Raw genomic sequence first — 44360 nt, 5'->3', positions numbered from 1 at the left:
CGCTGCCTTGGTGTTGGGGATCGCTTCCAGTCGATCTGTTTCTGCGTGATAAATCACCAACTCATCTTTGGCGACATCAACACCCACGATCGGCTTTGCGACAGAAACCGGCATTGCCATTGAAAATCCTCCGGGCTAAGGTTTGAACACTTGAAGGGTTCACCCAGAGGCGCAGGCTTGTTCCTATCGTCGGTCTAGGCCAGATGCATTCTTTATCGGCGCTTGGGTGAAAGGAGGAGGGGTGAAATCTCCCACGGTCTGTACTGCGGCTAACAGTCAGAATCGAGCTTTGTCCCTCCTCCTCCCTTCAAGTCCTACCATACAAGCGAGCTTGCTCGCGAAGGCGGCGTCATAGTCAATGAAGATGTTGGATGTGCCGGCCTCATACGAGCATGCCCCACTCCCAAGGAGCTCAGCCTATAGAGTCAATGCCCCACCGCCATTTCAACCTGGCCGGAATGCGGTGTCACGATGTTGTCCAGGTCGATATGTTTCCACGCCGGTTTCGCCCCCAGCCGCGCGTTGAAGCGGTAGTTGAAGGTGAAGTCGTCATCGGTCGGCTGGTTCAGGGATTTTCCATAGGCCGATTCGACCCCGACCGGGTCGTAGCCCATCAACTGCAACAGCGTCGGGAAGATGTTGTAGTGGCTGGAGCGGTCCTTGTTCCGGGCCCAGGCGCTGCGCCAATCGAGGGTCTGCAATTGGCTGCCCTGGATCACCACCAACGGCACCAAGCCTTCTTCGGCCACCGGGTCGCCGCCGCAATGGGTGTTAAGCCCGGGATTGCCGCGCTCGTGCAGATCCTGGCCGTGGTCGGAGGTATAGATCAACACGGCATGGCTCAAATCGGCCTGCTGGAAGATTCGCTTGAAGAACTCGCCGACATTCCACAGCAAGGTGTTCTGGTAGGCGTTGCGGTACAGCAGCCAGTCATCTTGCTGGCCATTGAAACCGTCGCGCCTGCCGGTGTCGGCCACTTCCTGGAACTGCCCGCGCGGCAAGGCCGGGCGGTAGTTCATGAAGTTGTCGGGGTATTTGTCGTGCACTGGAAAATGCGCCCCCACCTTGTTGATCACCACCAGTTCGGCCTGGTGGTCGCCCAACAGCTCGATCAACTTCGCCGCCGCCGCCATGTCGCGGTCACGCACGCTGGCCTGGTCGAATTGGACGAATTCGTCGATGTCCTGTTTTTCCAGGTCGGTCATCAGGTTCTGCAGATTGCCGCCAGTGCGCTGGGCATCGATGTAGACGGTGCGCAAGCCGGCCTGCTTGGCGTACTGCCAGATCGACGGCCGGGTGCTGTTGATGCGCATGTAGTCGGCGCGAGTACCGCCGTAGCGCAAGGTGACATTGGTGTCGGCGCTGCAATTGGCGATGGAAGCCGCGTAGCCGAAATTGAAAATATCCACGCCCACGGGCGGTGTCTTCAGGCCGCTGTGCACGCCAGACGGCGTGTTGATATCGAGGTAATTGCCGCCAATGCTTTCATCGATGATCAGCACGATGTCCTGCTCGATCAAAGACGATCGCCGCGCCAGGGTGACCGGTTCCCGGGGGCCGATGGTGTTGTGCAAGGACTCGTAGGCGAAGAGATTCAAATAGGCCAACGGCGTGTACATCACCGGCAGGCCGCGCGCGCCCTCGCCCGCCCGCACGAACAGCACGCCACTGAGCAACACCACGCCCAGTACGGGCGCGAGCACCGGCAGATAACCGGGCACTCGCAGCGCTCGCCGAGGCTTGAGGGCGATGCCGAACAACAGCAACAAGCCGCCGATCGCCGCGTTGATGATCACCTGGCGATACTGATAGGCCGCTTCCTGGATGAACCCTCCCGAATACACCAGCGAGACGAACTGGCTGTAGGTCAGGTAACTGTCCGTGACCTGGGTGTACACCTCGAAAAAAACCGCTGAAACGAACAGCGCCAAGGCAAACACATGCCTGACCATCGTCTGGCGTATGTAGGCGCACATCCACAGCGCCACCATCAACAGCACGAACATGGCGCCGAACAGCAAGGTTGCCAAGCCCAGGCCCAACGCATCGAGACGGTCGAGGTAATAGGCGTACCCCTTGAGCAGGTACAAAAACAGCAGCAATTCCTTGAGGTAGCGGGCCATGTTTTCCTCGACCGGATCGCAGTGTCAAAAGCACTTCGTTCCTGCACGTTAGCAGCCGATTTTCAAAGCGCAAGAAACCTCTCCCTCGACCACGCGTCAAAAAAAAGTTGCCCCAAAAACGACACGAAAGCAGGTAACAAAATATAAAAATCTATGGATAACGACCGTTTATCGCTTTGTCAAATGCCTGCTACGCCCAGTAAAACAGCCACTTTGCTAGATCAGTCAATGACTTGATATCAAAAGGCCCGATTTCACTTGAATTGCCAACACTGACAACTGTCATTTTGCTGACACGCTTTTCTGAAGCTGCGCTATACCCCTCTAAACAGTTTCATCCGAGTTACATCATTCGGTCTGCGAGGCGCGCCAAAAATGGACGTGAGCGTATTTGGTACGGGGTATGTCGGGTTGATCCAGGCGGCCGCAATGGCCGACGTCGGACACCGCGTTTTGTGCATCGACATCGACCCGAACAAGATCCGGCAACTGCAACAGGCCGTACCCACCATCAGCGAGCCGGGGCTGTCCAATCTGCTCGAAGACAACATCAAGGCCGGACGCCTGTCGTTCAGTTCCCAGGCCAGCGACGCGGTCAATCACGGCGAGCTGATTTTCATCGCCGTCGGCACCCCCGCCGATGAAGACGGCTCGGCTGACCTGAGCCATGTGCTGGCCGTCACCCGGCAGATCGCCGACTTCATGGACAGCGACCGCACCCTGGTCATCAAGTCCACGGTGCCGGTGGGCACCGCCGACAAGGTGGCCGAGTGCGCCCGCCAGACGTTGGCCCGGCGTGGCTTGAAACAGCTGAACGTGCGCGTGGTGTCCAACCCCGAATTTCTCAAGGAAGGCAGCGCCCTGGCCGATTGCATGCGCCCGGACCGGATCATCGTAGGCACCGCCGACCCGCTGGCCCGCGACCAGATGACGGAGCTCTACGCGCCCTTTTGCCGCAACCACGAAAAACTGATGTTCATGGACAACCGCAGCGCCGAACTGACCAAGTACGCCGCCAATGCCATGCTCGCCACCCGCATCAGCTTCATGAACGAACTGGCCAACCTCACCGAACGGCTGGGTGCCGACATAGAAGCGGTGCGCAAGGGCATCGGCTCGGACCCGCGCATCGGTTATCACTTCATCTACCCCGGCTGCGGGTTCGGCGGCTCGTGCTTCCCCAAGGACCTGCGGGCCCTGCTGCACACCGCCGAACAAAGCGGCATGCCGCTGCGCCTGCTGCGCAGCGTCACCGATGTCAACGACAGCCAGCGGCACATCCTCTTCGAGAAACTGGCGAAGCAATTCCCGGATGGCCTGGCCGGCAAGTCGATTGCCATCTGGGGCCTGGCGTTCAAGCCCAACACCGATGACATGCGCGAAGCCCCCAGCCGCTACCTGATGGAAGCGCTGTGGCGCGAAGGTGCCCGGGTCCAGGCCTATGACCCGGAAGCCATGTCCGAATGCCGCCGCCTCTACGGCTATCGCAAGGACCTGAACCTCTGTGCAACCCGCGATGACACCCTGGAAGACGCCGACGCCCTGGTGATCTGCACCGAGTGGAAGAACTTTCGCGTAGTGGATTTCGACCTGCTGGCCAGCAAGTTGCGCGCCCGGGTGATCATCGATGGGCGCAACCTGTACAACCCCGAACACCTGGCCGCCGCCGGGCTGCTGTATCGCGGTATCGGGCTGCGCCACACCGTGCCCGGCACCCCGGCACCAGGGCCACAAGCGTGAACATCCTGGTCACCGGCGCAGCCGGTTTCATCGGCGCCCATGTCACGTCGCGGCTGCTGCGCGACGGCCATCGGGTGTGCGGGCTGGACAATTTCAACGACTACTACGACCCGCAGCTCAAGCACGACCGCGTGGCCTGGGTGAACGACCAGGTCGGCACCTTCCCCTTGGCGCGGCTCGACCTGGCCGACGCATCGGCCATCGACGAATTGTTCCAGGCCCGGCGCCCGGACGTGGTGATCCACCTCGCGGCCCAAGCCGGCGTGCGCTACTCCCTGGAAAACCCGCAGGCCTATGTCGACAGCAACATCACCGGCTTCCTGAACATCCTGGAAAGCTGCCGCCGGTATCCGGTCAAGCACCTGATCTACGCCTCCTCGAGCTCGGTATACGGCGCCAACCCGCGCACGCCTTATTCGGTGCAAGACAACGTCGATCATCCGCTGTCGCTGTACGCGGCCAGCAAAAAATCCAATGAACTGATGGCCCACAGCTACAGCCACCTGTTCGGTATCCCCTGCACCGGCTTGCGGTTCTTTACGGTGTACGGTCCTTGGGGCCGGCCGGACATGTCGCCGATCCAGTTTGCCCGCGCCATCACCGAAGACCGTGTGCTGCAGCTGTTCAACCACGGCGAGCACCAGCGCGATTTCACCTACATCGACGACATCGTCGAAAGCATTGCCCGCCTGATCGAACATGCGCCCCAGGTCACGCCATTGCTGGATCACGAACAACCGGGCCCGGCCACCAGCCGCGCGCCCTGGCGGATCTACAACATCGGCGGGCAGCACCCGGTGGCGCTGCGCACCTATGTCGCGCTGCTGGAAAAACACCTGGGACGCACCGCCCGCGTCGAACTGCTGCCCCTGCAAGCGGGCGATGTGCTCAACACCTGCGCCGACGCCAGCGACCTGGCGCGGGCCACCGGCTTCAAGCCGGGCATCGAACTGGACGACGGCCTGGGCCGCTTCATCCAGTGGTTCCTCGAGTATTACCTAGTGCCTGCCCACGCGCCGCTTGCGGCCCAATCTCAGCGGAGGAGTCTATGACCCGACATGAACAAATCATTACGATCAATGCCCCCGGACGCGATAAGCGTGTCGATCCCGACCACCGCAGGCGCCTGGACGCGGCCATCCACCGCCAGGGTCGTGGTTGGTTGACCGGTCGCGACGGCGGCCGGCCCTGGACAGTCTCGCGCACCAATCGGGTGGTGGCCGGCCTCGGCGCACTGGCGATCCTGGTGGTGTTCTGCCCGCTGTTGCTGGGCCTGGCACTGCTGGTCAAGTTTTCCAGCCCTGGCCCGGTGCTGTTCATACAGAAACGCACCGGCTATCGCGGTCGGGTGTTCGGCATGTACAAGTTCCGCACCATGGTCGCCGACGCCGAAGCCCTCAAGGAGTCGCTGCGCCACCTCAACAAACACGGTGCCGATGCCATCGATTTCAAGATCGACAACGACCCGCGCATCACGCCCATCGGCCGGTTCCTGCGTCGCAGCAGCCTCGACGAACTGCCGAACCTGATCAACGTAGTGACCGGCGACATGCGCCTGGTGGGCCCGCGGCCGACCTCGTTCAACGCCTATCGCTACAAGGACAACCATCTTGTGCGCCTGAGCATCTACCCCGGCATGACCGGCCTGTGGCAGATCTCCGGGCGCAGCAATATCGACTTCGACCAGCGCGTGGAATTGGACCTCAGCTATATCGCTGAACAAAGCCTGTGGCTGGACTTGAAGATCCTGATACTTACCCCCTTCAAAGTTTTCAGCGGCCACGGAGCGAGTTAAATGGACGGCTCAACGAATATCCTGACTATCGCAAGCCCGAGCGAGACCAACCTGACCTCGACCGTGCTTGACCCTTCCCTGCGGACCCTGCTCTTGACGTCCGCCAACACCGGCACCGGTACCAGCACCAGCGCCATGGCACTGGCCGCTCAGCTGGCGCAGATGAGCAACGGTCGCGTCTTGCTGGTGGATGCCAGCCAGTCACCGCGCAACCTCAGCCAGCAACTGGCGTTGCACAAGGAGCGCGGCTTCACCGACCTGTTGTTCAACAGCCTCGCCCCGCCCCTGTTGCAGGACTGCGTGGTGCAGGCGTCCAGCCTGCCCTTCGACGTGCTGCCCCACGGTCGCCTGGGTCGCAATGCCGAACGCCTGAGCCCCGAGCGCCTGCGCCCGCTGTTCAAGCAACTGGCGGCGCAGTACCGCTTTGTGGTGATCGACGCCGACGCGGTGTATTCGGCCAGCGACACGCTGGTGCTCAGCACCCAGGTCGATGGCGTGGTGCTGGTGGTGCGCGGTGAAGACACCCGCTGGGAAGTGGCCCAGGCCGCCCGCCAGCGCCTGTCCCAAGCGGGCGCGAAAGTGGTCGGCAGCGTGTTCAACCGACGCAAGTACTACATGCCCAAGTGGCTCTACAACAACCTGTAAGCCTGCAAAAGGATGACGAGATGAACGCCAGAATGCTTGTCCTGCTGTTGCTGCCGCTTGCCGGTTGCTCCAGCACCACCGATACCCGCTCGATGCCGGTGCAGATCCTCACGGCCGCACCGGCCAATGCCCAGGCCACCGACATGCCCAAGGTCGAACAGACCCTGCGGCCCCAGGACGTACTGGATGTGATCTTTCACATCAGCACCACCGGGCCCCAGGCCTATCGGGTGCAGGCGGGCGACCAGGTGGCCCTGAACTTCACCGCCGCCAGCCAGCTCAACGGCACGCAACAGGTGATGCCCGACGGCAGCATCGAACTGCCAGGGGCCAACACCTCGGTGAAAGTCGCCGGCCTGACCACCGACGAAGCCCGCCTGGCGGTCCAGCGTGCCTATGACCAGAAAAGTTTGTTCCAGCCCAACCGCAATCAGTTGACGGTGCTGGTGACCAGCCCGCTGTCCAGCGAGACGAACCTCAGGAACACCTTGACCCACCCGGCCACCGGCATGAGCCGGGAGATCATCGTGGGCCGGGATGGTTACGCAAGCTTCCCGGAAATCGGTTCCGTGCCACTTCAAGGCATGACCGTGACCCAACTGGAAACCTTCCTCAACGAGCGCTATGCCCAGTTGCCAGGCCACATGACCGTCGACGTACTGCTCAAGTCCACCGCCGGCAACGAGATCTATGTCCTCGGCGAAGTGGCGCAGCCTGGTTCCTACCCGATCCGCCGGCCGATCTCGGTCCTCGAGGCCCTGACCCTGGCCCGTGGCACCAACGTCAAGGCCCGGCTCGACTCGGTGGTGATCATGCGCCGCAACGGCAACCAGGTCGAAGCCCGCCACTATGACGTGGAAAAAGCCCTGAGCGGTGACGCCTCGCAGATCGCCTACCTGCAGCCGGAAGACATGCTGTACGTACCCAAGACCGGCCTGGCCAAAGCCGGTGAAATGGCTCGGCAATTGGCCGACGTGGTGCTGTTCCAGGGTGTTGGCGTCAGCTTGGGCTACCGCCTCGATAGCAAAGGCGACAACAGCAGCAGATCCAGTACCGACACTTCTGCAGCAGGTAATTGATCATGAATCCCAAGGAAAATTATTTGCATGAGTTCTTCAGGATCTTCTTCGCCAACAAGCAGTGGGTGAAGCGCGTATTCCTGATCTTCGCCGTGATCGCCCTGGTGCTGCCGTTGATGCTCAAGCAGAGCTTCGACATCACCGCCCAGGTGATCGTCCAGTCGAAAAAACTCTCCCAGGGCGACGCCACCACGTCGCTGAACCAGGAAAACGCCACCTTCATCCCGCCGTCCCTGGCGGACATGGAAACCGAGAGCAATATCCTGCGCTCACCGGCGTTGATCCGGCAGACCATCAGTGCTCTGCGCGACCAGGGCGACTACACCCCAAGCCCGGGCATTCTCAACAAGTGGGTGAGCGAGCCGCTCAAGAAGTACGTCACCCAACCCCTGCGCGAGTACGTCATCAACCCGCTGCGCGATGGCCTGGGGCTGGAGGTCGATCCGGTGCGCGACACGGTGCTCGATACGCTGACCGACGAGGCCATCGAAAACCTGAAAATCGAGACCCTGCCGGGCTCCAACGTCATCTCCATCGTCTACAGTTTCGGCGACCCGGCCCAGGGCACCCGCTTCGTGGCACAGCTGCTGCAAAACTACCTCAGCAACCGCCAGGACCTGCAATCGATCGAACTGCCGCAAACCTTCTATGAGCAGAAGAAAGCCCAATACCAGACCCGTCTCGACGGCCTGGAGGGCACTCGGCTGGGGTTGCTGGAAAACATCGGCTCGTCCGATCCCAAGGAAGAAATCACCTTCCGCCTGAACGCCATCAACACCGAAGAACAGGCCCTGAACCTGTACCAGGATCGCCTGCTGCAAAGCCAGCGCTGGCTCGATTACCTCAAGACCAGCCTGGCGGCAGCGAACAGCTCCCGGTTCAACGACTACACCTTCCCGTTCACCTTCACCACCACCGTGGACAACATTGCCTTCGAGGACCGGGAGATCAAACAACTGGGCGAGCAACTGACCAGCCAGGTCAGCCGCTACATGAATGACCTGGCGATCTTCCAGCCCAGCAGCGAACCGATGTTGCTGGCCCGGGAACAGATCGTCCGCACGCGCCAGCAGTTCCTGAAAGTGGTCAACAACCGGATCCAGGAACGCACCACCGATCTGGCGGTGGTCAGTTCGGTGATCAATCAGAAAGTCGAACGCATCGCCGCCTTCAAGGAGCGCATCCATCAGTTGCAGGAAACCCAAAGCAAGCTGCGGCAAATGGACACCGAGATCAATGCCTTGCATGCGGCCTTCTCCACCTACGCCCAGCGCTTCGCCGAAGCCAGCACCGCGCGCTCGCTGGACAACGACCTGTCCAACGCCCGGGTCCTGAGCCCGCCGTTCGAACCGACCGCTGCGGCCTTTCCCAAGCCGATGCTGATCATTGTCTTCGGCATGTTCAGCGGCCTGTTGCTGGCGATCGCCCTGGTCTATGTGCGTGAGTTCTTCGATCACCGCTTCAAGCACCCAGCGCAAATCACCCGGCAGTTGGAAGTGCCGGTGCTGCTGGTGATCAACGAACAGTCTCCCGAGCAGGTCAATCCGCACCGCAACTGGAGCCTGCCCAGCCTTGTCCATTGGGTGCGAAATTGAACGCGCCGTTCGACCCGCCCCGCCACAGCGGCCCCCTGTCGATCATTCATCTGCTCGACAGCGGTGGCTTCTATGGGGCCGAGCGGATGCTGCTCGATCATTGCCTGGCAACGCCCGGACAGCACGAGGTGCTGTTCCTGGCGGCGCCACCGACGTTGATCACGCGTTTTCGCCAGGCTGGGGTCGATTGCCGTCACTGCGCCAGTTGGGCCGAGCTGTTGCAGCACCTGCGCCAGCGCCGGGACGAGCGACCGCTGATCAACACCCACAACTTCAAAGGGCTGTTGTTCGGCTGGTCGGCGGCGACGCTGCTGCGCCTGCCGCTGGTGATCACCCAGCATGGCTTCACGCCGCGCAGCCCCAAGCAGCGTTTCTACACCTGGCTGAGCCTGCAACTGTGCCGCACCGCCTCGGTCAAGCGAGTGGTCTGCGTGGCCGAGAGCATCGCCACGCTGCACCGCCGGGCCAGCGTGCGGGCGGAGAAACTCGACGTGATCCCCAACGGCCTGCCAGCGGCCAGCACGCCACTGGCCCACCGCACCGACCAGCAACGCTGGCGGGTCGGCTATGTTGGCCGGCTGAGCAGCGAGAAAGGCCCGGACCTGTTCCTCGATGCCATGATCCCCCTGTGCCAGCGGCATTCGTCGCTGCACGCGGTGATGCTCGGCGACGGCCCGGAACGCCAGGCGCTGCTCAAGCGCATCACCGACGCCGGGCTGCCCACGCGCATCGAATTACCCGGCTACCAGACCGACATGAATGCCTGGTGGAGTCGCCTCGACGCGCTGGTGATCAGCTCGCGCACCGAAGGCACCCCGATGATTCTGCTCGAAGCCATGCAGGCCGGCGTGCCAGTGGTGGCATTCGGCGTCGGCGGCATTCCCGACGTGTTGCAGGACCGCCACAACGGCCTGCTCGCGGCACCGGCCGACAGTGCGGACCTGGCGGCGCAGATCGAAACGCTGTTCAGCGAACCGCCCCTGGCGCGGATCCTCGCCGACAACGCACGCCGCACCCAACAGGATCGCTACGACCTGCGCACGCTGGCCGAACGCTGGTCGCAGCTTTACATCCGCACGGCACGGGAGGCTCGCTCATGATTGTCCCACTCTCGATCATCAGCCTGCTGGGCCTGGTGTGCCTGGCGTTGCTGGCCAGCCCTTATCCGTTCCTGGCCCCGGGCGCGGTGCTCGGCCTGGTCGGCGTCGCCGTGCTGTACCGCAAGCCCGGCTGGGGTTTGCTGGGCATTGCCGCGCTGGTGCCATTCGAAGGCCTGTTCAAGGACAGCGCGTTTTCCGGCAGCAAGTTCTTTGGCCTGGCGCTGATCCTGATCTTGATGCTGCAACTGGCCCTGCACCAGATTCCCGCGACACGCTTGCGCAGCAATATCTGGAAGCCTCTGATCGGCTTCATGGTGCTGTATGGCCTGAGCCTGTTGCTCTCGGAAAACATGGACCTGTCCCTGACCCACCTGCGAGAGCTGACGGTGGGGCTGATTCTCTTCGTGATCACCCTGCTGATCGGTCGCGAACTGAACCTGGACCTGTTCGCCCGCCTGATGACGGTGAGCGTCTCCACCACGTGCGTGCTCGCGATGTTCTCGGCCCAATATCAGGATCAGGGCCGCGCATCCGGCCTGCTGGAAGACCCCAACGTCTTTGCGCTGTTGATTGCGTTCACCGTACCGCTGGCCTTGTGGCTGGTGCTGCGCAGTCCGAACCTGTTGCACCGATTGTTCTGGAGCGCAGGGTTCATCCTGTTGCTCGGCGGCATGACCAAGACCGAGTCGCGCTCCGGACTGGTGGTGCTGTTGCTCAGCCTGGTGATTGGCTTGTACCACTATCGTGCGCAGCTGCCGCGCATCCGTCCGCGGCACCTGGGCTTCGCCATGCTTGGGCTGGCACTGTTGATTCCCCTGGCGGTCGCGGTGATGCCCGCCGGCTACGTGGCACGCATCCAGTCGTTGAGCATCCTCAGCGCCGGCGTCAATGCCCACAAGGACGAATCCCTGGGTCGCCGTGCCTCGTACATCCTGGTCGGCAGCCAGATGATCCGCGAGAACCCGATACTCGGGTCAGGGCCCGGAACCTTTCCCCTGCACTACGCCCCCACCGGCTATGCCAAGGCGTTCTCGGCCAACCGCAAGCTGGGTGACCTGTATCGCCGGGCCCATAACACCTACCTGGAAATCTTCAGCGAAATCGGCGTGCCGGGCGGGCTGATGTTTGTCGGCATGCTTGGCCTTGGCCTGTACAACCTGCTGCACGCCCGTCGGCTCTGGTTGCAGCGCCGCGACTGGGCGCAGGCGGACCTGCTGACGCACCTGGGCATGAGTTTCCTGTCGCTGGGGTTGTTCCTGATGTTTCTCAGCGCGCCGAACCACAAGTTGCTGTGGATCATGCTCGCCCTCACCAGCGTGTTGCGCTACGACGCCGAACAGGCCGCGCCACAGGAGGCTCGCCCATGAGTGGCGTCAGCATTGTGATCCCGATGTACAACGAGGCCCGGCACATCGGCCGCACCCTGCAGGCGGCCCGGGAAGCAGCCCGCCAGGCAGGCTTGGCGTGCGAGTTGATCGTGGTGGACAACGGCTCCGACGACCACGGCCCGCGCATCGCCAACGAGCTGGGCGCCCGGGTGCTGATCGTCCCGGGCGTGCATATCGGCGCCCTGCGCAATCGCGGCGCCGCCCTCGCCAGCGGCGACTGGCTGGCGTTCATCGACGCCGACATCGAGATGCCGGCCGACTGGCTCAAGCTGTTGCTGGAGCTTGAAGGCCACCAGGGCGATGTACTGGGCCTGGACCTGGACACGCCCCGGGAGGCACCGTGGTTCGCCGAAGCCTGGCAGCGCCGCAGTCAACGTCCGGGGTCACGCCTCTTGCATCGGGTGCAGTGGCTGCCCAGCGCCAACCTGTTGATGCGTCGTAGTTGGTTCGAACGGGTCGGCGGCTTCGACGAAACCCTGCGTACCGGCGAAGACAAGGATTTTTCCCTGCGCCTGCGCCAGGCCGACGCGCAATTGCTGTTGGTCAACGAAAGCGTAGCCCTGCACTGGGGCTACGAAGGCAGTTGGCGCGAGTGGATGAGCAAAGAGCTGTGGCGCCAGGGCAGTCATCTGCAATTGCTGCGCAGCCATGGCCCAAGCCTGCGCCTGCTGCGCTTCCCGGCCCTGTCCGTCGGCGCCTGGTGCTTGGACCTGCTGGCCTTGCTCGCGGTACTCCAGGGGCAGTTGCACCTGGCACTGATGCTGTTGCTGGTCACTGCGCTGCCGCCTCTGCTGCTGAGCCTGCGCCAGAGCCGGCGCGCCCCATGCCTGACACTGCAATTGTGGGCTTTGCATGGGGTGCGCCTGCACCTGACCGGCGCCGCCTTGCTGCTCAACCTGTGTCATTGGAACGTCAGGAGACCTGCCCGTGGCTGAGTTCATTTATTGGTCGTGCCTGCTGCTGCCGGTGTACGCCTACCTCGGTTATCCCTTGATGCTGAGCCTGCTGGTGCCGCTGTTTCCGCTGCGGCGCTACGGCAAGGCGTATCCGATGGACGTGAGCATCGTCATTGCCGCCCACAACGAGGCGCGGCACATCGAAGCGAAGTTGCGCACCCTGCTGGCCCAGGACTATCGGGCCCATTCACTGCAAATCATCCTCGCCAGCGACGGCTCCACCGACGATACGGTGGTGTGCGCACGCAGAGTGATCGACCCGCGCATTACCGTGCTCGACCTGCCGCGCCAGGGCAAGGCCGCCGCCCTCAATACCGGTGTCGCCCACAGCCGCGGCGAGATCCTGGTGTTCACCGACGCCGACAACCAATGGGCCACCGATACCCTCGGCCACCTGCTGGCGCCCCTGGGCGATCCGGAAGTCGGCGCCTGTGCCGGGCACATGGAGATCCCGGTGCCGGGCAAGGGGCTGAGCCTGGGCGACAGCCTGTATCGCCACTACGAAGGCTGGTTGCGACGGGTGGAGAGCCGCGCCGGCTGCATGGTCTCGGCCGACGGTGCCCTGCTGGCTTTGCGTCGGGTGCTGTTCCAGCCGATCCCGGCCCAGGTCAACGATGATTTTTTCCTCAGCACCTGCGCACCGGCCGCCGGCAAGTCCATCGTCTACGTGCCACGGGCCCGAGTAACCGACCAGGGCGTGGACGAGGCCGACAAGCAGTTTCGCCGGCGCCAGCGAGTCACCGTTGGCGGGTTGCAGAGCCTGGCCCAACGCCGGGAGCTGCTCAACCCGTTGCGGCATGGGCTCTACGCCATCGGGCTGATCAGTCACAAGTTGATCCGCCGCCTGGCGCCGGTGTTGCTGCTGCCCCTGTTGCTGAGCAATGCCTGGCTGTGGAACGACCATCCGTTCTATCGCCTGAGCCTGCTGGCGCAGTTGCTCGGCTACACCATGGCGCTGATCGGCTTGATGGATGCCGACCACCGTTTGCCCCGGCCCTTTCGTCTGGCGGCGTTCGTGCTGGTGACACTGGCGGGCATGAGTATCGGGCTCTGGCAGTTCCTGCGGGGGCATCGCTACAGCCAATGGAACCCCGAGCAGAATCGCTAAGGAGAAGAGCCGATGTCGATCAAACAAGTCTTCAAGCGCACCGGCGGCTGGCTGTACCTGAACACGTCCCTGGGTCGCCACCCCCTGCGTGGCGCCGGCGTGATCCTGATGTTGCATCGTGTACTGAACAACGACCGCGCCGCCGAATTGCCCCACCGCAACGAGCTGTGCGTGGGGCCCGACGCGTTTGAACATTTGCTGATCTGGCTGCTGCGGCATTTCGAGTGTGTACCGCTGATGAGCTTGTTGCTGGCTGACCCCGAAAGCGTCCCGAATCGCCCGCGGGTGGCCCTGACCTTCGACGATGGCTGGCGCGATAACGCCATGAATGCCTTTCCGCTGCTGCGCCAATACCAGGTACCGGCGAGCATTTTCCTGTCCACCGATTTCATCGGCAGCCGCCAGCACTTCTGGTGGGAAAGCATTGGCGAGACCCTGTGGGGCAGCCATGGCCAGGTGGCCCGGCATTCGTTGATCGAGCACTTGCAGCACGCCGGCCGTCCGTTGCCGGTGCTGCTCGATGACATCGACGACGAGCGTCGCAGCCTGGCGTTGCTGCATTACCTGCAAAGCCTCAAGAGCCTCGATCCACGTATCTTGAGCGAACTCACCGACGCCTGCCCGCAGGGTTCCCAGCCCCAGGCCCTGGACTGGTCCCAGGTGCGCATGCTCGAGGATTCCGGCCTGATCCGCTTCGGCCCCCATGGTGCCAGCCACGCGATTCTGACCGGGCTGGACGACCAGCGCCTGCACGAAGAGCTGACGCGCAGTTGGACGGCCCTGGAAAACGGCTGCGCGCAACCCTTGCCGGTGTATTGCTACCCCAACGGCGATCACGATGCCCGCGTGCGCCAACAGGTGGCGGCCCACGGCTTCAGCTTCGCCCTTGGCACCGAGGCGGGGCTGTATCGCAACGACGGCGACCCCTTGAACCTGCCGCGCTTCGGCGTCAGCCAGCGCAATGCCCATCATCCCGAATTACTGGCCTGGCGAATTCGCCGAGGGACACGTCCATGAGCCGTGCTCATTACCTCAAGCACCTGGCTCTGAGCCTGGGCACGCGCCTGGCGATGATCGGCCTGCGCCTGCTGCGCAATGTGCTGCTGGCGCGGATTCTCGGCCCCAGCGAACGGGGGCTGTTTGCCTTGCTCAGCACCCTGCCGGACCTGATCAGCGCCGCCACCAGCGGCGGCCTGAATTCCGCCGTGGGTTATCAGGCGGCGCAGCAGCGTTCAATGGGTTTGTTACTCAGCCAGGTGCTGGTATTCGGTTGCCTGCTGGCCGGGCTGCTGACCTTGCTGGTGGTGGCGCTGGTGCGCGAGTTCGGCGGTGAACTGGACATCACCACGCAACTGGGATTGCTCGCCTGGCTGCTGTTGCTGGCCGTGCCGCTGACCGTGCTCAAGAGTGGCCTGCTGACGTTGCACAACGCTTCCGGTGGCGTGGGCGCCTTCAATGCCTTGCGCCTGCTGGAATCCCTGGCGCCCCTGCTGTTGTTTATCGCGCTTTTCTGGATGTGGAAAGACACGGCGCTGGAAGCGGCGCTGATCAGTTGGCTGGCGGGCCTGAGCTTGGTGGTGCTGGCCGGTTGGGTGTGGTTGCGCCGCGATCATGTGGTCACCCTGCGCTGGGATCGCAGCCGTCAGAACGAACTGTTGCGCTACGGCGCCCGCAGCCATCCGGACCTGCTGTTCCAGCAAGTGCTGCTGCGCTCGGACTTCCTGTTCATCGGTGCCCTGCTGGGCAGCACGGCCCTGGGTCACTACGCCATGGCCAGCGCCGCCGCCGAGCTGCTGCTGATCGTGCCGGAAGCCGTCACCACACCACTGATGAAACGCCTGCTGCAACAGGACAGCGACATGCAGCGCCTGACCCCGCTGGCCTTGCGCCTGACCGCGACGGTGATGCTTGGCGCCTGCCTGACCATGGCGCTGATCGGCGAGTGGCTGATCGTCACCTTGTTCGGTATCGCCTATCAACCGGCCTATCCGGCCTTGCTGGCGTTGCTGCCGGGACTGTTCGGACTGTGCTATGCGAGCATCCTGCGCCTGGATCTGCTGGGCAAGGACCGACCCGGCACGGTGTCGCTGCTGATGGGCGTGGGCGCGCTGTTGAACCTGGCGCTGAACCTGATCCTGATTCCCCGCTACGGCATCGTCGGCGCTGCCGCCGCGTCGTCAATCGCCTACCTGGGCGTGACCCTGGCGCTGCTGGCGATGTACTGCCGCCTCAGCGGCGTGGCGCCGTGGCAGACACTGATCATCCTGCCCAGCGACCTGCTGCCGATGCGCCAGATGCTGCTGGGGAAGTCGGCATGAGCAGGGTTGCCCGCCAAGCCGCCATCGCGAGCAAGCTCGCTCCCACAGGGGATGGTGATGCCCTTGTGAAAGCGCCGAGTCAGCTTGCGTCAATGGTGGATGTGCCGCCCTCTTCGCGAGCAAGCCCGCTCCCACAAAAACCTGGTGCCGAACACACTATCCGCGACCACCACAAATCAACTGTGGGAGCGAGCTTGCTCGCGATGGGGCCAGTACGGCATGGATGGAAAATGGCCGCAGGCCTGTGCCTCTGGAGCCTGGCCTTGTTGGCCCATGGCGCGGCCATGCAATGGACCGGCATCCGCGACGGTAGCCTGTACTTGCAGACCGACCGCCCGGATTACGTGACCGTGCGCTGGGTACCCGCCTGGCAGGCCGACGCCAACACAGAACACCTGTACCTGCTCAACGGCCAAGGGCGCCTGGTGGGTGAACGCCTGATCAAGGCCGCCGAGGAACGTGGCGAGCAGCAGTGGCCTTTGCTGCCGGGGGCCGCCAGCTATCGCCTGGAAATTCCCGGCTACAGTTTCCGCCGCTACACCGTCGAACACGACGCCCATACCCGGGCACTGTTCGCCCCGGCCAAGGTGCATTTCAATGCCGAAACCCACGACGGCGATGAGTTGTATTTCAAGGTCGCCCCCGGCGAACAGGCCGTGCTGGCGGGCAAGTTCCACGGCGGCGTGCGCAGCCTGCGAGCCCGGCGCGTCGCCGATGGCAAACAGGTGCAGTTGAACCTCAAGCCGTATCCGGCCTATGGGCAGTTCGATCAAGTGGCATTGCCCGTCGCCAATGTCGAGCAAACCTGGCGCCTGCAATTGCAGGGCAACGGCAAGGCGGCATTCTGGCTGGATGGCACGGCGAACCTGTTCGCCCAAGACACAGGGCATTTGCAACCGCTGCGCCAGGACCCGGGGCAGGCGCGCCTGAAACTCTATGGCGATGTCCTGGGAACAACCCCGAAACTGGGGGTCTACCTGCCCTACGTCATGCCCCCGCCATCGGCCTACCCGGTGATCGAAGCCATCAAGCCCCAGGCCGCCAGCTACTACAGCCTGGTCGACATCACCGCAGACAGACCGGACCATGAAAATCAGTTTCGGCGCCTGTACCAGGACCGCTTCGGCATCACCCGGGACATCACCCTGCTGGCCGGTAGCGCGCGCAAGGCCGACCTGCGGGCCGACCGCGTCAGCAACAACGGTTTGCAAGCCTGGCTCACGGCGACCCGCGCCTTGGGCGGCAAAGGCATCCACTACCTCAGTTTCGCCGATGAGCCGAACCTCAACTACCCGGATTTCGCCAGCTACCAGCAGGTGTTCGAGAGCATGGCCAATCAGGTTCGCGCCATCCCCGCCAATGCCCGTGCCGGGGTGCGCATTGCCATACCGGCCAGCTCCCGGTTCACCAATGGTCCTTTGGCGGAAAACGCCGCTGAGCGGCGCGGGATCGATTGGGCGCGGCGCTTGCTGGCCAACTACGGCGACCAGATCGACGCCCTGGCCTGGCATGAATGGATGATCCGCGATCTGTTGGCGACCCGGGTCTATCGCAACAGCGTGCGCCGTGCAGCCGGCCTGGTGGGCCTGGACAGTAAGGGCCGGCCGAACAAGGCCTTGCTGCTGGACCAGACCAACATGTCCAGCGGCTCGAGCCTGAGCCCTTACGACCAGGAAACCCACTACGCCGCCCTGTGGTGGACGTCCGTGGTCATCAATGCCTCGGCCGACGGCTGGTTGGACATGCTCAACTGGTTCATGCTCGCCGACGAACCTGAGTACCCCAAAGGCATGGTGCGGGTGCTGGACAGCCAGCGCTTCGAACTCAAGCCGGTGGGTCTGGCCCAGCAGTTCATCCAACAGCATTGGCTCGACCAGGTGCTACGCCTGGATAACGACGCCTTCGAAGTCGACGTGCTGGCCATGGCCACCGACACGAGACGCAGCTTGCTGGGCGTGAACAAAAGCACGCGCCCGCAACAGGTCAGCCTGGACGGCGCGTCCTGCCCCCAGGCGCAAGCAGAGCTGATGTATTTCGGCCCTGACAATCAAAGCCGCAGCGCCCCGTTCAACTGCGAGGCCGGGCAGATCGGTTTTCTCCTGCCAGGAGAAACCGTGTTTGCCCTTAGCTGGACCGCCCCCTCTTTCCCCCAACCCGCCACCCGTCAGGAGGCACCATGAGCGTTCTGCAAGCATTACGTGATGGCATTCAGAAAAAAGGCCTGCGCGCCGTTCTCATACAGCTGTTCAGGCGCTACGTGTTTTTCCACACCCGACTGGTGTGGCTGGAGCACGATGTGCGAACCCCACTCCCCCCGCATAACCTCAAGCCCTACCCACCGATGCGCCTGGAGTTCATCACGGTCAGCAATGCCGATGCTTTTGCCCGGCACTTCGGCGACCGCGTCGAAACCATGCGCGAGCTGGCAGCCGAAGGCTACACAGGTTTGATGTACCTGGATGCGCAGGGCGACACCGTGGGTTTCGCCTGGGCCAGCACACGAGACTATTTCGACCGGCATTTCTATCGCTGCAACTTCCCGATCAAGCCGGGTGAGTACTTTCAGTTCGGTGGCGAGATGATCCGCGCCTACTGGGGTTCCAGTATGTCGGCGGACATGCAGTTGGAAATGTGGAAAATCATGGTGGACAGCGGCTGCGACACAATGGTCGATGTCTGCGATTTGCAAAACACCCCGGCGATCAAGATGCACCTGCGCATGGGCTTCCAGGAGCGCGGCAAGATCACCCACGTGTATCGCCTGTTCGGTCGCTGGCGGTTTTTCCGCGACACGTTCTACCGCGGCTCAGCACTGGACGCCTTTCGTAAACCGGCCCCGCCGCTTGCATCGACTGCGCCGGCCTGATGTCCATGGCGCTCTAACCCCCCATCGCGAGCAAGCTCGCGATGGGGTCTTTCCCCAAACCGCCCCTCGCCAGGAGGCACCATGAACGTTCTGCAAAAATTGCGTGATCGCATTCGGAGAAAAGGGCTGCGCACTGTTCTAAATCAGCTGTGCAGACACTACGTGTACTTCCACGAACAACTGGTGTGGATGGAGCGCGATCTGGTCAGCCCGATACCGCCCAATAACCTCAGGCCCTATACGCCGTTGCGCCGGGAACGCATCACCACCAGCAATGCCGATGCCTTCGCCACGTACTTTGGCGACCGCGTCGAGACCATGCGCGAACTGGCTGCCGAAGGCCACACCGGGCTCATGTACCTGGACGACAAGGGCGACACCGTCGCTTTCATCTGGGGCAGTACACGGGACTATTTCGACCGCCATTTCTTTCGCTGCTGGTTCCCGGTCAAACCGGGTGAGTTCTTCGAGTTCGGCGGTGAGCTGTACCGCGCTTACTGGGGGACCCAGCTATCGGTGGATATGCAGCTGGATCTGTGGAAAGCCATGGCCGAGCAGGGTTGCAACAAAGTGGTCGACGTCTTCGAGCTGAGCAACATTCCAGCCGTCAAGTTGCACCTGCGCATGGACTATCAGGAGCGCGGCCAGATCACCCACATGCATTGCTTGTTCGGCCGCTGGCGGTTCTTCCGTGACACGTTCTACACCGGCTCGGTCCTGGACTCTTTTCGTAAACCGGCCAAGCCGGTTCCATCCACTGCGGCGGCCTGACGTCCATGACCATCCGGTTCCAATGGTGTCGCTCCCTGGGCGCGGAGGACTTTCCTGTATCAGCTTATGAACAGCTGCGAACCCAGGTGGCCGACGCAACCCCGTTCAATACCCTGGCCTGGCTGCAAGCGGCGGAATTTGCCCTGTTGCCTGATCAGCAATTGCATGTGTTACTGGGCTGGCAGGACCAGGACTTGTCGCTATGCCTGCCCCTGGTTTCGGGACGTGAGCGTATCGGCGGACTGCGGTTCCGGGTGTTGCATCACTTGGGTTACCCCTTGGCCGACCGCATCGCCCTGCTGGCGCGCCTGGACGCCGAGGGCATGGGCCAGGCGCTGATACAGATCCGTCAGCAGGTGCCCCACGCGATGTTGCAACTCAATGAAGTGGTGGAGCCGGTCGGCGAGCAAAGTGTCTTGAGTGCCTGGATGGCAATGAGCTCGACCGGAGAGCGACGACTCAGTTGCCGGGTTCCGGTGCACCTGATCAGCGAAAGCGACCATCAGGAAATCTCTGGCGATCCACGCTACAAGCTGCGACGGGCGCGCAAGCGGATCGCTGCTTGCGGTGCCGAAATCCGTCGAGTGACGCCGGACGCCATCAGCATCGGACAGCTGTTGCGAGCCCTGGCCGACGTCGAGGCCGCCAGTTGGAAAGGCGAGGAAGGTGTCGGCATCTTCGCCGACCCCAGGCGCCGGCAATGGATGAACCATGCCTTCACCGCCCTCGCCGCCCAAGGCCTGGTACGGGTTGTGATGCTGGAGCTGAACGGTGAATGCATCAGCTATCGCCTCGGCCTGCTGGACCAAGGCCGATTGTATGACTACAACCTCGCATTCCTGCCGCAGCACGCCGACCTGGGCAGCGGCCGGGTATTACTCGAAGAGTGGATTCGCTGGGGGCTGGACGAAAACTGGCGATGGATCGATGCGTCACGGGTCAGTCTCGACAATTCCAGCCATCAATTGCACGAACGCATGACCGGACAACTGGAACATTGGCGTTGGAGTTTTTATTCCTGGCAACCCGATGGCCTGATCCTCGGGCTCGCCTTGCGACTCTGGAAAAGCCTTAAGCCCTGGCTTCGCAAACACCCGCCCCAAAAAAACACGGCGACAGATTCACCCTCTATCCCCAAGGAACAGGAGATCTCACATGCCCCGCCAAGTGATCATCAACGCTGACGACTTCGGGCTGTGCTTCAGCGAAAACGCGACAATCGTTCGAGCCTTCGAAGCAGGGCTGATCAGTTCCGCCACCATCATGGCCAATACGCCGGGCTTCGAACAGGCGTGTGTACTGGCCCGACTGCCCCGGCTCAAAGGGCGCATCGGGCTGCATTTCAATCTCAGCCATGGGCAGCCGCTGAGCCAGGCCATAAAGTCGCGCCCGGCGTTTTGCGATGCGGACGGCCAGTTCAGCTTCAGCCTGTCACGCCATTGCCTGCATCTGGGCTCGAAGGACCTCGCCGCCATACAGGACGAACTGCAGGCGCAATGGCAACGTTGCCTGGACCACGGAGTGCGCCCAAGCCACCTCGACTCCCATCAGCACGTACATAACATCTGGCCCATCGGAGCATTGGTAGCGCGCTTCGCCGCGCGGCAAGATGTGTCCATTCGCCTGGCGCGCAACCTGGGAGCCAACCTGAATATACCCAAGCGCATCTTCAAGACCTTACTCAACCGCCGCCTGCGTCGTTTATGCGGCGCCACGGCCGACTATGTCTGCACGCCAACCGACTTGCAGCACGCCGCAGCACCGGACCATGGTTTGCTGGAAGTGATTGTTCATCCAGTGCAACTGGATGGGGATTTCGGCGACACCTACCTGGCTCCTGGCTGCTCGTTGACCCAGGTGCTGCATCGGCGCCTGGCGGGGGTGCCGAAGGTGGGGTATGGCAAGACTGAGCGGACGGTTGAACTGGTTGAGCTTGAGAAGGCGTAATCCCCCCTGTCATGGAGGCTTGATCGTGGGGAATTTTCCAGCGCTGACAAGCGCGCTTCAGACGAATGACAGTCACAAATACCTGCGCCGTTTTCGGAGAATCTGCTACAAGGCATCTTTGGCTTCAGTAGCGAATGGCGTCGATGTCTTCACTCTTATTTTCTGGCCTGAAACGCCGCTGGTTGGCATGGCTGTGCATGATCGCATTGGTGGTCGGCCTGCCGGTGGGCTGTGCTGTGTTGCAGCATAAGGAACGTGAACTGGTCTTTCGCATCGAACCGGGGACGGCGAGCTGGTTCAGTGGGCTGCCCAGCGGCGTGCAGGAGTTCGACCTCAAGCCAAAAAGCTTCAAGGCCGGGGAAAATATCCACGGCTGGTGGTGGCCGGCCGAACGCAAGAACGCGCCGGCCATCCTGTATTTGCACGGTGTGCGCTGGAATTTGACCGGCCAGTTGTTTCGTATCCAGCAACTGCGGGCGCTGGGCTATTCGGTGCTGGCCATCGATTACCGGGGCTTTGGCAAAAGCCAGGGAGAGCTGCCATCGGAAGCGAGTGTCTATGAAGATGCGCGCATCGCCTGGGAACGTCTCGAAGTGCTGCAACCGGACCCAAGCCTGCGGCTGATCTATGGTCATTCCCTGGGCGGCGCCGTCGCGGTGGATCTCGCTGCGCAGCTCGGTCAGCAGGCAGCGAAGGATGGCAAAGCCCAGGTCCGGGGCCTGGTGATCGAATCCACGTTCACCTCCCTGGGCGATGTCGCCACCTCGATGGCGAATACATCCCTGCCGGTGCGCTGGTTGCTGTCGCAGAAGTTCGACTCCATCGACAAGATCGGCGAGATCAACATGCCGCTGCTGATTGTCCATGGCGCCGCCGACCGCTACGTGCCGCCACGCTTCAGTGAGCAACTGTTCAACGCCGCCCGGGAACCCAAGCGCCTGCTGCTGGTGCCCGGGGCGACGCATAACAACAGCATGAGCCTGGCGGGCAAAAACTACCGGCAGGCGTTGGACACCCTGATGAAAAGCGCCCCCACCCCCGTGGCCGGAAACGCCCCCACCGGCCCGGCCAAAGCGGGCTGAGCCATGGAAATACCCACGCCTTCTTGCGGGAAGCGGTGGGTCAGTCATGGAAATGTTGGGTGTGCCGCCGCCATCGCGAGCAAGCTCGCTCCCACAGTTTTTCGAGGTGTTCTCCACTGTGGGAGCGAGCTTGCTCGCGATGGCGGTGAGTCAGGCAACGATGAACCGTCAGGATCCCGCGCCAAACCGGTCACGGCTGTTGGTCAGGTGCAACCACATGGCGGCGCGGGCGGCGTCCGGGTCCTGGCGCTTGATCGCGTTGAAGATCGCCTCGTGCTCAAGGTTGGCCAACTGCGCCAGCTTGCCTAGATCGGCCTGGCCGCGCTCGGCCACGTTCACGCGGGTCCTGGGAATCATCGCACTGCCCAGGTGCTGCATGATTTCGACAAAACAGGCGTTGTCCGTGGCTTCGGCGATGAGCAGATGGAAACGTCGGTCGGCTTCGACACAGCTGTCGTTGTTGTTGGACAACCGCTGATAGTCATCCAGCGCCTGGCGCATCTGCTGCAACTGGTGTTCGCTGCGGCGCTGGGCCGCCAAGGCGACGGCCTGGGTCTCCAGGCCCAGGCGCAGCTCCAGGATCGCCCGCACTCCCGCGGCAGTGTCGACATTCAAGCGCAACCCTGGCTCGCCGGTTTGCGCCAGCACGAAGGTGCCGATGCCGTGGCGGGTCTCTACCAGCCCCGAAGCCTGCAACTTGGAAATCGCCTCGCGCACCACCGTCCGGCTGACACCATGGGCCTGCACGATGGCACCTTCCGATGGCAGCTTCTCACCCGGTTTCAACTGCCCCAGCAAGATGCTCTGGCTCAGCTTCGTCACCAGGTCATGGGCCAGGTTGTGGGTACGCTTGCGCAGGGGCGCGTCGGTGTCTTGCGGCATCGCCGGGGTTCCTTGAAAACAGGCTGACTGATCGTATCACCGGCGGGCGCCGGAAATCTCATCGTCAAGCCATCAACTTGTATGACAACACTCAAGATCAGCCCATATCAGAAAAAATAACTCTTTCAAAAAACGGCTTCGCGCAAGCCGGACAGACGCTTGATAAAATCATAATAGCCGGACAACCCCAACAATTACGGCATAAAAACGCCATTCGCCTAATCCAACGATGCTGAAAAACTGCTTGTCATCCAAAAAAATCAGGTTGTATGATGTCTATCAACATCGGCACATGCACGATGCCCCGCATAAAAATAACGAGTGGGAGAAAAACCAGTGAACACATCCAGCCTCAAGGCGAATGCCGGCGCGGATCCGGTGCTGCTGTCGGCTATCGCCAAGGTCAAGCGCCACATCCTGCCGCTGTTCGTCATCATGTTTATCGTCAACTACATCGACCGCGTGAACATCGGCTTCGTGCGTGCCCACATGGAGCACGACCTGGGTATCGGTGCTGCGGCCTATGGCTTTGGTGCCGGGCTGTTCTTCATCGGCTATGCGCTGTTCGAAGTCCCGTCCAACATCCTCCTGCAACGCATCGGCGCCCGCATCTGGCTGACCCGCATCATGCTCACCTGGGGCCTGGTGGCGGCGGCCATGGCCTTCATCCAGAACGAAACCCACTTCTATATCCTGCGCTTTTTGCTGGGCGTGGCCGAAGCCGGGTTCTTCCCTGGAGTGATCTACTACTTCACCCGCTGGCTACCCGGCGTCGAGCGTGGCAAAGCCATCGCCATCTTCCTCAGCGGCTCGGCCATCGCGTCGCTGATCTCCGGCCCGCTGTCGGGGCTGCTACTGCAAATCAACGGCCTGGGCATGCACGGTTGGCAGTGGATGTATTTCATCGAAGGGATGTTTTCCGTCTGCCTGTGTGTCTTCGTCTGGTTCTGGCTGGACTCCAAGCCCCATGACGCCAAATGGCTGAGCCGTGAAGAACAGGATGCGCTGGTCAAGACCATCGACGATGAACAGCGGGCACGGGAAGCCGCCTCGCCGATCAAGCTGTCCATCGGCCAGCTGCTCAAGGACCGCCAGATCATCCTGTTTTGCCTGATCTACTTCTTCATTCAATTGACGATCTATGCCGCCACGTTCTGGCTGCCGAGCATCATCAAGAAAATGGGCGAACTGAGCGACATTCAGGTCGGGCTGTTCAATTCGATCCCGTGGTTGCTGTCGATCGTCGGCATGTACGCCTTCGCCTCGCTGTCGGCCAAGTGGAAATTCCAGCAGGCCTGGGTCGCCACCGCCCTGTTGATCGCCGCGGCGGGGATGTTCATGTCCACCACCGGCGGACCGATTTTCGCCTTCGTCGCCATCTGCTTCGCGGCCCTGGGTTTCAAATCGGCGTCGTCGTTGTTCTGGCCGATTCCCCAGGCTTATCTGGACGCCCGGATCGCCGCCGGGGTGATTGCCCTGATCAACTCGGTGGGCAACCTCGGCGGGTTCGTCGCCCCAACCACCTTCGGCTTGCTGGAAGAGCACACCGGTTCGATCCAGGGTGGCCTCTACGGCTTGGCGGCCACCTCGATAATTGCCGCGATCATCGTGTTTGCCGCACGCAACACGCCCAAGCCCAAAGCCGTGACAACAACACCGGTCGATCCGGCCGCCAGCCACGTCTGATCATGCGATTGTCCAAGGATAAGTACAGATGAGCATTCCAGAAACCAGCAAAGCCCCGATCATCACCAGCATGCAGGTCGTGCCCGTGGCCGGCCATGACGGCATGCTGCTGAACCTCAGCGGCGCCCATGGTCCGTTCTTCACCCGCAACATCGTCATTCTCAAGGACAACGCCGGCCACACCGGCGTGGGCGAAGTGCCCGGCGGCGAGCGCATTCGCCAGACGCTCGAAGACGCTCGCTCGCTGGTGGTCGGCAGCCCCATCGGCACGTACCAGAAGATCCTCAACACGGTGCGCCACGCCTTCGCCGACCGCGATGCCGGCGGTCGTGGCCTGCAGACCTTCGACCTGCGCATCACCATCCACGCGGTCACTGGCCTGGAAGCGGCGTTGCTGGATCTACTCGGCCAACACCTGGACGTACCGGTCGCCGCCCTGCTCGGCGAAGGCCAGCAGCGCGACGAAGTGAAGATGCTCGGCTACCTGTTTTACGTCGGTGATCGCCAGCAGACCGACCTGGCCTATCGCAGCGAACCGGACGCCGACAACGACTGGTTCCGCGTGCGCCACGAAAAGGCCCTGGACGCCGACGCCGTGGTCCGCCTGGCCGAAGCGGCCCAGGCCCGCTATGGCTTCCAGGACTTCAAGCTCAAGGGCGGCGTGCTCCAAGGCGACGCAGAAATCGAAGCGGTCACGGCATTGGCCGAACGTTTTCCCCAGGCCCGCATCACCCTGGACCCGAACGGCGCCTGGTCACTCAAGGAAGCGATCCGTTTGTGCCGCGACCAACACAAAGTGCTGGCCTATGCCGAAGACCCTTGCGGTGCCGAGAACGGCTATTCGGGGCGCGAGGTCATGGCCGAGTTCCGCCGCGCCACGGGCCTCAAGACTGCGACCAACATGATCGCCACCGACTGGCGCGAGATGGGGCACGCCATCACCTTGCAGTCCGTGGACATTCCCCTGGCCGACCCGCACTTCTGGACCATGCAGGGTTCCGTGCGGGTGGCACAGATGTGCAATGAGTGGGGCCTGACCTGGGGCTCGCACTCCAACAACCACTTCGACATTTCCCTGGCGATGTTCACCCACGTGGCCGCCGCGGCACCCGGCGACATCACCGCCATCGACACCCACTGGATCTGGCAGGACGGCCAGCGACTGACCAAGACGCCCTTGCAGATTCAGGGCGGTTGCGTACAGGTGCCGAAAAAACCGGGGTTGGGGATCGAGCTGGACACCGACCAACTGGCCAAGGCCCATGAGTTGTACAAAGGCATGGGCCTGGGGGCGCGGAACGATGCGGTAGCGATGCAGTTCCTGATTCCGGGCTGGACGTTCAACAACAAGCAGCCGTGCCTGGTTCGCTGAAGGAATCACAAAATTCCTTCAGGTGAGCACATCCATGTGGGAGCGGGCTTGCTCGCGAAAGCGGTCTGACGGTCAACATCGATGCTGACTGTCAGGCCCTCTTCGCGAACAAGCCCGCTCCCACATTGGAACTGTGGTGATCTTTGATTCGATGACCGCCACTGTTGTCCTCTATGTAAACCCTACCCCTCCGGCCGCATGATCAACACCGCCAACGGCGGCAGGTTCAGTTCCAGCGACAGGGCCTGGCCATGGCTGGGCACTGCTTCGGTGAAGGCGCCGCCGCCGTTGCCGTAGTTGGAACCGGCGTAGGTGTCGGCGTCGCTGTTGAGCAATTCCACCCAACGTCCGGCAAACGGCACGCCGACCCGGTAGGCCTCGCGCGGCACCGGGGTGAAGTTGGCGACCACCAGCACCGGCTTACCCTCCTTGCTCCAGCGCAACCAGGCGTAGACGCTGTTGAGCGCATCGTCGCCAATCAGCCACTGGAAGCCCTGCGGCGCGTCATCCTGGTCATGCAGCGCCGGCTCTTCGCGGTACAGCCGGTTCAGATCACTCACCAACTTCTGCACACCCCGGTGCTCAGGGTATTGCAGCAGGTACCAATCCAACTGCTGGTCGTGGTTCCACTCGCGCCACTGGCCGAACTCACACCCCATGAACAACAGCTTCTTGCCGGGATGGCCCCACATGAAGCTGAGGTAGGCCCTCAGGTTGGCGAATTTCTGCCAGCGGTCACCGGGCATCTTGTCGATCAGCGAGCGTTTGCCATGAACCACTTCGTCGTGGGAAATCGGCAGCACGAAGCGCTCGGACCAGGCATACACCAGGCCGAAGCTCAGTTCGTTATGGTGATGGGCGCGGTACACCGGGTCTTGCTGGATGTAGTGCAGCGAATCGTGCATCCAGCCCATGTTCCACTTGTAGGCAAAACCCAGGCCGCCCTGCTGGGTACTCTGGCTGACCCCCGGCCACGCGGTGGACTCTTCGGCGATAACCAGCGCACCGGGGGTTTCCAGTGCCACCACATCGTTGAGGTGCCGCAGGAAATCGATGGCTTCGAGGTTTTCCCGACCGCCGTGACGGTTGGGCACCCACTCGCCGGCCTTGCGCGAATAGTCGCGGTACAACATCGAGGCCACGGCATCCACCCGCAGGCCATCGACGTGGAAATGCTTGAGCCAGTGCAACGCCGAAGCCAGCATGAAGCCGTGCACTTCGGTGCGGCCGAGGTTGTAGATCAGCGTGTCCCAATCCTGATGGAAACCCTCCAGCGGGTTGCCGTATTCGTACAGCGCGGTGCCATCGAACTGGGCCAGGCCGTGGGTGTCGGTGGGGAAATGCGCCGGCACCCAGTCGAGGATGACGCCGATATTGGCCTGGTGGCAGGCGTTGACGAACGCGGCGAAATCGTCGGGCGATCCGAAGCGTGCCGTTGGCGCGAATTGCGACAGCGGCTGATAGCCCCAGGAGCCGCCGAACGGGTGTTCCATGATCGGCATCAGCTCGATGTGAGTGAAGCCCAAATCCCTGACATACGGAATCAGCCGCTCGGCCATTTCGTGCCAGTTGTATTGCCGGGCCACCTCGCCCGCTTCGTCGATTTCGCACTGCCAGGAGCCGGCATGCAACTCATAGATCGACAATGGCGCGCCCGGTAGCTGGCGTTCGCGACGACTCTGCATCCACTCGTCGTCCTGCCACTCGATTTTCAAGGGCGAGGCGACTTTCGACGCCGTGTCAGGCGGCATTTGCGTGGCCAGCGCCACCGGGTCGGCCTTGAGGGGCAGGATGCCGTGGGCGCCGAGGATTTCATATTTGTAGGCCTCCCCCGCCCCCAGCCGCGGGATGAACAACTCCCACACGCCGGATGGATAACGAATGCGCATCGGATGCCGGCGCCCGTCCCAGACGTTGAAGTCCCCCACCACAGATACCCGTCGTGCATTCGGCGCCCAGACCGCGAAGCGAACACCGTCGACGCCATCAACTGTCTTCAGTTGCGCACCCAGGCAGGCACTGAGGTCGCGGTGATTGCCCTCGGCGAACAGGTAGAGGTCCATCTCCCCCAGCAGTGGGCCGAAGCTGTACGGGTCTTCGGCAACCTGCTCGCCGCCGGCCCAACGGGTGCGCAGCAAGTACGCTTGGGCGCGATCGAAATGGCCGACGAACAATCCCGGGGTTTCGGTGGGTTGCAGTTCCCCCAATTCTTCGCCGCCCTCCCGGGCCAGCACATGCACACTCAACGCCCCAGGCAGGTAGGCGCGAATGAACTGGCCGCCGGCGCCGTCGTCATGGGGGCCCAGGATGGAAAACGGATCGTGATGTTCGGCGCGCACCAGCGCATCGATGTCATGGGGGGCCGGCAGCAAGGACTCCTTGGCCTGACCCTGGGGTTCTTTATTCGAGACACTCATGATTCTCTCCACTAAATCGGTCCGGCTAAGTCGGAAAAGGGTTGTAGCCCACTCAACAACCCGACCAGACCGTGCAACGGCACGGGCAGCCAGGCGGGGCGATTCTCGGCTTCATAGGCCACTTCATAGGCCGCCTTCTCCAGGCCGAACAACGCCAGCGCGGCGTCTTCGCCTTCAGCATCCTTCCACTCATGGGCAAGACTAGCTGCCGCCAGCCGATATGCCTCGACAAATGCCTGGCGGGCCTCTTTCAAATAACGCTCGGCGACCCGTTGCCGCGCCGCATCGGCATCGGCCGTGCTGTCGACGGTATTCAAGTGGATCGCCATGGCCGCCGCATAATCGAAGGAACGCAACACGCCGCTGACGTCCTTGTACGGGCTGTGCTTGCCCCGTCGTTCATGCAATGGCCGCGCCGGCTCACCTTCGAAATCGATCAGGTAGGCGTCGCCCTTGATCACCAACACTTGGCCCAGATGCAGGTCGCCATGGACGCGGATACGCAAGCCACCGACGGCCTTGCCGGCCAACGCCTGGACATGGGCCAGGACGGTTTTCTTGTGCTCCAACAAGCGTGCGACCATGGCCTGGTCCGCGGGGTTCAATTGGCCCTGGCTCTGCTTGAGCAGACGCAAGGCGTTTTCCACCTGGCCGGCCACGTCCTTGCCGATGGCCTGGGCGTCCTTGGCGTTGGTGGGCTGCGGCGCGAAATCCGGATCGTCGGTGGCCTGGGCCAGTACCTGGTGCATTTCCCCCAGGCGCTGGCCGAGCATGCCGGCGAAATCCTTCAGTTCGCCCAAGGCGTTGTAATGCTGCTCCTGCTCGGACACGGCGTCCGCCAACTCATCGCGCAAGGCCCGTTCGAGGTTGTTCTGGGTCCATTCCCAGGCGTCGCCCTGATTGCTCAGGTAGCCCTGGGCGATCATCAGCAACGCATCTTCGCCATCGGCATCGCGGCGAACCACCGAACCCAGCAGCGGTGAAATATTGCTGAAACCCGCGGCGGTCAGGTAGGCGCTCATTTCCAGTTCCGGGTGCACGCCCGAGGCCACCTTGCGGATCAGCTTGAGTACCAGACTTGCCCCCACCACCACCGAACTGTTGGACTGTTCAGCGGACAGGTAGCGTACCTCCGGCTCGTCGCCCAGGTTCAACGCAGCCAGACCTTCGGTCGGTTCGAAGCGCAACTCACCTTCGGCAAGAGGCAGCACCGTGGCGGTCTGCATGCTGTGCAGCACGGCGCGCACGAAGCTTTCCAGGCTGAATGCATCGGTGATCAAGCCCACCTGACGCCCCCGACGTACCCGCGACAAGGCCAGTTGCTGCGGCAATGCCGCACCGACCTGGTCTTCGGCGAGCAAGCCGAACGGCAACTGATAACGCAGGGTCTGGCCGCCACTGGTGACATCGATTTCACTGAGTAGCACGGGGCGCTGCGGATCGCCGAAGCGCACACCATAGACAATGTCGACCTTCTCGATCGCACTGTCCTTGCCGGCGAACCAACGCCGGTTCTGCAACCAGTTCGGCAGGATGGTTTGCTCCAGCGTGGTGCGCGACGGCGCTTCGAGCAATTCTTCCAGGCGTTTTTTCAGCACCAGGGTGGTGAAGTCCGGCAGGCTCTGGGCCGGTTCCACGTGCCAGCTCGGCATCTGGTTTTCCGCCGCCAGGACGAACCAATAGAAACCGTACGGCGCCAGGGTCAACAGGAAATTCAACTGGCCAATGGGTGGGAACGCGTTGCCACCGAGCATCTCCACCGGAACCATGCCGGCGTAGACCGACAGGTCCAACTCGGCGGCCTGGGCGCTGCGGGACACGTTGGCCACGCACAGGATGATTTCGTGCTTGCCGTCGGGGCCGGTGTATTCGCGGGTGTAGGCCAGGATCCGGCGGTTGCTGGGCGAAAGCATTTTCAGCGTGCCCCGACCAAAGGCCTTGGACTGCTTGCGCACCGCCAGCATCCGTCGGGTCCAGTTGAGCAGCGAGTGTGGATCGCCGGCCTGGGTCTCGACGTTCACCGACTGGTAACCGTATTGCGGGTCCATGATCGGCGGCAGTACCAGGCTGGCCGGGTCGGCGCGGGAGAAACCGCCGTTGCGGTCGATGGACCATTGCATCGGCGTACGCACGCCATCGCGGTCGCCCAGGTAGATGTTGTCGCCCATGCCGATTTCATCACCGTAGTACAACGTCGGTGTGCCGGGCATCGACAACAGCAGACTGTTGAGCAACTCCACGCGACGACGGTCGCGCTCCACCAGCGGCGCCAGGCGTCGGCGAATCCCCAAGTTGATGCGCGCCCGACGGTCGGCCGCGTAGTAGTTCCACAGATAGTCGCGCTCCTTGTCGGTGACCATCTCCAGGGTCAGTTCATCGTGGTTGCGCAGGAAAATCGCCCATTGGCAGTTAGCGGGAATTTCCGGGGTCTGGCGCAGGATGTCGGTGATCGGGAAACGATCTTCCTGGGCCAAGGCCATGTACATGCGCGGCATCAGCGGGAAGTGGAACGCCATGTGGCATTCGTCACCGTTCATCCCTTGGGCATCGACATCACCGAAGTACAACTGGGTATCTTCCGGCCACTGGTTGGCTTCGGCCAGCAGCATGCGGTCAGGATAGTTGGCGTCGATTTCGGCACGGATCAGCTTCAGGACGTCATGGGTCTCGGGCAGGTTTTCGTTGTTGGTGCCGTCGCGCTCGATCAGGTACGGGATGGCGTCCAGGCGCAGGCCGTCGATGCCCATGTCCAGCCAGTAGCGCATCACCGACAACACGGCCTTGATGACCTGCGGGTTATCGAAGTTGAGGTCGGGCTGGTGAGAGTAGAAGCGGTGCCAGAAGTACTGGCCCGCCACCGGGTCCCAGGTCCAGTTGGACTTTTCGGTGTCGAGGAAGATGATCCGCGTGCCGTCGTACTTGTGGTCGTCATCGGACCAGACATAGAAGTCCCGCGCCTTCGAACCCGGCTTGGCCTTGCGCGCGCGCTGGAACCAGGGGTGCTGGTCCGACGTGTGGTTGATGACCAGCTCGGTGATCACCCGCAGGTTGCGCTTGTGGGCTTCGGCGATGAACCGCCGCGCATCGGCCATGGTGCCGTAGTCGGGGCTGATGCCACGGTATTCGGCGATGTCATAACCGTCGTCGCGCCGGGGGGAAGGATAGAACGGCAGCAACCAGATGGTATTGACGCCCAGGTCGGCGATGTAGTCGAGTTTCTCGATCAGGCCGGGGAAATCGCCGATCCCGTCGTTATTGGAGTCGAAATAGGATTTAACGTGGACCTGGTAGATCACCGCATCCTTGTACCAGAGCGGATCCTTGATGAAGGTGGCAGACCGGGGTTTCTTCGCCATTTGCAACTCCTGATAAGTCATTAAAGCCGCGGATACAAGGCTTGAGAGGTCTTTTTGTGGCGGAGGGCTTTATCCCCCTGTAGGAGCTGGCGAAGCCTGCGATCTTTTGATCTTTCGCTTGGGATTCAAGTGTTTGGGGAAAGATCGCAGCCTCGTTGCACTCGACAGCTCCTACACAGCTCCTAGGCAGCGCCTGTGGGAGTGCGCGTTACGCCACGCTGATCCGCCAAATCCCGAACGGCTGGTACGCCGGATCAATGCGCATGAACTGGTACTTGCCGTACCAGGTCCAGCGGTGTCCGTTCATCAGGTCCTCGCCCTGGGTCTGGGCGTCGTCGGGCAGGCCCATCTCCCACAGCGGCAATTCGAAACTGGCTTCCTGCGGGTTGTGCGGATCAAGGCTCACCGCCACCAGGATGAAATTGCTGCCGTCGGCGGTGCGCTTGCCGAAATAGAGAATGTTGTCGTTCCACGCGTTGTAGATTTTCAGGCCCAAGTGGGTATGCAGCGCCGGGTTCTGCCGGCGGATGCGGTTGAGCTGGGCGATCTCGGCAATGATGTTGCCCGGCGCGGTGAAGTCGCGAGGACGAATCTCGTATTTCTCCGAATCGAGGTATTCCTCTTTGCCCGGTACCGGGGCCGACTCGCACAGTTCAAAACCCGAATACATGCCCCACAGACCCGAGCCCATGGTTGCCAGGGCTGCGCGGATCAAGAAGCCCGGGCGCCCCGACTCATGGAGAAAGGCCGGGTTGATGTCTGGCGTGTTGACGAAAAAATTCGGCCGGTAGCATTCACGCCAAGGCGATTCGTTAAGCTCGCTGAAGTAGGTCGCCAGCTCGGCCTTGGTGTTGCGCCAGGTGAAATAGGTGTAGCTCTGGGAATAACCGACCTTGCCCAGTCGCGCCATCATGGCCGGGGTGGTGAACGCTTCAGCCAGGAACATCACTTCGGGGTATTGGGCCCGGACATCGGCGATCAGCCATTGCCAGAACGGCAGTGGCTTGGTGTGAGGGTTGTCGACGCGGAATATCTTCACGCCTTCCTCGACCCAGCCCACCACGATGTCCCGCAGTTCCACCCACAGGCTGGGAATCGCATCGGCCGCGTAGAAATCGACGTTGACGATGTCCTGGTATTTCTTCGGCGGGTTTTCCGCGTATTTGATCGTGCCGTCCGGCCGCCAGCTGAACCAGCCCGGGTGCTGCTTGAGCCAGGGGTGGTCCTGGGAACACTGGATCGCGAAGTCGAGGGCAATCTCCAGGCCGTGCTGCGCGGCCGCCTCCACCAGGCGCCGGAAATCCTCGCGGCTGCCCAATTGCGGGTGAATGGCCTCGTGCCCGCCCTCCTCGCTGCCGATGGCATAGGGGCTGCCCGGGTCGTCGGGACCGGCGGTGAGGGAATTGTTCGGGCCTTTGCGGAAACTGCGACCGATGGGGTGGATCGGTGGGAAGTACAGCACGTCGAACCCCATGTCCTGGATCACCGCCAGGCGCGAATGCACGTCATTGAACGTGCCATGGCGCTGGGGATCGTCGGTGATCGAGCGGGGAAACAGCTCATACCAACTGGCAAACTCGGACAGTTTGCGCTCCACATCCAACGGGTATTCGGGGCTGATGCTCAAGTAAGGTCGATGATCGGCCAGGGACATCAGGTCGGCACTGCGCGGTGCCAGGAACAGCGCCACCTGCTCCGTCGGCAACAGGCCGGAAAGCTCGTGGTGCAAGGCCGCCAACTGCTCGCTCAGTTCCCCTGTGCTGCGCTCGACGGCCATTTGCACTTGGTTGCGTCCTTCCTGCAACTCCAGGCTGATCGGCACCCCGGCACCGAACTTTTTCTCCAGTTCGTAGCGGAAACTGGCGAACTGATCGATCCAGGCCTCGATGCAGAAGACATAGCGACCTTGCTCCGGCACATTGAACTGGCCGCGCCAACCGTTGTTACCCAGGTCGCTCATGACCTCGCTGTTCCATACCTCATCCTGCAGCGAACGCCAGCGGATGCGCACCGCCAGCTTGTCGTGACCGTCGGCGAACACTTTACTGGTCACCGTCACGTCCTGCCCGGCCACGGCCTTGGCGGCAAATTGCCCGCCGTCAATCACCGGCATGGTGTTTTCAATCGCGATACGCGGTAACAACAAGGCTTGAGACAACGGCAAATGCGGGTTGTAGGCCAGGTCAGACGGGTGTTCAGCAGTCATCGAGCATCGCTCCTTTTACGCCCCATGGACGCGCTTGTGGCGGTAAAGGCCCAACGGGTCCCTGAAAAAACTCACTTAAACTCCGAACCGGGACGACGGCTAAAAGTTCAGCGGGATTTGCCCTCGATGTATCCGGGATCAAACCCGCTACAGGGTGGTCAACAATAATAAGCACGACTCAAGCCATGTGCGTTACGGAGACCCGTCCCGATGAATATTCCCATCCCGGCCGAAACACCCGATCCGAATATCGACGACCCCACCTTGCCCCCGCCCGGTCCTGATCCCGAGCCTATTCCAGAGAAAGACCCGCCGCTCGCCCCACAACCGCCGCTGGGTGACCCGCCGAGCGAGGCACCGCCGGAGCGGGTTTGATTCAATCGTAGTTGTTCGAGAGGTGACGGGCGTCAGCGTTCTGCTCTAGAGCGAAATGACCGTTCGTCGCCTAGCAGAAAATAAAAAGCAGAAATAGACTGTGTCAAGAGTAGGAAACTTCCCACCTGAAGAATATTTAATCGTCATCTACGTCTAGGTATATGACCCGCGTAATTATTTGTCCTGCATAAGATTTTTTATCCCGTCACCTACGCATTTCTTCCTTCCTCCACTAACGCCACCTATTAGCGAAAAAAAACGCATCAGAACTTTCTCTTGGGCGTGAAAGACGCTTCCTACACCTCAAAAAAAACGTGATTGCCAACCTATCTAATCCTCGCTAAAAATTAAGTCGCCGGCAAAGCTGCACGGCAAACTTACTCAAGGAAACTCAAGGAAAGAGGAATTTAAATATGAAGCCGAACAACAAACCCGAGAAATTAGGTGAAGTAATATTTTTATTCACAGACGACTTCGGCAACACACCATATACGCCGACTGTAGGAGGATCAGGTAGCGCAGGTGGTTGCGGGGGAAGCGGCGGATGCGGCGGTGGTGGTGGATGTAAAGGTGGCAGCGGAGGGAGTGGGGGCTGTGGGGGCAATTCAGCGACACAATCCGCCAACCACTAATAACAACCAATAACAACGCGGGCCTTTCGAATAACATCAATCATCGAAAGGCCCGACCGAGAACTCGCCATGAAATTAAGCATATCCAACTACGAATTACTAAATTTTGAGAATGCCAACGCCATCGTCTCGGAAAAAGGAATCGCACGCATTGACTCCCCAGCGATGCTGAAGCTGCTTAAAGAACTAAAATCAGTTGAGTGCATTACCAAAAGCGATCTTAACGAACTATTCGCAAACAACAATCTCGAACCAACAAATGCATATAACTTCCTGACCTCCGCCATACATATCAACACAGCAAAAGACCTCAACTACCTCAAGAGCACATTGATCGCGCACGACTGGAAAAAAACATCAAACTTAGAAGAAATTCTATCGCGCGAAATCGAACACCTGAGCACTTGCAGCCTGGAGGACCTGGATCTCTATACGCCCCACAAAGAAGAACGCTACATCATTATATTATGTTCAAAGTATAACTATACGGAGATAAAAAACCTTTATTTCTCTAGCGCAAGAAAATGGCCAAAATCGGCAATAAGTGTTTGTTATGGCAGCTCCGACCTTTTTCACATCAGCCAACCATATATTCCGGAAATAGGTAATCCATGTCATTTCTGCACCATCGATAAATTGATCAGCAACGAAACCCACTCACCTTCAGTCAATACCTGGTCAAAGCTGCTTAACTTTTGCAAAGGCAAAAATATCAATTTACCCAACACAAAACCAACCCTCCTCCAAGAATCATTAATACTAGGAGCGATCGCAAGGGTAAGCCGACTCGTTTCGGGGACAACGACCTCCCAGAAATATCAAGATAATATTTTTCAAACAACAACGATAAACCTTAGCAATGGCCATATCAGTCAAGCCTCAGCAACGCATTGGTATTTGTGCGACTGCCTGGGTGCTAAAAAATGAAGCATATACCTCACGATTATTACCTTCGTTTTCTAGACCCTTTTGTTCACGATGACGTGCTGTCCTTTCATACAAAAGGCAACTATACAATCCATCCAGCCACCCAACAATCAACCAATCTCCATTTCCTCACAGAACAACAACTGGAAACTTTAACTGGAAATGAGTTAAAGCTTTACCCGGACATCAGCATTGAAATTCAAATGAACCCGCACCCTGATATTGACCCAGCGCTAATAAGAAATGAGTCAGAAACTCTATTTCATGAGACCGAGATTGATTTCAGCACCATTGAAAAACTCGTCACGCCGTTAACGAGACTAAAAGCCAATGAAAGCAAACGGGGCTACCCAAGCGGTGGAGCATTATACCCTGTCGAGATTTTTATCTGCTCGCTTGCGCGAGACGATAAAACATGGCCCTGCAAAGAAAAAGTCCTACACCTCTTGCCAAAATCAAAGACATATGAAGTCGTTTTAGGCACAGAGAACGTAGACGAACTCCGAACGGCCATTCTGCCAGAGAGTAGCGACATTGGTTATCCGAGCCTAGCGCTGATATATACTGCCTATCTACCAAAAGCTTTATTCAAGTATCGATATCGCGGCTACCGCCTGGCAACCATGGAGGTGGGATCAATTTACATGCTAATAGAACTTAGCGCCAAATCCCTGAACTTACGTTGTCGTCCTTGGTCGGCATACACCGACACGATGGTTTGCAAGGCACTCAAACTTAATCCTGCACTCTTTGTTCCAATGTGCGTGCACTATATAGGGAGGCAGGGATGAATATTTACAGCAGAGAAAATCAGCTTATTGATGCGCGATTCACATATCAGCCAGCTAATCTGTTGACTTTCCCATCTACGGTGGAGATCACCGATCCTTGGGAAAATGGTGGTTCGGGTGTAGGCAATGGCTCACACGCGCTCAGATCTGCTGTAGGGGAATTTTTTGAGCGGCAGCATTTCTATGTGGACGTAGTACCAGACCTGAGAAGCGGTTTGAGCTATTCGTTGAGCGAAGCCGAAGTATCAAAATTTACCCAAGCATTTTCTCAAACAAAAAAGCAGCATATCGCTCAATCAGCGCTGAGTGCACATCAATACAACTTGAGCCAAGTTTTCCGTCTATCAGATCTATCCTCCTGTTACATTCCCACCGCGTGCATCACCTTAAGCAGCGTGCGAACCGAGACAGAGAATGTCATTTATCCTCTTCGTGACACATGTGGGTGTGCCTTTGGTTGGCACCCTGAACATGCCATTCTAGGCTCATTAAAAGAATCCCTTGAAAGGCAGTTCTTACTAAAGTTCTGGTTAACTGGTATTTGCGTCAAGGTAATCGACGCACCGACGACAGGGGCTGCGTTGGCAGGGACCGGGGCTGAGACGCTACGTACAGCCCTAGCCAGGAGTGGCCAATTATCCTTTATTGACATATCCGAATCTGGATATCCAGGCACTTGCATCTTGGCAGTATACGGACAACAGAGCCAAAAGCACAACGTCCATTATTGCGCAGGAATGGCTTACGCCCCCACCTTGGAACTCGCGATGGAAAAATCGCTATTGGAACTATGGCAGACTTACCGATTCATTGATCTTTTCCAATCGACAGGACAAAAAATAGAGAACATCCATGACTCATATTTAAGATATTTCCTCCATTGCAATCGCTTTGAAATTTATGAAGATATTATATCAGTCCAAACCCAAGAACTAGCGCCATCACACTTTACTACGAGGCCTTTTTCTTTAACCTCACTTCTAAATAGCATTGCCAGACACAACGCGCTCGGCTACATATACCTCAAGGCGATTCCGATAGAGGATGGCCTGGGGTATTGCAGCAAGTTTGTATCACCTGACTTTTTTATGCACATGAATAACTCACAACACATCAACTTAAAGAACCTGTACTCCGAGCCTTTCTTCCAAGAGATATTACCAGCACGCGCAGAACAAATGGTTCCATTCCCATAGGACGAAGCAATGAAACGGCATATAATCTACCGCTCGATAAAATTAACTATTTTATTTCTGAAAGAACAATTCAAGGAGCCCACCGCAATATTATGGACAATAATATCGCCCAGTTTATTCTACTACTTATTGCGGTATACCAGCGACCACCAAAGCAAGCTGAATTCTGACTACGTGGAGGACAGTGCATGGTTCTATGCTTACATTGCATCGAGCGTTGGGTTATTCGGGTTTTCACTATACATCATAGGCCGACGAGAGAGCGGATTCGTCCGTTCCTTCATCTATTCCATGGACTCAAAAATAGTTTTTTTGACAGCTCAACTTTTGTCCTACTCATTAATCGCAATTATTTACTGCTGCACCTTCTATGTCCTCACCAAGGTTCTCTCTGGCGAATTCTACGGACTCGAACTACTGAACATCGCGACGCGATTCTATGCTTGCTTCCTGATCTTTTGTTCCATTGGACTCTTGCTGACATTACTCCCCCTGACCTTCCAAAACTCAAGCACATTGTTCTCCATCATTCTATTTACAATGATCGCCCTGGGATTCGCCAACCCTATCATTGACGATATTGGTTATCTGAACCCTTTACAGACAGCAAAAAATATCATGCGCACCGGCCCTCTGGAAAACATCGAGGCACTGGCTATCTCAATTACAACCCTGTTAGCCACGCTTTTGTGCTCGATGAAATACCTTCGGATAAACCCTATATGGAGTCGCTATTAATGAGTGCATTGACTATCGACCAACTCAACATTAGCTTTTCAGACAAAGCACTATTTCGGCAAGCCTCACTGCGTATCGAACCAAACTCAATTACAGGAATACTGGGTCCAAATGGGTCTGGAAAAACAACGTTCTTCGACATTTTGTGCAACATAAGGAAAGCCAAGGGTCAGAATCTCAACAACAGCTTTAGCACCCAGTTGTATTTATCTCAAATCATCACCACACCACCGGTGCTGCGTATGCATGAGATATTCCAGATGGCTACGATATTGAGTTCAGATAAAAAAACCACTCAACAATGCGCATTAAGCAAAATAGCCAAATGGTGCCCGGAACTCATTGAACGCTATAAAGAAATTTGGAAAAAAAAATCTGCTGTCTGTAGTTATGGTGAGAAACGTTGGTTTTTCACCCTTTCGCTTCTCGCGCTGGAGCCCGATTTGTTGATCTTGGACGAACCCACCGCAGGTGTCGACCCGGAGTTTCGCCATTACACGTGGCAATGCCTCAAGCAAGCCGCTAACGAGGGAACCGCCATCGTTGTGTCGTCTCATAACATTGAGGAAGTTGCAGCGAACTGCGATCCTTTTTATATGATCATCGATTGTCAGTTTAGAAAATTCCGTTCGGCACACGAATTCACATCGGTATTTAGCGCTGGCTCGCTGGACGAGGCATTTATAAAGGCAGCCTCTGCGTCGCCGTTGCCATTCAATCGGGATCTCTCTCCAATGCCCGAACAATCACCGGCATCACACTGAAAATAGCCAGCGCCAATATCGTACTCAACACAGCTGTCGCTTCCCGCCCCAACCCGGCGGCGACGCCAATGGCGGCGGTCATCCATAGGCCGGCGGCGGTGGTCAGGCCTTTGACATGACCTTCGTCGCCGTCGGTGTTTTTCAGGATGGTGCCCGCGCCGAGAAAACCAATGCCCGCGACGACGCCCTGGATCACCCGGCTCATGGCGTCGGCCTGGGACCCGGACATCTGCGGCACCAATACGAACAGCGCCGCCCCCAGGGCCACGAGCATGTGGGTTCGCACGCCGGCAGCCTTGCCCTTGTGTTCGCGCTCGAAGCCCAGGATGCCGCCCAACAGCGCGGCCATGACCAGCCGCACCGTGACCCGGGTCATCTGCTGGGCATCGGTGATATCGGCGAATTCCGCCTGCAGGGTTATCCAGACTTCATGCCACCAGGCTTCCATGGACCGTCCTCTTTCTCGTTGGATAAACGATGGACCGCAAGCGAAGCCAGAGGTGCACCTGACCGCTGATCAGCCACAACGAACCCTGGCCAGCGGGTGGGACCTAATACTCAGGACATTCAGGAAGGAGCGACGTCATGCTTGAGCAAATCGACAAAGACAATACCTGCCATATCAAAACCATCAACGGAACCAAGCTGCGCCCCGCCGGTGAGTTGGTCATCATCACTGACCCGGACAAGGCCATGTCAGCCGTGGAAATCAATGGCGACATGGTCCATCTCACCGAAGCCGAAGTGGATGCCCTGACCGTGGCCGGCGCGACCGATAAGCGCAAGCACCTCAAGGCCACCGACAGCGGTTCGGTGATCTGAACCCAATCCACAGGCAACCGATGCAATTTGTGGCGAGGGGATTCATCCCCGCTGGGTTGCGAAGCCCCCCTAAAGCCCCTTGACCGGGTCAATCCGGTATACCGGGTGCGATGACTTGGGGGCGCTTCGCCCCCCAACGGGGATGAATCCCCTCGCCACAAGTAATATGTTCGGCACTTGCTGGGTGCATCAAAGTGTCGCAGTGCCTGGGCTTCGCGGCATCTGATCCGGTTTTTATCGAAACACCTGAGTCTGTTATGCAAACAGTTCCATGGTCATAGTGCGCCGGCCAGATAGAGGCTGATGAGCGACCGACCATGAGCGATAGAATCCCCGTCCAGTTGATACAGACGTTCGAACCTGCGCCAACGAAGATCAAGGCCAGGACCACCGACAACCTGATCCACACCCGCAGCTTCACCGGTTTGTTCCGCACCTTGCGCATCAGCGGTGCAGGGGTTCTGTTCCTGTTGTTCTTTGGCACGGTGTGGTTGAACTGGGGTGGCCGCCAGGCGGTGCTCTGGGACCTTTCCGAAAGCAAATTCCATATTTTTGGCGCGACCTTCTGGCCCCAGGATTTCATCCTGCTGTCGGCCCTGTTGATCATCGCCGCCTTCGGCCTGTTTGCGATCACCGTGTTTGCCGGTCGCGTGTGGTGTGGCTACACCTGCCCGCAGAGCTCCTGGACCTGGCTGTTCATGTGGTGCGAGAAAATCACCGAAGGCGAACGCAACCAGCGGATCAAGCTGCAAGCAGCCCCCTGGGGCCTGAACAAACTGTTGCGCCGCAGCGCCAAGCACACCCTGTGGCTGGCCATCAGCCTGCTCACCGGCCTGACGTTCGTGGGCTACTTCACGCCGATTCGCCCCTTGGCCGAAGAGCTGCTGACCCTGCAGATCGGCGGCGTCAGCCTGTTCTGGGTACTGTTTTTCACCGCTGCCACCTACCTCAACGCCGGCTGGCTGCGGGAAGCGGTGTGCATGCACATGTGCCCCTATGCACGCTTTCAGAGCGTGATGTTCGACAAGGACACGTTGACCATCTCCTACGACACGGCCCGCGGCGAAATCCGCGGTCCGCGCAAACGCGAGGTGAAGCCGGCCAATATTGGCCTGGGGGACTGCATCGACTGCCAGATGTGCGTGCAAGTCTGCCCCACCGGCATCGACATCCGCGACGGCTTGCAGATGGAGTGCATCGGCTGCGCGGCGTGCATCGACGCCTGCGACTCGATCATGGACAAGATGGGCTACGCCCGCGGGTTGATCAAATACACCTCGGAACGCCAGTTGCAGGGTGGCAAGACCCACTTGCTGCGGCCCCGGCTGGTAGGCTACACCGCCGTCCTGCTGGTGATGATCGGCGCGCTGGCCCTGGCGTTGGTGCAACGGCCCATGGTGTCGCTGGATGTCAGCAAGGACCGCGGCCTGTTCCGCGAAAACAGCGCAGGCCAGATCGAGAACATCTACAGCCTGAAAATCATCAACAAGACCCAGCAACGCCAGGACTATCACCTGTCCCTGGTGGATGGCGACGGCTTCGTCCTCCAGGGCAAGACCCAACTGAGCCTGGCGCCAGGGGAAATCGTCGACGTGCCGGTGTCGGTGGCGATGCTCAGCGAGCGACCTCGCAGCGGCTCCCAGGAAATGACCTTCAAGGTGGCCGACAGCGATGAACCCGGCATCTACAGCCTGGCCAAGAGCCGTTTTGTCGCGCCGATGAATCGTTGAAGCTTTAAGATGCCGGGCGCCCTGTGGGAGCGAGCTTGTGGGAGCAAGGCTCCCCACAGTTTAAAAAGCGCAAACCATGTGTCACTCAAGACTGAGCCCGCCATGAAACGCTATGAAAAATTCGCCGACGACATCGCTGAACTGATCCGCTCCGGCATGCTGGGGCCCGGTCAGCGTGTGCCTTCGGTGCGTTATGCCAGCCAGACCTACGGCGTCAGCCCGTCCACCGTGTTCCAGGCCTATTACCTGCTGGAGCGACGCGGACTGATCCGAGCCCGGCCGCGCTCGGGCTATTTCGTCAACACCCATGCGCCGAGCCCGTTTTCCGAACCGGCCATCAGCGCCCAGGTGCACGAATCCACCGAAGTGGACGTCAGCGAACTGGTGTTTTCGGTGCTGGACTCGATCAAGGACCCCGCCACCGTACCGTTCGGCTCGGCGTTCCCCAGCCCTCTGCTGTTTCCGTTGCAGCGCTTGTCGCGCTCGCTGTCCAGCGCCACACGGGACATGGACCCTCGGGTCGTCGTCACCGACATGTCGCCGGGCAACCCGCACCTGCGCCGGCAAATTGCCCTGCGCTACATGGTGGGCGGGTTGATGCTGCCCATGGAGGAACTGCTGGTCACCAATGGTGCCCTGGAAGCCTTGAACCTGTGCCTGCAAGCCGTGACCGAGCCCGGCGACCTGGTGGCGATCGAGGCACCGGCGTTCTACGCCAGCCTGCAAGTGCTGGAACGACTCAAGCTCAAGGCCGTGGAAATCCCCGTCCATCCGCGCGACGGCATCGACCTCGACGTGCTGGAGCAGACGCTGGAGCGTCACCCGATCAAGGCCTGCTGGTGCATGACCAGTTTCCAGAACCCCATGGGCGCGACCATGCCCGAGGAAAGAAAAAAGGCCCTGGTGGAACTGTTGCGCCGCCACCAGGTGCCGTTGATCGAAGACGACGTGTACGCCGAGCTCTATTACGGCCAACAGGCCCCCAAGCCCGCCAAGGCCTTCGACACCGAAGGATTGGTGATGCATTGCGGTTCGTTCGCCAAGAGCCTGGCACCGGGTTATCGCATCGGCTGGGTCGCCGCCGGGCGCTACGCGCAGAAGATCGAACGGCTCAAGCTCATGACCTCGCTATGCGCCTCGATGCCGGCCCAGGCCGCCATCGCCGACTACCTGCAACACGGCGGCTACGACCGCCACCTGCGCAAACTGCGCTACGCCCTGGAAGAACAGCAAAGCGCGATGCTCAGCGCCATCGCCCGTTACTTCCCGGCCCAGACCCGGGTCAGCCAGCCGGCGGGCGGCTACTTCCTGTGGCTGGAGCTGCCGGAGCAAATGGATTCGCTGAAACTGTTCCAGATGGCCCTGGCCCAAGGCATCAGCATCGCCCCGGGACCGATCTTTTCACCGACCCGACGCTTCAGGAATTGCATTCGCTTGAATTACGGCAGCCCCTGGACCGAGTCCTCGGAAAAAGCCATGGAGACGTTGGGGCGGATTATTCGATCGTTTTGATAGGGATTGTCGGTAAGGACGCCATCGCGAACAAGCTCGCTCCCACATTGGCTCGGCCGTGTATTGGAGATATACGACTCACCGCCGATCAAACTGTGGGAGATTCTATGGTGCAGGGCTACCCCCTAAATGCCTTTCGGTAAGTATTCGCTCTGGTTCTTCAGCAGGGCGAATACCACTCGGGCAAGCTTGCGGGCCAGTGCCACTAATGCTTCGGTTGTGCTGAGTCCCCGGGCCCTTAGTGCCTCATAAAAACCCTTCCATGCCGCTGTGCGCCTCGCCGACATCGCGGCGTTATGCATCAATCGACGGGCCTCTGGGTCACCTCGCTTAGACAGGCAGCGGCGTCCCTTCTTTTTCCCTGAGTCCGATATACGCAGGTCTAGGCCCAGAAAAGCGATGAAGGCATCGGCATTTCTGAAATCCCCACGCTGAAACGAC

General features: G+C 60.2%; 35 protein-coding genes and 1 pseudogene. 28 read left to right on the top strand and 8 right to left on the bottom strand.

Features of this window, described 5'->3' with window-relative positions; genetic code table 11:
• Positions 1–120, bottom strand: a pseudogene (locus BLP82_RS31780) (IS110 family transposase); the annotation flags it as partial.
• Positions 121–425: 305 nt separating this feature from the next.
• On the bottom strand, positions 426–2123 hold the full coding sequence (locus BLP82_RS27015; protein WP_092175632.1) for a sulfatase-like hydrolase/transferase: 1698 nt from the start codon (positions 2121–2123) through the stop codon (positions 426–428).
• A 375-nt stretch (positions 2124–2498) separates the two neighbouring features.
• On the opposite strand from BLP82_RS27015, the gene BLP82_RS27010 reads away from it, so the two are divergent.
• From BLP82_RS27010 to BLP82_RS26925, 18 genes are all read left to right on the top strand, one after another.
• The gene (locus tag BLP82_RS27010) at positions 2499–3863 is read left to right on the top strand and encodes a UDP-glucose dehydrogenase family protein (protein ID WP_092175628.1); all 1365 of its coding nucleotides are present in this window, start codon (positions 2499–2501) and stop codon (positions 3861–3863) included.
• The gene (locus BLP82_RS27005) at positions 3860–4915 is read left to right on the top strand and encodes an NAD-dependent epimerase (protein WP_092175624.1); all 1056 of its coding nucleotides are present in this window, start codon (positions 3860–3862) and stop codon (positions 4913–4915) included. Before BLP82_RS27010 ends, BLP82_RS27005 begins: the two co-directional genes overlap by 4 nt.
• On the top strand, positions 4912–5658 hold the full coding sequence (locus tag BLP82_RS27000; protein ID WP_092175620.1) for a sugar transferase: 747 nt from the start codon (positions 4912–4914) through the stop codon (positions 5656–5658). Before BLP82_RS27005 ends, BLP82_RS27000 begins: the two co-directional genes overlap by 4 nt.
• On the top strand, positions 5659–6303 hold the full coding sequence (locus BLP82_RS26995; protein ID WP_060738218.1) for a CpsD/CapB family tyrosine-protein kinase: 645 nt from the start codon (positions 5659–5661) through the stop codon (positions 6301–6303).
• Positions 6304–6323: 20 nt separating this feature from the next.
• Complete coding sequence (locus tag BLP82_RS26990; protein WP_092175616.1) at positions 6324–7382, top strand: polysaccharide biosynthesis/export family protein; 1059 nt, start codon at positions 6324–6326, stop codon at positions 7380–7382.
• Between the two features lie 2 nt (positions 7383–7384).
• Complete coding sequence (locus BLP82_RS26985) at positions 7385–8977, top strand: GumC family protein (protein ID WP_092175612.1); 1593 nt, start codon at positions 7385–7387, stop codon at positions 8975–8977.
• Positions 8974–10077: a glycosyltransferase family 4 protein gene (locus BLP82_RS26980; RefSeq protein ID WP_060738221.1), complete on the top strand. Its 1104-nt coding sequence runs from the start codon at positions 8974–8976 to the stop codon at positions 10075–10077. Before BLP82_RS26985 ends, BLP82_RS26980 begins: the two co-directional genes overlap by 4 nt.
• Positions 10074–11444: an O-antigen ligase family protein gene (locus BLP82_RS26975; protein ID WP_092175607.1), complete on the top strand. Its 1371-nt coding sequence runs from the start codon at positions 10074–10076 to the stop codon at positions 11442–11444. Before BLP82_RS26980 ends, BLP82_RS26975 begins: the two co-directional genes overlap by 4 nt.
• Positions 11441–12400, top strand: coding sequence for a glycosyltransferase (locus tag BLP82_RS26970; protein WP_092175603.1), 960 nt, complete (start codon positions 11441–11443; stop codon positions 12398–12400). The genes BLP82_RS26975 and BLP82_RS26970 overlap by 4 nt, the downstream gene beginning before the upstream one ends.
• Entirely contained in the window at positions 12393–13529 is a 1137-nt protein-coding gene (locus BLP82_RS26965) for a glycosyltransferase family 2 protein (protein WP_092175599.1), read from the top strand. Before BLP82_RS26970 ends, BLP82_RS26965 begins: the two co-directional genes overlap by 8 nt.
• Positions 13530–13541: 12 nt before the next feature.
• Complete coding sequence (locus tag BLP82_RS26960; protein ID WP_092175596.1) at positions 13542–14546, top strand: polysaccharide deacetylase family protein; 1005 nt, start codon at positions 13542–13544, stop codon at positions 14544–14546.
• Complete coding sequence (locus BLP82_RS26955) at positions 14543–15847, top strand: lipopolysaccharide biosynthesis protein (protein ID WP_092175592.1); 1305 nt, start codon at positions 14543–14545, stop codon at positions 15845–15847. The genes BLP82_RS26960 and BLP82_RS26955 overlap by 4 nt, the downstream gene beginning before the upstream one ends.
• A 230-nt stretch (positions 15848–16077) precedes the next feature.
• Positions 16078–18027, top strand: coding sequence for a hypothetical protein (locus BLP82_RS26950; RefSeq protein ID WP_092175588.1), 1950 nt, complete (start codon positions 16078–16080; stop codon positions 18025–18027).
• The gene (locus BLP82_RS26945) at positions 18024–18713 is read left to right on the top strand and encodes a GNAT family N-acetyltransferase (protein ID WP_092175584.1); all 690 of its coding nucleotides are present in this window, start codon (positions 18024–18026) and stop codon (positions 18711–18713) included. Before BLP82_RS26950 ends, BLP82_RS26945 begins: the two co-directional genes overlap by 4 nt.
• A gap of 81 nt (positions 18714–18794) precedes the next feature.
• Entirely contained in the window at positions 18795–19484 is a 690-nt protein-coding gene (locus tag BLP82_RS26940; protein ID WP_092175579.1) for an N-acetyltransferase, read from the top strand.
• Between the two features lie 5 nt (positions 19485–19489).
• Positions 19490–20668, top strand: coding sequence for a GNAT family N-acetyltransferase (locus BLP82_RS26935; RefSeq protein WP_092175575.1), 1179 nt, complete (start codon positions 19490–19492; stop codon positions 20666–20668).
• Positions 20640–21431 (top strand): carbohydrate deacetylase, encoded by a 792-nt coding sequence (locus tag BLP82_RS26930; protein WP_092175570.1) that lies wholly within the window; start codon positions 20640–20642, stop codon positions 21429–21431. Before BLP82_RS26935 ends, BLP82_RS26930 begins: the two co-directional genes overlap by 29 nt.
• Before the next feature lie 143 nt (positions 21432–21574).
• Complete coding sequence (locus tag BLP82_RS26925) at positions 21575–22513, top strand: alpha/beta hydrolase (RefSeq protein WP_170842386.1); 939 nt, start codon at positions 21575–21577, stop codon at positions 22511–22513.
• A 168-nt stretch (positions 22514–22681) separates the two neighbouring features.
• Here the strand turns inward: BLP82_RS26925 and BLP82_RS26920 are convergent, their stop codons facing one another.
• Positions 22682–23395, bottom strand: a complete 714-nt coding sequence (locus tag BLP82_RS26920) for a FadR/GntR family transcriptional regulator (RefSeq protein ID WP_092175562.1) — start codon at positions 23393–23395, stop codon at positions 22682–22684.
• A 336-nt stretch (positions 23396–23731) separates the two neighbouring features.
• Between BLP82_RS26920 and BLP82_RS26915 the strand changes: the two genes are divergently transcribed.
• Both BLP82_RS26915 and gudD read left to right on the top strand, forming a co-directional pair.
• Positions 23732–25081, top strand: coding sequence for an MFS transporter (locus BLP82_RS26915; protein ID WP_092175558.1), 1350 nt, complete (start codon positions 23732–23734; stop codon positions 25079–25081).
• A gap of 28 nt (positions 25082–25109) precedes the next feature.
• Positions 25110–26453 carry a glucarate dehydratase gene (gene gudD / locus BLP82_RS26910; protein ID WP_092175555.1) on the top strand — a complete coding sequence of 448 codons (1344 nt, stop codon included), beginning with the start codon at positions 25110–25112 and terminating at the stop codon, positions 26451–26453.
• A gap of 182 nt (positions 26454–26635) precedes the next feature.
• Here the strand turns inward: gudD and glgB are convergent, their stop codons facing one another.
• From glgB to BLP82_RS26895, 3 genes are all read right to left on the bottom strand, one after another.
• The gene (glgB, locus tag BLP82_RS26905) at positions 26636–28870 is read right to left on the bottom strand and encodes a 1,4-alpha-glucan branching protein GlgB (protein WP_092175550.1); all 2235 of its coding nucleotides are present in this window, start codon (positions 28868–28870) and stop codon (positions 26636–26638) included.
• A gap of 11 nt (positions 28871–28881) precedes the next feature.
• Complete coding sequence (gene treS / locus BLP82_RS26900; RefSeq protein ID WP_092175545.1) at positions 28882–32226, bottom strand: maltose alpha-D-glucosyltransferase; 3345 nt, start codon at positions 32224–32226, stop codon at positions 28882–28884.
• A 208-nt stretch (positions 32227–32434) separates the two neighbouring features.
• A complete protein-coding gene (locus tag BLP82_RS26895; RefSeq protein ID WP_092175542.1) occupies positions 32435–34432 on the bottom strand; it encodes an alpha-1,4-glucan--maltose-1-phosphate maltosyltransferase in 1998 nt (665 codons plus the stop codon).
• 210 nt (positions 34433–34642) lie between these two features.
• Here BLP82_RS26895 and BLP82_RS31270 point away from each other — a divergent pair, with 210 nt between their 5' ends.
• From BLP82_RS31270 to BLP82_RS26865, 5 genes are all read left to right on the top strand, one after another.
• On the top strand, positions 34643–34807 hold the full coding sequence (locus BLP82_RS31270; protein ID WP_170842385.1) for a hypothetical protein: 165 nt from the start codon (positions 34643–34645) through the stop codon (positions 34805–34807).
• Between the two features lie 701 nt (positions 34808–35508).
• Positions 35509–36366, top strand: a complete 858-nt coding sequence (locus BLP82_RS26885) for an McbB family protein (RefSeq protein ID WP_092175535.1) — start codon at positions 35509–35511, stop codon at positions 36364–36366.
• Complete coding sequence (locus BLP82_RS26880) at positions 36363–37157, top strand: SagB/ThcOx family dehydrogenase (protein WP_092175530.1); 795 nt, start codon at positions 36363–36365, stop codon at positions 37155–37157. Before BLP82_RS26885 ends, BLP82_RS26880 begins: the two co-directional genes overlap by 4 nt.
• Positions 37154–38353 (top strand): YcaO-like family protein, encoded by a 1200-nt coding sequence (locus tag BLP82_RS26875; RefSeq protein ID WP_092175526.1) that lies wholly within the window; start codon positions 37154–37156, stop codon positions 38351–38353. The genes BLP82_RS26880 and BLP82_RS26875 overlap by 4 nt, the downstream gene beginning before the upstream one ends.
• Positions 38354–39090: 737 nt before the next feature.
• Complete coding sequence (locus BLP82_RS26865; RefSeq protein WP_092175522.1) at positions 39091–39855, top strand: AAA family ATPase; 765 nt, start codon at positions 39091–39093, stop codon at positions 39853–39855.
• Here BLP82_RS26865 and BLP82_RS26860 read toward each other — a convergent pair.
• A complete protein-coding gene (locus BLP82_RS26860; protein WP_092175518.1) occupies positions 39806–40303 on the bottom strand; it encodes an MgtC/SapB family protein in 498 nt (165 codons plus the stop codon). The two genes, BLP82_RS26865 and BLP82_RS26860, sit on opposite strands and share 50 nt — an antisense overlap.
• Positions 40304–40440: 137 nt before the next feature.
• On the opposite strand from BLP82_RS26860, the gene BLP82_RS26855 reads away from it, so the two are divergent.
• The 3 genes from BLP82_RS26855 to mapR all read left to right on the top strand — a co-directional run bounded on the left by BLP82_RS26855 (position 40441) and on the right by mapR (position 43919).
• Positions 40441–40677, top strand: a complete 237-nt coding sequence (locus BLP82_RS26855; RefSeq protein WP_092175514.1) for a DUF3203 family protein — start codon at positions 40441–40443, stop codon at positions 40675–40677.
• A 317-nt stretch (positions 40678–40994) separates the two neighbouring features.
• Positions 40995–42407 (top strand): cytochrome c oxidase accessory protein CcoG, encoded by a 1413-nt coding sequence (gene ccoG / locus BLP82_RS26850; RefSeq protein WP_092175511.1) that lies wholly within the window; start codon positions 40995–40997, stop codon positions 42405–42407.
• 102 nt (positions 42408–42509) lie between these two features.
• Positions 42510–43919 (top strand): GntR family transcriptional regulator MpaR, encoded by a 1410-nt coding sequence (mapR, locus tag BLP82_RS26845; protein ID WP_092175507.1) that lies wholly within the window; start codon positions 42510–42512, stop codon positions 43917–43919.
• Between the two features lie 125 nt (positions 43920–44044).
• Here the strand turns inward: mapR and BLP82_RS26840 are convergent.
• On the bottom strand, positions 44045–44360 hold a 316-nt coding region (locus BLP82_RS26840), incomplete at its 5' end, for a transposase (RefSeq protein WP_139197965.1).

It is taken from the genome of Pseudomonas sp. NFACC37-1 (assembly GCF_900101575.1).
GTDB classification, from domain to species: Bacteria; Pseudomonadota; Gammaproteobacteria; order Pseudomonadales; family Pseudomonadaceae; genus Aquipseudomonas; species Aquipseudomonas fluorescens_AA.
This window is presented reverse-complemented; position numbering and strand designations above follow the sequence as displayed.

What these genes read in the sequence shown, in the direction of transcription:
- BLP82_RS27015 (WP_092175632.1), bottom strand. Translation starts at nt 2,123, where the DNA reads ATGGCCCGCTACCTCAAGGAATTGCTGCTGTTTTTGTACCTGCTCAAG.
- BLP82_RS27010 (WP_092175628.1), top strand. Translation starts at nt 2,499, where the DNA reads ATGGACGTGAGCGTATTTGGTACGGGGTATGTCGGGTTGATCCAGGCG.
- BLP82_RS27000 (WP_092175620.1), top strand. Translation starts at nt 4,912, where the DNA reads ATGACCCGACATGAACAAATCATTACGATCAATGCCCCCGGACGCGAT.
- BLP82_RS26995 (WP_060738218.1), top strand. Translation starts at nt 5,659, where the DNA reads ATGGACGGCTCAACGAATATCCTGACTATCGCAAGCCCGAGCGAGACC.
- BLP82_RS26990 (WP_092175616.1), top strand. Translation starts at nt 6,324, where the DNA reads ATGAACGCCAGAATGCTTGTCCTGCTGTTGCTGCCGCTTGCCGGTTGC.
- BLP82_RS26985 (WP_092175612.1), top strand. Translation starts at nt 7,385, where the DNA reads ATGAATCCCAAGGAAAATTATTTGCATGAGTTCTTCAGGATCTTCTTC.
- BLP82_RS26975 (WP_092175607.1), top strand. Translation starts at nt 10,074, where the DNA reads ATGATTGTCCCACTCTCGATCATCAGCCTGCTGGGCCTGGTGTGCCTG.
- BLP82_RS26970 (WP_092175603.1), top strand. Translation starts at nt 11,441, where the DNA reads ATGAGTGGCGTCAGCATTGTGATCCCGATGTACAACGAGGCCCGGCAC.
- BLP82_RS26960 (WP_092175596.1), top strand. Translation starts at nt 13,542, where the DNA reads ATGTCGATCAAACAAGTCTTCAAGCGCACCGGCGGCTGGCTGTACCTG.
- BLP82_RS26955 (WP_092175592.1), top strand. Translation starts at nt 14,543, where the DNA reads ATGAGCCGTGCTCATTACCTCAAGCACCTGGCTCTGAGCCTGGGCACG.
- BLP82_RS26950 (WP_092175588.1), top strand. Translation starts at nt 16,078, where the DNA reads ATGGCCGCAGGCCTGTGCCTCTGGAGCCTGGCCTTGTTGGCCCATGGC.
- BLP82_RS26945 (WP_092175584.1), top strand. Translation starts at nt 18,024, where the DNA reads ATGAGCGTTCTGCAAGCATTACGTGATGGCATTCAGAAAAAAGGCCTG.
- BLP82_RS26940 (WP_092175579.1), top strand. Translation starts at nt 18,795, where the DNA reads ATGAACGTTCTGCAAAAATTGCGTGATCGCATTCGGAGAAAAGGGCTG.
- BLP82_RS26935 (WP_092175575.1), top strand. Translation starts at nt 19,490, where the DNA reads ATGACCATCCGGTTCCAATGGTGTCGCTCCCTGGGCGCGGAGGACTTT.
- BLP82_RS26930 (WP_092175570.1), top strand. Translation starts at nt 20,640, where the DNA reads ATGCCCCGCCAAGTGATCATCAACGCTGACGACTTCGGGCTGTGCTTC.
- BLP82_RS26925 (WP_170842386.1), top strand. Translation starts at nt 21,575, where the DNA reads ATGTCTTCACTCTTATTTTCTGGCCTGAAACGCCGCTGGTTGGCATGG.
- BLP82_RS26920 (WP_092175562.1), bottom strand. Translation starts at nt 23,395, where the DNA reads ATGCCGCAAGACACCGACGCGCCCCTGCGCAAGCGTACCCACAACCTG.
- gudD (WP_092175555.1), top strand. Translation starts at nt 25,110, where the DNA reads ATGAGCATTCCAGAAACCAGCAAAGCCCCGATCATCACCAGCATGCAG.
- glgB (WP_092175550.1), bottom strand. Translation starts at nt 28,870, where the DNA reads ATGAGTGTCTCGAATAAAGAACCCCAGGGTCAGGCCAAGGAGTCCTTG.
- treS (WP_092175545.1), bottom strand. Translation starts at nt 32,226, where the DNA reads ATGGCGAAGAAACCCCGGTCTGCCACCTTCATCAAGGATCCGCTCTGG.
- BLP82_RS26895 (WP_092175542.1), bottom strand. Translation starts at nt 34,432, where the DNA reads ATGACTGCTGAACACCCGTCTGACCTGGCCTACAACCCGCATTTGCCG.
- BLP82_RS31270 (WP_170842385.1), top strand. Translation starts at nt 34,643, where the DNA reads ATGAATATTCCCATCCCGGCCGAAACACCCGATCCGAATATCGACGAC.
- BLP82_RS26885 (WP_092175535.1), top strand. Translation starts at nt 35,509, where the DNA reads ATGAAATTAAGCATATCCAACTACGAATTACTAAATTTTGAGAATGCC.
- BLP82_RS26880 (WP_092175530.1), top strand. Translation starts at nt 36,363, where the DNA reads ATGAAGCATATACCTCACGATTATTACCTTCGTTTTCTAGACCCTTTT.
- BLP82_RS26875 (WP_092175526.1), top strand. Translation starts at nt 37,154, where the DNA reads ATGAATATTTACAGCAGAGAAAATCAGCTTATTGATGCGCGATTCACA.
- BLP82_RS26865 (WP_092175522.1), top strand. Translation starts at nt 39,091, where the DNA reads ATGAGTGCATTGACTATCGACCAACTCAACATTAGCTTTTCAGACAAA.
- BLP82_RS26860 (WP_092175518.1), bottom strand. Translation starts at nt 40,303, where the DNA reads ATGGAAGCCTGGTGGCATGAAGTCTGGATAACCCTGCAGGCGGAATTC.
- BLP82_RS26855 (WP_092175514.1), top strand. Translation starts at nt 40,441, where the DNA reads ATGCTTGAGCAAATCGACAAAGACAATACCTGCCATATCAAAACCATC.
- ccoG (WP_092175511.1), top strand. Translation starts at nt 40,995, where the DNA reads ATGAGCGATAGAATCCCCGTCCAGTTGATACAGACGTTCGAACCTGCG.
- mapR (WP_092175507.1), top strand. Translation starts at nt 42,510, where the DNA reads ATGAAACGCTATGAAAAATTCGCCGACGACATCGCTGAACTGATCCGC.